47 protein-coding genes and 1 pseudogene (1 of these 48 running past the window's edge) are annotated in these 57,671 nt (G+C 56.3%); 21 read left to right on the top strand and 27 right to left on the bottom strand.

Annotated elements, in window-relative coordinates; genetic code table 11:
- Positions 1-995, top strand: partial view of an NAD(P)/FAD-dependent oxidoreductase gene (locus B7444_RS03905; RefSeq protein ID WP_007284070.1) — the 3' portion only. The gene continues 241 nt to the left of window position 1, outside the view; the window shows 995 of its 1,236 coding nt (coding positions 242-1,236); its start codon lies off the left edge, out of view; its stop codon occupies positions 993-995.
- A gap of 137 nt (positions 996-1,132) precedes the next feature.
- Here B7444_RS03905 and B7444_RS03900 read toward each other — a convergent pair whose 3' ends face one another.
- The 4 genes from B7444_RS03900 to B7444_RS03885 form a co-directional block, all read right to left on the bottom strand.
- Positions 1,133-4,405, bottom strand: a complete 3,273-nt coding sequence (locus B7444_RS03900) for a TonB-dependent receptor domain-containing protein (RefSeq protein WP_007284071.1) — start codon at positions 4,403-4,405, stop codon at positions 1,133-1,135.
- A gap of 268 nt (positions 4,406-4,673) precedes the next feature.
- Positions 4,674-5,192, bottom strand: a complete 519-nt coding sequence (locus B7444_RS03895; protein WP_007284072.1) for a cupin domain-containing protein — start codon at positions 5,190-5,192, stop codon at positions 4,674-4,676.
- 3 nt (positions 5,193-5,195) lie between these two features.
- The gene (locus B7444_RS03890; protein ID WP_035729462.1) at positions 5,196-5,744 is read right to left on the bottom strand and encodes a VOC family protein; all 549 of its coding nucleotides are present in this window, start codon (positions 5,742-5,744) and stop codon (positions 5,196-5,198) included.
- A gap of 93 nt (positions 5,745-5,837) precedes the next feature.
- The gene (locus tag B7444_RS03885; protein ID WP_007284074.1) at positions 5,838-8,426 is read right to left on the bottom strand and encodes an MMPL family transporter; all 2,589 of its coding nucleotides are present in this window, start codon (positions 8,424-8,426) and stop codon (positions 5,838-5,840) included.
- Positions 8,427-8,497: 71 nt separating this feature from the next.
- Here B7444_RS03885 and B7444_RS03880 point away from each other — a divergent pair, with 71 nt between their 5' ends.
- Together B7444_RS03880 and B7444_RS03875 are read left to right on the top strand one after the other, a co-directional pair.
- On the top strand, positions 8,498-9,097 hold the full coding sequence (locus B7444_RS03880; protein ID WP_007284075.1) for an IMPACT family protein: 600 nt from the start codon (positions 8,498-8,500) through the stop codon (positions 9,095-9,097).
- A gap of 101 nt (positions 9,098-9,198) precedes the next feature.
- Complete coding sequence (locus B7444_RS03875; protein WP_007284076.1) at positions 9,199-10,893, top strand: alginate export family protein; 1,695 nt, start codon at positions 9,199-9,201, stop codon at positions 10,891-10,893.
- A 6-nt stretch (positions 10,894-10,899) separates the two neighbouring features.
- On the opposite strand, the gene B7444_RS03870 is transcribed toward B7444_RS03875, so the two are convergent.
- From B7444_RS03870 to pspA, 10 genes are all read right to left on the bottom strand, one after another.
- Entirely contained in the window at positions 10,900-12,852 is a 1,953-nt protein-coding gene (locus B7444_RS03870) for a glycosyltransferase family 4 protein (protein WP_007284077.1), read from the bottom strand.
- A gap of 23 nt (positions 12,853-12,875) precedes the next feature.
- On the bottom strand, positions 12,876-14,501 hold the full coding sequence (locus B7444_RS03865; RefSeq protein WP_007284078.1) for a Hint domain-containing protein: 1,626 nt from the start codon (positions 14,499-14,501) through the stop codon (positions 12,876-12,878).
- A gap of 153 nt (positions 14,502-14,654) precedes the next feature.
- Positions 14,655-16,064, bottom strand: coding sequence for a DNA repair protein RadA (gene radA, locus B7444_RS03860; RefSeq protein WP_007284079.1), 1,410 nt, complete (start codon positions 16,062-16,064; stop codon positions 14,655-14,657).
- A gap of 81 nt (positions 16,065-16,145) precedes the next feature.
- A complete protein-coding gene (locus B7444_RS03855) occupies positions 16,146-16,349 on the bottom strand; it encodes a hypothetical protein (RefSeq protein ID WP_035729460.1) in 204 nt (67 codons plus the stop codon).
- The gene (locus tag B7444_RS03850; protein WP_007284081.1) at positions 16,346-17,134 is read right to left on the bottom strand and encodes an ABC transporter ATP-binding protein; all 789 of its coding nucleotides are present in this window, start codon (positions 17,132-17,134) and stop codon (positions 16,346-16,348) included. The genes B7444_RS03855 and B7444_RS03850 overlap by 4 nt, the downstream gene beginning before the upstream one ends.
- A complete protein-coding gene (locus B7444_RS03845) occupies positions 17,131-17,916 on the bottom strand; it encodes an MlaE family ABC transporter permease (RefSeq protein ID WP_007284082.1) in 786 nt (261 codons plus the stop codon). Before B7444_RS03845 ends, B7444_RS03850 begins: the two co-directional genes overlap by 4 nt.
- Before the next feature lie 48 nt (positions 17,917-17,964).
- Entirely contained in the window at positions 17,965-19,368 is a 1,404-nt protein-coding gene (locus tag B7444_RS03840; RefSeq protein ID WP_035729458.1) for a DUF2807 domain-containing protein, read from the bottom strand.
- A 2-nt stretch (positions 19,369-19,370) separates the two neighbouring features.
- Positions 19,371-20,603, bottom strand: coding sequence for a hypothetical protein (locus tag B7444_RS03835; RefSeq protein WP_007284084.1), 1,233 nt, complete (start codon positions 20,601-20,603; stop codon positions 19,371-19,373).
- A complete protein-coding gene (locus tag B7444_RS03830; protein ID WP_007284085.1) occupies positions 20,600-20,851 on the bottom strand; it encodes an envelope stress response membrane protein PspB in 252 nt (83 codons plus the stop codon). Before B7444_RS03830 ends, B7444_RS03835 begins: the two co-directional genes overlap by 4 nt.
- A 25-nt stretch (positions 20,852-20,876) precedes the next feature.
- Complete coding sequence (pspA, locus tag B7444_RS03825; protein ID WP_007284086.1) at positions 20,877-21,560, bottom strand: phage shock protein PspA; 684 nt, start codon at positions 21,558-21,560, stop codon at positions 20,877-20,879.
- A 112-nt stretch (positions 21,561-21,672) separates the two neighbouring features.
- Here pspA and pspF point away from each other — a divergent pair, with 112 nt between their 5' ends.
- The 4 genes from pspF to cysC all read left to right on the top strand — a co-directional run bounded on the left by pspF (position 21,673) and on the right by cysC (position 26,419).
- Positions 21,673-22,725 carry a phage shock protein operon transcriptional activator gene (pspF, locus tag B7444_RS03820; protein WP_035729455.1) on the top strand — a complete coding sequence of 351 codons (1,053 nt, stop codon included), beginning with the start codon at positions 21,673-21,675 and terminating at the stop codon, positions 22,723-22,725.
- A gap of 286 nt (positions 22,726-23,011) precedes the next feature.
- Positions 23,012-23,692, top strand: a complete 681-nt coding sequence (locus B7444_RS03815; protein WP_007284088.1) for a phosphoadenylyl-sulfate reductase — start codon at positions 23,012-23,014, stop codon at positions 23,690-23,692.
- 50 nt (positions 23,693-23,742) lie between these two features.
- Positions 23,743-24,537, top strand: coding sequence for a sulfate adenylyltransferase subunit CysD (gene cysD / locus B7444_RS03810; RefSeq protein ID WP_035729485.1), 795 nt, complete (start codon positions 23,743-23,745; stop codon positions 24,535-24,537).
- A 1-nt stretch (position 24,538) separates the two neighbouring features.
- Positions 24,539-26,419 (top strand): adenylyl-sulfate kinase, encoded by a 1,881-nt coding sequence (gene cysC / locus B7444_RS03805; RefSeq protein WP_007284090.1) that lies wholly within the window; start codon positions 24,539-24,541, stop codon positions 26,417-26,419.
- Positions 26,420-26,475: 56 nt separating this feature from the next.
- Here the strand turns inward: cysC and B7444_RS03800 are convergent, their stop codons facing one another.
- Positions 26,476-27,462 carry an SDR family oxidoreductase gene (locus tag B7444_RS03800; RefSeq protein ID WP_007284091.1) on the bottom strand — a complete coding sequence of 329 codons (987 nt, stop codon included), beginning with the start codon at positions 27,460-27,462 and terminating at the stop codon, positions 26,476-26,478.
- Positions 27,463-27,539: 77 nt separating this feature from the next.
- On the opposite strand from B7444_RS03800, the gene B7444_RS03795 reads away from it, so the two are divergent.
- Both B7444_RS03795 and B7444_RS03790 read left to right on the top strand, forming a co-directional pair.
- Complete coding sequence (locus B7444_RS03795) at positions 27,540-27,944, top strand: helix-turn-helix domain-containing protein (RefSeq protein ID WP_007284092.1); 405 nt, start codon at positions 27,540-27,542, stop codon at positions 27,942-27,944.
- Positions 27,945-28,195: 251 nt separating this feature from the next.
- A complete protein-coding gene (locus tag B7444_RS03790; protein ID WP_048855117.1) occupies positions 28,196-29,578 on the top strand; it encodes a sugar porter family MFS transporter in 1,383 nt (460 codons plus the stop codon).
- A gap of 70 nt (positions 29,579-29,648) precedes the next feature.
- Here B7444_RS03790 and B7444_RS03785 read toward each other — a convergent pair whose 3' ends face one another.
- The 4 genes from B7444_RS03785 to B7444_RS03770 all read right to left on the bottom strand — a co-directional run bounded on the left by B7444_RS03785 (position 29,649) and on the right by B7444_RS03770 (position 36,671).
- Positions 29,649-30,962: a UDP-glucose dehydrogenase family protein gene (locus tag B7444_RS03785; RefSeq protein WP_007281829.1), complete on the bottom strand. Its 1,314-nt coding sequence runs from the start codon at positions 30,960-30,962 to the stop codon at positions 29,649-29,651.
- A gap of 94 nt (positions 30,963-31,056) precedes the next feature.
- Entirely contained in the window at positions 31,057-32,937 is a 1,881-nt protein-coding gene (locus tag B7444_RS03780) for an AsmA family protein (protein WP_048855116.1), read from the bottom strand.
- Between the two features lie 122 nt (positions 32,938-33,059).
- Complete coding sequence (locus tag B7444_RS03775) at positions 33,060-34,706, bottom strand: porin (protein WP_007281827.1); 1,647 nt, start codon at positions 34,704-34,706, stop codon at positions 33,060-33,062.
- Positions 34,707-34,979: 273 nt separating this feature from the next.
- Positions 34,980-36,671 (bottom strand): OprO/OprP family phosphate-selective porin, encoded by a 1,692-nt coding sequence (locus B7444_RS03770; RefSeq protein ID WP_007281826.1) that lies wholly within the window; start codon positions 36,669-36,671, stop codon positions 34,980-34,982.
- Between the two features lie 326 nt (positions 36,672-36,997).
- On the opposite strand from B7444_RS03770, the gene pstS reads away from it, so the two are divergent.
- Together pstS and B7444_RS03755 are read left to right on the top strand one after the other, a co-directional pair.
- The gene (gene pstS / locus B7444_RS03765) at positions 36,998-38,014 is read left to right on the top strand and encodes a phosphate ABC transporter substrate-binding protein PstS (RefSeq protein WP_007281825.1); all 1,017 of its coding nucleotides are present in this window, start codon (positions 36,998-37,000) and stop codon (positions 38,012-38,014) included.
- Between the two features lie 247 nt (positions 38,015-38,261).
- Positions 38,262-39,405 (top strand): annotated as a pseudogene (locus B7444_RS03755) (multidrug effflux MFS transporter).
- Positions 39,406-39,438: 33 nt separating this feature from the next.
- On the opposite strand, the gene B7444_RS16580 reads toward B7444_RS03755, so the two are convergent.
- On the bottom strand, positions 39,439-39,579 hold the full coding sequence (locus tag B7444_RS16580) for a hypothetical protein (protein WP_016737900.1): 141 nt from the start codon (positions 39,577-39,579) through the stop codon (positions 39,439-39,441).
- 278 nt (positions 39,580-39,857) lie between these two features.
- Positions 39,858-40,361 (bottom strand): DUF2721 domain-containing protein, encoded by a 504-nt coding sequence (locus B7444_RS03750; protein ID WP_015073021.1) that lies wholly within the window; start codon positions 40,359-40,361, stop codon positions 39,858-39,860.
- Between the two features lie 107 nt (positions 40,362-40,468).
- On the opposite strand from B7444_RS03750, the gene B7444_RS03745 reads away from it, so the two are divergent.
- The 3 genes from B7444_RS03745 to B7444_RS03735 all read left to right on the top strand — a co-directional run bounded on the left by B7444_RS03745 (position 40,469) and on the right by B7444_RS03735 (position 43,211).
- Positions 40,469-41,314: a creatininase family protein gene (locus B7444_RS03745; protein ID WP_007281819.1), complete on the top strand. Its 846-nt coding sequence runs from the start codon at positions 40,469-40,471 to the stop codon at positions 41,312-41,314.
- Entirely contained in the window at positions 41,311-42,588 is a 1,278-nt protein-coding gene (locus tag B7444_RS03740) for a YncE family protein (RefSeq protein WP_007281818.1), read from the top strand. The genes B7444_RS03745 and B7444_RS03740 overlap by 4 nt, the downstream gene beginning before the upstream one ends.
- A gap of 281 nt (positions 42,589-42,869) precedes the next feature.
- Positions 42,870-43,211, top strand: coding sequence for a hypothetical protein (locus tag B7444_RS03735; RefSeq protein WP_007281816.1), 342 nt, complete (start codon positions 42,870-42,872; stop codon positions 43,209-43,211).
- A gap of 53 nt (positions 43,212-43,264) precedes the next feature.
- Here the strand turns inward: B7444_RS03735 and B7444_RS03730 are convergent, their stop codons facing one another.
- Both B7444_RS03730 and B7444_RS03725 read right to left on the bottom strand, forming a co-directional pair.
- Positions 43,265-45,586: a mechanosensitive ion channel family protein gene (locus B7444_RS03730; RefSeq protein WP_007281815.1), complete on the bottom strand. Its 2,322-nt coding sequence runs from the start codon at positions 45,584-45,586 to the stop codon at positions 43,265-43,267.
- Positions 45,587-45,808: 222 nt separating this feature from the next.
- On the bottom strand, positions 45,809-46,225 hold the full coding sequence (locus B7444_RS03725) for a winged helix-turn-helix transcriptional regulator (RefSeq protein ID WP_035729451.1): 417 nt from the start codon (positions 46,223-46,225) through the stop codon (positions 45,809-45,811).
- A gap of 107 nt (positions 46,226-46,332) precedes the next feature.
- On the opposite strand from B7444_RS03725, the gene B7444_RS03720 reads away from it, so the two are divergent.
- The gene (locus B7444_RS03720) at positions 46,333-47,397 is read left to right on the top strand and encodes an SDR family oxidoreductase (RefSeq protein ID WP_007281813.1); all 1,065 of its coding nucleotides are present in this window, start codon (positions 46,333-46,335) and stop codon (positions 47,395-47,397) included.
- 151 nt (positions 47,398-47,548) lie between these two features.
- Positions 47,549-49,642, top strand: a complete 2,094-nt coding sequence (locus tag B7444_RS03715; protein WP_007281812.1) for a protein-disulfide reductase DsbD family protein — start codon at positions 47,549-47,551, stop codon at positions 49,640-49,642.
- A 68-nt stretch (positions 49,643-49,710) separates the two neighbouring features.
- Here the strand turns inward: B7444_RS03715 and B7444_RS03710 are convergent, their stop codons facing one another.
- A complete protein-coding gene (locus B7444_RS03710) occupies positions 49,711-50,196 on the bottom strand; it encodes a cupin domain-containing protein (RefSeq protein ID WP_007281811.1) in 486 nt (161 codons plus the stop codon).
- An 82-nt stretch (positions 50,197-50,278) separates the two neighbouring features.
- Positions 50,279-51,187 (bottom strand): LysR family transcriptional regulator, encoded by a 909-nt coding sequence (locus B7444_RS03705; protein ID WP_007281810.1) that lies wholly within the window; start codon positions 51,185-51,187, stop codon positions 50,279-50,281.
- A gap of 172 nt (positions 51,188-51,359) precedes the next feature.
- Between B7444_RS03705 and B7444_RS03700 the strand changes: the two genes are divergently transcribed.
- Genes B7444_RS03700 through B7444_RS03680 form a run of 5 tightly spaced genes read left to right on the top strand, consistent with a single transcriptional unit; the run spans position 51,360 to position 56,029 of the window.
- The gene (locus tag B7444_RS03700; protein WP_007281809.1) at positions 51,360-52,811 is read left to right on the top strand and encodes a SidA/IucD/PvdA family monooxygenase; all 1,452 of its coding nucleotides are present in this window, start codon (positions 51,360-51,362) and stop codon (positions 52,809-52,811) included.
- A gap of 16 nt (positions 52,812-52,827) precedes the next feature.
- Positions 52,828-53,727 (top strand): allantoinase PuuE, encoded by a 900-nt coding sequence (gene puuE, locus B7444_RS03695; RefSeq protein ID WP_007281808.1) that lies wholly within the window; start codon positions 52,828-52,830, stop codon positions 53,725-53,727.
- Positions 53,724-54,248, top strand: a complete 525-nt coding sequence (gene uraD / locus B7444_RS03690; RefSeq protein WP_007281807.1) for a 2-oxo-4-hydroxy-4-carboxy-5-ureidoimidazoline decarboxylase — start codon at positions 53,724-53,726, stop codon at positions 54,246-54,248. Before puuE ends, uraD begins: the two co-directional genes overlap by 4 nt.
- Positions 54,245-54,577, top strand: coding sequence for a hydroxyisourate hydrolase (gene uraH / locus B7444_RS03685; protein ID WP_007281806.1), 333 nt, complete (start codon positions 54,245-54,247; stop codon positions 54,575-54,577). The genes uraD and uraH overlap by 4 nt, the downstream gene beginning before the upstream one ends.
- A gap of 6 nt (positions 54,578-54,583) precedes the next feature.
- A complete protein-coding gene (locus tag B7444_RS03680) occupies positions 54,584-56,029 on the top strand; it encodes a nucleobase:cation symporter-2 family protein (protein WP_007281805.1) in 1,446 nt (481 codons plus the stop codon).
- Positions 56,030-56,045: 16 nt separating this feature from the next.
- Here B7444_RS03680 and guaD read toward each other — a convergent pair whose 3' ends face one another.
- Both guaD and B7444_RS16925 read right to left on the bottom strand, forming a co-directional pair.
- Positions 56,046-57,356 carry a guanine deaminase gene (gene guaD, locus B7444_RS03675; protein WP_016737894.1) on the bottom strand — a complete coding sequence of 437 codons (1,311 nt, stop codon included), beginning with the start codon at positions 57,354-57,356 and terminating at the stop codon, positions 56,046-56,048.
- A 96-nt stretch (positions 57,357-57,452) separates the two neighbouring features.
- A partial coding sequence (locus tag B7444_RS16925; RefSeq protein WP_206778507.1) for a hypothetical protein occupies positions 57,453-57,671 on the bottom strand: 219 nt, incomplete at its 5' end.

The following is a 57,671-nucleotide window of genomic DNA, read 5'->3' as shown; positions in this document are numbered from 1 at the left end:
GTGACAGTGCGGTTTCTTTCGAGCCAGACGCCAATACCGTCACGCTTGAAAGCGGTCGTGTTGTGGAATATCGCCGTCTTGTTGTCTGCCCCGGTTTGCAGCTGGACTGGGACAAGATCGAGGGGCTTCCCGAGACGCTCGGCCGCAATGGTGTGACGTCCAATTATTCGCGCGAAACAGCAGCTTATACCTGGGAGTGCATTCGTCATCTGGATGGCGGAAAAGCACTGTTCACACAGCCTCCGATGCCGATCAAATGCGCAGGCGCGCCCCAGAAGATCGTGTACCTCGCCAGTGATCATTGGCGTAAGGAAGGGTCACTTCACCGTACTGAAGTCGATTTCTGCATTGCTGGCGATGCGCTGTTTGGTGTCAGCTACTTTGTCCCGTCTCTTCAGCGGCAGATCGATTTCTATGGGGTGAACCTCCACAAGAAAGAAAATCTCATCAAGGTAGATGGCGAGAAACGGGAAGCGACGTTCCAGATTGTTGGTACGGACGAAACCGTTGTCCGTAAGTTCGACATGCTCCATGTCGTTCCGCCACAGAGCGCCCCGGATTTCGTAAAGAAAAGCCCGCTGGCTAATGCTGCGGGATGGCTGGATGTCGATCCGGCAAGTTTGCGTCATGTGAAGTATGACACCGTGTTTGGTGCAGGTGACGTGATCGGAACCAGCAACGCCAAGACGGCAGCAGCAGCGCGCGAGCAGGCCCCCGTTGTCGTGACGAACCTGCTTGCTTCGCTGGATGGTCGGCCGCAGACGGGTGCTTACGATGGTTATGGTGCCTGCCCGCTGACGGTCGCTTACGGCAAGGTTGTGCTCGCAGAGTTCCTGTATGGTGGGAAGGTTGCTCCCAGTTTCCCATACGATCAGCGCAAGCCAAGCCGTTTTGCCTGGTTGCTGAAGACCGAGGTCTTTCCTCGGCTCTATTGGCAGGGAATGCTCAAAGGATATGACGTGAAGGTCAAGCACAAGGTGAAGGAAAGCGCCTGAACTTTAGAGGGCGTAGAAATAAAAAAGGCCGGGAGAAAATTCCCGGCCTTTTTTATAGCCATTGATCTTGCAATGCTTTTGCGAACAGAAAGTGGAGCCGTAGCGCCACTTTCTGTTCGCATGTTACGATCTGGAGATCAGAAATGGACTCCAAGGCTAAGCTGGAATGACCGACCCAGCATCGCATCGTAATAACGATTCAGACTGCCTTGATTCATGATTGTGCCAGGGTATTTCGGAAGAGCTTCCGTAATGTTGTTGATCATGAAGTTGGCATCGAAATTCTTCGTGATCTTATAGCCAATCGTTGTGTTGAAGTAAGCAAAGTCAGGGCGGCTGTTATGCTGGTAGGTCGTATCCGCAACCTGAAGAGCATATTTTGACTTTCCATAGTAAACGGTCTGCCACTGTACAAACAGAGGACCGCGTGTGTAGTTCAGGCTAAGAGTGAACTGGTTATCCGGATTGGCCAAATCTCCCACCTGCATGTAAGTGCTGCCAAGATAGGTCTGTTCGTTGCGAACATAGTGGATATATGTCCCACGTAGTTCGAGGTTTCCTGCGCTTGATGGCAGGCCAACACGGCGCAGCGGCAGATAATAACTTAGATTAGCCTGAAGAGCCTGCATGTGCTGGTTGGCAATATTGTAATAGCCACTGTGAAAATCGGTGATCTGATGATCGGATCCGCGCTGAAAGCTTTGGCAGTATGCGTCATTCGGGTTGTAAGAGGCGGAATCATAGCATGCAGACATGAGATCGCCGACACTCAGGTCCGTAATCTCGTTCTTGATCTTGATATCGATGAACGAAGCCGTCAGATCGAACCCTGGAACGAAGTGCGGATGCAGTTCCAGTGTACCCGTGAAGCTTTTGGAAGTTTCATTTTTCAGGCTCGTATTGCCGCCGTGCGTCCCTGGCATTGTCTGATTGACGATAGTGGACTCAAAGCCGGATGGAATGCCTGCTTTGGCGCAATTGGCGGCACGAATGGCTGGGTTCGGACCGGAATTTACGTATTCCTGAGAGCAGGGATCGTGCGCGCTAGAGTAAAGCTGTCCGTTAGGAGAAAAAAGCTCGGTAACAGAAGGATTTCGGACAGACTGTGCATAGTTGCCTGACAGACCAAAGTCCTGCGTTGGCCACCAGGCACCACCGAACATATATGTCCAGTAATTGCCTGTAATGCTGTTATTGATAAAGCGTCCGTTTGCCGTAGCGCTCAGGTTGTAAATACCTGGCACGTTCATGTTCGGGGAGACCAAGGGAATGTCGAGTTCTCCATAAACTTCATGCGTATGGTAGGCACCTGAGACGGGCGTAATGGGAATGCTATTTCCGTAACGCTTGTAGCTACCGTCGTCCTGAAGCCAGCCTCTTGAGAAGCTGCCGGGATCGAAGTTGTAGCTTTCACGACGGTGCTCGTAACCAATGTCCCAACGTACGTTACCAGCAGGAAGCTTCACAATTGTGCTGTTGATTTCAGCTTGCAGATCACGTTGAGCGTTACTGTTTTTCTGATGCGCGTCTGCAATCACATAATCACGCGCAGCTGGCGTCATTTGGTTGTAGCCAAACAGGTTGATCGGGGAGCAGGTTGAACTACGGGTTGCGATTGGCGCACTGTTATAAGGTGTGGCGCAAACAATATTGCCATTGCCATCTGTAGTGGCATTCAGCGCGTTCATGAGGTTCTGTGTGACAATGGATGGTTGCCACGTGTCATTCATGTACTTGCTGTACTCTCCCTGAACCTTCCAGTTAAAGCGACGACCAACCGCCTCAAAGTCTCCGTTCAGCCCTCCCTGGAAACGGAACATCTGGTTTGTTGTCTTGAACATACCGCCATCCAGATCCTGGTTGAGGCGGTTCATGTAAAAGGTGTCAGGTGATTGACCTGCGGCAACCAGTGCGCTGCGGATCTGTGAACGGACTTCCGGGCTCAGATACGGGTTGTTCGTGCTGACCGTATATGCACCGTTTACGATGGAATCGCTTGTATAACTGGCGAGAGATACCGGGTCGTCAAAACCACTGTCAGACCATGTTCCCTGTGCAACCGTGCTTGATGCTGAGCCGCGCTGGTACCAGCCCTGCCATGTTGCGTGCAGATGATCGGTAAAATCGTAATGCCCCAGCGTCGTCAGGTTTAGAGAATCTGAAGGGGTATAAAGCTGCTTATAATTGGCGAGTGAAAGCCCATTACCGCCGGTGGCGTAATAATTACCCTTGAGAGCCTGATTATAGGTGATTGGGACCAGAGAGCGACCATCCTGACTGAACATCATGCCGTTTCCTGTAGGGGAAGACAGTGCGACGTTTGCTCTACCGTTGCGCAGCGGCATTGTTCCATAATCCGCCGATGTCATCGGGATGCCTGTTACAGAACTCTGGATATAGCGGCTGTTGGGTGTCACGACATAAGAATAAGGGGATGACGAACCGACAGGAGTGCGCCGGTACCAGTCAGAGTACTCTCCTGTTAGGTTCGGGCGGTCATTTCCAACCATTCCACCGCTGTTGCGGTACTCAACATCAAAAACGACGCCACCTTTGTGGTGATCGAATTCTGTACCAGCTTTAAACGTGATCTTTTCCTGGGGGGCGTCTAGATTCTGGGTCCAGTTTCCCTGAGCATTGAAGTCAACACCAGTGAAATGGTCATCCAGTTCAAAGTTGACCACACCTGCTACTGCGTCTGCACCATAAGCAGCACCAGCGCCACCGTATTTCGTATCAATATTTTTGATAAGGGAAACGGGAATTGTTCCCACGTCCACCTGGGATCCGGTTGAAGATCCGAAAATAGAGGCAGTAGAGCCGCCAACCATGCGCATGCCGTTGACTAGTGTGAGCGTTCTTTGCTCACCCAAGTTGAAGAGGGCCATGAAGGTCTGGCCAGCACCAAATTTCCCCTGGCTGCCGATGGGGCTGTTCGATGGGGTTGAAAAGGCCGGGTTCTCACGGAGAAGTGCCAGACCAAGATTGGTATACCCGCGGGCAGCGAGTTGCTTTGCATCCAGGCGAGTGCCAGCCATGACGTTTGTCAGACGTGTCTGGGACAGTCTGGTTCCCGTGACGGTGACAGTTTCAGGGGCAGAAGAAGGAGCCTGTTGCAGGGCGGATTGTGCTACCTTCTGAGCAGGAGAGGGCGTAACTTTCGTTGCGACAGCCGAACCCTTTGCAGAAGGCTGAGCAGTAATGGCAGGTGTGCCCGTGTGGGTAGCTGTTGTTTTTTTTGCTGCACCCTTATGGGAAACGGAATGATGTTTCGTTGTTGCGTCTGCACGAGCTTCTGAAAGTGGAAGCGCCGTATATGAGATGCCAGCCAACAAGGCGATTTTTAGAAAAGCCGCGGAAGGTTTTCTGGCTGATTTTACGTGAACGTGGCCCGGAACCGATGTGGTCATTGCTGGCGGTGGTCCTTTCAGTAACGTTTCTGAATGTATCTTCAATTGCGAAACTGAAAGGAAATGTCACACAGGCGCAATAGTAACAATCGTTACAAGTATTGAGATTTTCCACGTGTGTCTGTTTTGACACATTTATTTCAAAGTGTGTAAATCATGAATGCGTTTGCTATCACAAGTGGTAAAGTCACCCATAAATTTATATCAATATTTTAGGCGTGTTTGTGTATGGATGCGGTTCGGAGAATACTCCGCTGTCTCACGCTTATTATTTAAATCTACAGGGTTGGTCGACAGTGGGTTGTTCATCCGTTTGAATAACCATCAGGGTAACGGCGTCATCCCCGACATTTCCGGCGAAATGTCCGACGTGACCCTTTGCGTCTTTGCGACTCATCTGGTCTTCCCCGAGAGAAATATCGCCTGGGCCCATTTCAACGCGTGCTCCATCCATTGCCGTAACGTACCAGGTTCCCCTGAGTGGAATGATCCATTGGACTTTCGGGTCTGGGTGCCAGCTGCCATCCCAGTGGGGTGGCTGCACTGTAGAAATGATCTGGGCCTGTCCTTCCTTGAGGCGATCCTGCCATTGTGGACCCGCGGGTTTGGACATGGTTTTCAGAACGTAGTTGTGGAACGGGCAGCGGGTCATGTGACTGGTGCCATTATGATCCGTCCAGTTATGCCAGTAATAGGCTGTTGGAGGTGTTGGGTTTTCTGCCAGCGCCGAATTGCTCAAGGTGGAAATTGCAGAAACGACGGTGAGGAAGAGCAGGATGCGTCGCATGGCTTATGATTCCTCATGGCGTGGCGGTGGCTGATAGCGTTTGGTCGGTGCGATGTCGTCGAAGCGTTCTCGGCTGGGGGTGGAGAGAAGTTCGATGATCATTCCCCATGGTGCGCGACCGTAGCAGAACATGTTACCCGGTCCGGCTTCGAGGGAGGGCTGACCCTGTGGTTCGGTTAACAGTTCGCCACCCGCTTTTGTAAATCGGGCGCATGCGGCATGAATGTCATCGACGTAAACCGCGAAATGCTGGAGGCCGAAATCATTGGCACGAAGAGCCGCTCTCTGATCAGGCCCATGTATTTCGAAAAGCTCGATCCCTGGGCCGTGTCCGAGGGACATCATACATATTTCCCAGACGACGGTTCCTTGCGGCAGACCAAGGATTGCTTCTGTCTGCGGGCCTTGTTGAGGGGACACATGTGTGACGTTGCGATAAAGCGCAATCGCACCAAGAGCCGCTTCTAAAAACGTGATGGCAAGGTTGATGTCTGGAACGGTGACGCCCACGTGATCTATGCCTCGTGGTAGTCCCGAATGGTCTGGGGTCATGGAGAGATCCTTCACTGATGCGAAGGTCTCAACAGGTGGACAAGGGTCATGGTTTCCATGACCCTCACGAGTTTATGACGGACTGTTTCTGTTTCAGGCTTCGTCGATGGGGCGCTTGGGCAGCAGGGCTGGCACGAAGAAAAGGGTGCAGATCAGGGTGCATCCCAGAGACATGAGCAGAAGCCGGCCCATGCTGGCTGTCCCCGGATGTGCCGAAGTTGCCAAAGATCCGAATGCTGTTGCTGTCGTCAGGGCTGAGAACAGGACAGCGCGGGCTGTCGGGGAGGTTAGCGGGCCTTTGATTCCTTCACGCCAGTTCATCACGAAGTAGATGTTGAACGAGACGCCGACGCCCAGCAGAAGCGGCAGGGCAATGATGTTGGCGTAGTTCAGCGTTTCAGGAACCGTGACAATCAGGATGACTGTCAGGAGCGCTGACAGCAGAAGCGGTGCCATGACAAGGGCTGCATCGAGGATGCGACGCAGCACAACCAGCAGGATGATGCTGATCATGATGAGGGCAGAAATTGCAGCAACCGTGAACGCATGAACGATCGTGTTGGCGCTCTCCGTGATCTCCATGGCCGGGCCACTGATATCCGGGCTGACCGAGCGTAACTGTGACACGAACTGGTGCATGACAGGCGTTTCGGAGATCTGACCTTTCGGGTGAATGGTCAGGCGCTGACGTCCGTCAGGAAGGGCATAATCCCTGCGAACGTATGCGGGAATATTGTCAATCGTGATGGCCTGGGGCTGCAATGCCGTGCGCAGCATGGAAAGCTGATCGGGCAGGAAGCGTGTCAGCGCATGGCTGGCGTTGACCAACGTTGCGTCCGGCGCTGTTGAAAGTACCGTGAGAGCCTGACGGATCTTTTCCAAGGGGGCGGGGAGCTGTGCCTTGACGTCATTCAGCTTGGCTGCTGCGGCCACGGCAGCAGCGCGAATGGCAGCGGCATCTGGTTCTGCTGCGGGAGTCTGAACCGTGATTGTTGGCAGCAGGATTGAGGCCGTATCCTCGATCATTGTCAGCTTGTCGGTCTGGTCGTCTGGAACCAGTGCGCCTAACCATAGCACGTCATGCACGCTGGAAAGCTTCGAGAACGCTGCAGCATTTTTCGCGGCATCTGGAATATTCGGAACCAGAAGCTGTGCGAAATAGGGTGTGGTGATCGGATTGTCTTCCAGAAGGTGAAGCGCGCGCATTCCTTCTGTGTCCGGGTTTTTGGTGTGTAGAGGGTCTGCATCAAACTTCAGGAGCGGCATGAGAGCCACGCCGACAACGCCAAGAAGTGCAAATACCCCGACAACCTTCTTTCGCTTGTGGCGCAACAACTGGTCTACAGGCGCCATGAACGTGAAGCCTGGCTCACCAGAGCCCAGCTTTGCCCTGAAGAGAAAGAGCAGCGCTGGCAGCAGCGTCATGGTGCAGAAAAATGCGATCAGCATGCCAAACCCGGCGATCAGGCCGAGCTGGGCGACGCCGATAAAGCTGGTCGGAGTAAAAGCAAGGAAGCCCGCAGCCGTCGCGAGGGACGCCACGAGGATCTGAGCCCCGCTCTCACGACCTGTCAGCATAATGGCGTCATGGAGGCTAGGCATGGTGCCGTTGTCATGACGTTGCCCGCGGAAACGCACGCTGTACTGAATGGCAAAATCCACGGCGATACCAACGAACAGGATCGCGAAGGCTACAGAAATGAGGTTCAGCTCTTTCACGGTCAGAGCCGCAAAGCCTGTTGTGAGGAGTAGTCCGGAAATCAGCGTCAGCAGAATGGGAACGATGACGCGGATCGAATGAACGGCAAGCACGAGCCATAACGCGACCAGAACCAGTGAGATCACCAGACCCAGAACCATGCCGTGCGCGACAGTCGAGAATTCCTCGTCGTTCAGTTTGACTTCACCTGTAATGGCACCAGAGGCTTGACCGGCTTTCACAAACTCAAGGCTGTCGATGGCCTTGCGCATTGCGGTTGTTGCGCCCTGACCTGGCTGAAGGGAGCTGTAATCGAGCTTCGGTTTCGTAACCACAAACTCGTAGCGGCTTCCTAGCTCAGCCAGTCGTCCGACCAGAAGGTTTTGCCATGACAGGTCCTGAGGATGACTTGCAGCAGCTTTCGTCAAGGAATCTGCAAACCCGTCCAGAGCGCCATTAAAGCCGGTCGGGATGCCTTGGCCAGCCTTGATGCCGTCGCCGATCAGACCGAGTGCGCCAAACAGACCGCGGGCAGACGGGTCAGCTGCGAGAGTTCCGAGGAAGGGCTGGGCAGAGACGATGGAGTCCAGAAGTGGCTCAAGGTCTTTCTTGTCGAGAAACAGGAAGCCATGGCTGTTGAAAAAGGGGTTGTCGCCCGGCAGGCTGACCATCTCGAAATGGTCATGATCCTGACTCAGCTTTGCTGCGAGTGCCCGAGCCGTTGCCCGACCCTGTTCCGGAATCTGGCTGTCGATGATAGCAACCAGCTGGTTATCATCCTGAGGGAAGAGACGATTCATCTCGTCCGTCCGCTGTTTCCAGGGCAGACTGCTGGCAAACATCTTGCCCGTGTCAGTTGTCACACTGAGGCGCATATAACTCAGTGCGACACATCCCGCACAGAGAAGCGCAAACAGAACCACCACCAGTGGCGCACGACGTGCACAGGCGGCATTCAGCCGGCCGATCAGATCCGAAAACATGGGGCCTACCCTTAACAGAACGGGCAGCATTTCCCTACCCCAACCTGACATTTCCGCCATCATGGGGCACAATGGAAGCCATGACGTGGACTCTCGATGGCATGGCTGAACATGAAAGTGTGATCAAGGGAAGTACTTTCCTTGCCCGTGCTGCCCCTGTGCCAGACGAAACAGCGGCTCTGGCGTTCTTTAATGAAGTTGCGGTTCCGGATGCGACGCATAACTGCTGGGCTTTCCGGACGGGACAGCGCTATCGCACGAGCGACGACGGCGAACCTTCTGGTACGGCAGGGCGCCCGATCCTGTCTGCCATCGAAGGGCAGGATTTCGATAATGTGATGGTCGTTGTGACGCGCTGGTTCGGGGGCGTAAAACTTGGGGCGGGAGGGCTTGTCCGGGCTTATGGTGGGGCTGCGGCGGCCTGCCTGCGTGAAGCGGCCAAAATCGAGCGTATTGAAACACTGCCTTTACGGTTCCATTGCCCTTTCTCGATCTATGCTCAGGTGGAAGCCAAGCTGCCTGGATGGCGGGCGGAAAAAACCCTTTGCGATTTCGATGCCGAGGGAGCCTGGTTGACGCTCGCCGTTCCGGTTGAGGATGCAGAGGCAGTGACGGACTATCTCCGTGACCTGACACGCGGGCAGATGGTCATCAGCCGACCGGATTTATAATAACTATATATAAAAGTGATAAATAAAATCATACTTTACACATTGTGTAATGTGGGGCTCACTCACGGTTGTGGTTTCTTCCTGCCAATCCGTGGGTCTCAATGGTTTTTTCTGTTCTTCGTTGCCGTCAGGAAAGAAGTCTTTCTGCCGGGCTGTTTGTTCTGGTCGCGGGGCTTGGGAGTCAGGCGTACGCTCAGACCGTTATCCTGAAAACCAGCCCATTGGAGCAGCCTCCGGGCGATGAGGAATGGATCAAGGTTCCATCAACCGAACGGCCGATCATTCAGGATTATCCTCATGCCGGTGTCGTGGGGCAGCCGCGACGCATCACGGCAAAGCAGAATCGTGCACCCAATGGGCATCAGGGGCCTTGGGGGGACTTCAACTATGGGAATGGCGAGGCAGCAGGGTTTGGTCCAGTAGGTCGCTACGGTGCGGCGGCCTGGGCAGAGGATTGGAGTTACCTGCGGGACAAGAGCAAACGCACAGATTTTTTCGATCCACTGAAATTCATCGCGCTGAATAGCAGTCGCACCATCTGGCTGACCCTGTCAGGAGAATCGCGCCTGAGGAACTGGTACGAGGAAGCGCCATTTCTGGGCAGAAGTGGCAAGGCGCAGTCGGGTCGTTTCGGCGTCCGTAACCTTCTGGGAGCAGACCTTCATCTGGGCGAGCATGTGCGGCTTTTCGGGCAGCTCATCAATGCGGATGCCGGGGGCTGGCGAGGGTATGGGTACAGTTCGACTTACCGGAAAAGGCTGGATCTGCAACAGGCTTTTGTCGAGCTGAAAGGCAAGGTTGCCGGAGCGCAGACTGGCATCATGTTTGGTCGCCAGCAGTTTCTCGATGCCCCCTCCTACATGCTGTATAATCGTGAAACGCCAAACGTTCCGCTGTCCTGGAATGGTGGCCGGTTTTATGCGCTCTGGCCTCGTATTCGGGTGGATGCTTACGATTTCGTCCAGACCAAGACGGATAGTTATCTGATGTTCCACAATACCGAGGATTACGGAACGCGCCTGTACGGTGGGAATACCACGATGATTGTCCCGGCCTTTTCGGTTGGCGGGGAGAAAGTACATTCATTTCTGGATCTGTTTTATATCCGGTATCGCTATAGCAGCGGCCTTTCCGCCGTACCGACAGCCTCTCGCGTTCTCAAGGGGACGTCGTCCCGGGGAAATCTGGGCTTTCGGTGGTATGGTACATCGGCTTCGGTCGAATATTCCGTGGGCGCGCTCTATCAGAGCGGTACATTCCAGTATGCGGGTACTGAACGTAAAAGCAGTGTTCGCGCCTGGGCGGTCAATACAATCGTAGGATACCGTCATACGCCGTCACCCCTGCATCCCTTTCTGGGGGTACAGGCCGATGTGTATTCCGGCGGATCGAACGGTCAGAACGGCACAATTCACACTTATATGGCACCGTTCAATCCACAGACGAACTATCTGGACACCACGACCTATATTTCGCCATCCAATCTGGTCAGTCTGTCTCCTGTTGTAAGCATTACCCCGTGGAAAGGCTTCGCGTCCCTGCGGCTGAAAGCGCCTTTCATGTGGCGGCAGAACGCGAATGGAGCGATCTGGAGTTCGTCTGGCGCCTATACATTCGCCCGGCCTTATCGCGGTGGATATGTGGGGGTCGTGCCGCAGGCTTCTCTGACATTACAGCTGGACCATCATCTGACCTGGCAAATCTACGGTGCGAGGTTCATGGCTTCGAAAAGTCTGCGGGCTGCAGGTGCGCAGAGCGGGAGTTATGCGCAGTCCAATGTGACGTTCAGGTTCTAGGGGACGTCAGTTCAGAACCTGTTTGGACGTATCTTCTGGCAGGGGTGTCATATTCTCCGTGACAGGAGGGAAAATATCTTCTAGCCGGTTCTGAACTGCAGCGTCTGAAAAATGTTCGCGGAGCAGCTTTCTGGCGGCTGTGACCTGCGCCCGTGCTGCGGTAGGTTTCAGAAGCGCCGCAGTTTTCTGCGCAAAATCCTCGTCCGTATCAGCGACGGCTTTCCGCCAAACGGGATCGTCGCTGTCGATCAGACCTTCGGCGGCTATGGGCGTCATGATGATCGGCAAACCCGCAGACCATGCTTCCAGAACCTTTCCCTTGATGCCAGCGCCATATCGGAGGGGGGCTACGCAAAGAGAGACGTCTGCCAGGGCTTCTTCAAGATTGGGAACATGCCCGATAATTTCCACACCCTTTTCAGCCAGCATATGAACAGCGTGTGGCATGGCGCTTCCAATCAAACGGCAGACAAGATCCGGAACGAGTTTCTTCAGGTGGGGGAGAATATTCAGAACCAGCCATTTGGCAGCATCCGTATTGGGAGCATGACCAAAATGCGCGACGAATGCGATGATCGGCTTCTGGGTTTTCTGACGAGGGCGAGGTCTGACAGGGACGGCCCAAGGCACGATATGCACATCTGCGGTTGGTACCACCCGCTTGAGTAACTCGGCTTCGACGGGTGAATGTGTCAGGACATGATCGGAAATCCAGGCACACATGTTTTCGCGTACCGCGATATGTGTTGCGACCCGATCAAGTTCCGGTCGATGCTCGATGCTGGCCTGCCGACGCAGGCGCAGCGATGCCAGATCTGCGATGTTCCAGACCAGTGTGGCTGTTGGGGCGAAGGCACGTGTCAGAGCGGCGTAGCTCTCGGCATTGTTCAGTCGATGCAGATAAACGACTTCCAGGCCTGTTCCGAGGCGCTTGAGAGCCTCTTCTGGGCCAGTGAAAACAGGTGGCATGAGGCAGGTAATGCCCGCTTTCGCCAGACGGTGCTGATCCCGTTCTGAGGGAGGCTGTCGGGAAGCAATGAAGCTACAGTCATAGCCGAGAGCCTGCGCAGCCCGGATATGAGACAGCAACGCGACAGACCCTGCATCAAATGTCGGATCGGGTGCGCGGTCATCAACGAAAAGGGCACAGGGCGCGACAGGTTTGGCAGTTTCCTGACGACGTGCAGCCCGCTGTTTCAGGCCTCTCTCTTTGAGCCTCACAATGTCCCCCCCACTCTCACTGCGGAGTGCATCAGCCGTGGATGTGAGAAAAGACAAGGCGTCACTGCGGGCCTGATCCGTTGTGAGGCTCTGCATCAGTGTGGAGAAATGGCGTTTGAACGAGTCATCCAGCACTTGAGACTGGGGGATGTGGATAGGGGAGCCGAACCGTTCCTGACCATGAAACAGTTGAATATCGTGGTCTTTGAAAGGGTCCAACGCAGCACTGAAAACATAGTCGAAGCCGTAGCGTCCTGACCCCAGACCGGCTTCTCGTAGATCCCGCCGAAACTGATTGGCTGGGAAACGGGTGGTGGGGTTTCCATCAATAATGGCTGTCAGCCAGACTGTGCGTTCCATGTTGAGTTCATCACGCACCCAACCCGCGATATGCAGGCGGTCGGTCTTGTCTACGGATCCCGAAAGAACACTGGGGAGTGGTTCGATATAAAACGGTGATCCGTTGACTGGCCGATCAAGAAGGGAATCCAGGATTTCTATCAAACATCCTTCATGGGGAAGTGGCTCCGGCCATACACATTCGAAAGCGCATTGGCCCTCTCTGGGAAGGCCAGCCAGATCGACACGGAACGTATCGGCTTCAATGTCATCAACAAGCCGTCCGTCCATCAGGATATGAAGACGCACGGGGTGGTCTGCTGCTTCCAGATCGACAACCCATCCCGCGACGCGTTCTCGGTCACAGACATCAATGTAACCGATCAGAGGCTTCGGCACAGTTCCGGCTTATCCTTTGGTCTTCAGGCGGCCTTCTCAGAGAGAACTTGCTGGGCGTAGTTCTTCAGGCGTTGATGAATACGGGCCAACTCTGCCCCATCTTCCAGACGCGGGGCGCAATACTGCGGGGGCATAACGGGAGCATCCGGATAGAGTTCGTTATATTCGTGAGCGTTGTGAAACATCCCGCGCGAACTGTCATCCAGAAAACTTTCGGAGGGTGCGCCCTCGGCCAGAAGAATGTCATGGGTTTCCAGCTCAAGGTGAATGTAGTTGATTTCGTTGGGTTTTTCGATCTGGATAATGGTTAGATCGTTGACCAGATGAAGTGCTGGAATGAGATACCCATCCAGAAACATGGCATGGAGGGGGGACACGGTAAGATCCCGACGTGGGAGGTTGTTTCCAAGAGCCCCTTTGCGAATCAGGATTGGCAGGACATCCCGGTTTCCATAAGCAAAGATGGGATCATAGGATCGGCGGCCAATCCAAGAAATTGGACGTAATTGACCAGAAGCTGTGCGAACAGGTGTGCCGATTTTCAATTCTTCGATGGGAAGTTCTTCAGTCTCGGTCGCAATCAGCGTTCCCGGGCAGTAGCAGGGGGTTCCAAAACCCATCTCGAAGCGATTTCCGGATGCCGCTTTTGTAAAATAGAGCGGGGAGGAGAAATCTCCCTGAATAGCAAGGTCTTGAACTACAGTTCCTGCGGAGATGACTTCCAGTGTTCCGGATGTGCCGCTCGTTGAAACGACAGCCGCGCTGACGAGGTTGCTAGAGTTATCAATGTCGTTGAAAATAAATACCGCACTGCTCTGTACAGTTATCGGGTCCGTGAATGTTGTTGAGGACCCGAGCATAATAATGCCTCCCCCTCTGACGGTTATGTCTGAAAGCGTGGCATCATTTTCCCCGATCAACTCGCCTCCGCTGGAGACAGTGACGTGGCGGGCGATTCCAGTGACATCAAGCAGCCCATCTGACAGGAGGGTAACATCCTCAGACGTGCCATAGACAATCTGCTCGCCGCTGATTTGAACGGGATAAGCTACGTCCATCGGATTGGTATTGATATTATAAAGGGCCAGATTTTTTGTGACCCCGCTGATTGTGGTACCTGTGGCGTAGCCGCCCGCGGACACGATGGAAACGCCCGCCGTCTGGACGTTAATACCACTTGCATATCCACCAGAAGAAATATGCTGAACGGCCGAATTGATGCTGAGTATATAGGGATTTCGCATTCCAGCAGTAACAATATATTCTTCTCCCTGAAGCGTTGTATTCAGGGCTGAACCCCCATTAAGGACAATCTGGGTACCGGATGCTGCACTGGAATTGAAAGCACCACCTACTCGATAGGTTTCGGCAATAACATTTGTATCAATGACCACTCCGCCAGACTGCACAATCTGCAGTCCAGGGTAATACATGTTATTGAAATTATAGGGCTGGTCCTGGCCTTTTACTGTAAAACCCACAGCAGAACCAGCGACAGTCTGTGTGATTCCGGAGGCATAACCTCCAGAAACGGTCGTTCCGGCTGGAATTTCAGTGGGGTTAGGATCTCCTGACAGACTCTGGATCTGTCCACCTGAAGATACGGTCAAAACAGATGTACTGATCAGTATATCAGAAGATATCGACATAAGAATTCCTTTATTAAATGAGAAGGAACAGTCGACAGGTCAGCTTCGGAATGCTGCATGCCAAGAAGTAAGATTTTCTTCAGGCATGCTAGAACACTTCGCGGTAGTATTGATCGGTAATAATTCGTTAAACTTTGAAATTATTATGTTTGGTTATTGGGAACTTTTCTTGTCTTCCGTCAGCATTTCTACGAGATCAGTCAGGTGACCGATCTCGTGGAGCCGAAGGCCTGCGGGAGGCTTTACGCGTGCGGATGCGGTCGATACCCGTCTTGGAAGAATCGTTTCACCAAACCCCAGCTTCGCCACTTCTTTCAGCCGCAGATCTGCTTGGCTAACCTGTCTGATCTCACCAGAAAGTCCAACTTCACCGAAATAAGCCGCTGTTGAGGAGGTGGGTTGTCCTGTTGCGGCGGAAATCAGCGCGGCGGCAACGGCCATATCCGCAGCAGGTTCGTTCACGCGCAGACCGCCTGCGACATTAAGGTGAACATCCATGTTGGCCAGTTTAAGGCCGCATCGTGCATCCAGGACAGCCAGAAGCATGTTGAGGCGGGACGTGTCCCATCCCACGACGGCACGACGTGGGGCGCCGTCGCCGGCTTTGGGTGAGAGAAGAGCCTGTACTTCCAGGAGGACTGGTCGTGTTCCCTCAAGTCCTGCGAAAACGGCCGATCCTGCGATGTTGCCCCGTCGTTCCGCAAGGAACAGGGCGGAAGGATTGGGAACCTGTGTCAAACCGGTATCGGTCATGGCGAAGACGCCGATTTCGTCTGTTGCGCCAAAACGGTTCTTGGCGGCGCGCAGGATACGGAATTGATGGCCACGGTCGCCTTCGAAATACATGACCGCATCGACCATGTGTTCCAGAACGCGCGGACCGGCCAGAGAGCCTTCCTTGGTGACATGTCCGATTAGGATCAGGGCAAAACCGAGCGTCTTCGCAAGCCGGATCAGTTCGAAGGCGCTGGCCCGAACCTGTGCGACAGAGCCTGGTGAGCTTTCCACGCTCTCCAGCCACATGGTCTGGATGGAATCGATGACAACCACCGTGTGGGAGCGATCGTTTTCCAGTGATCCCACAATGTCTCCGACATTGATGGAGGCTGCGAGAGCCAGCGAGTCCAGCGTCTTGCTATCTTTGGCCAGTTCCAGTCTCTGCGCCCGGATGCGGATCTGATCCACGGATTCTTCGCCCGAGACATACAGGACTTTGTGGCCGCTTCGGGCCAGAGCGCAGGTTGTCTGGAGCATCAGGGTGGATTTGCCGATCCCTGGATCACCGCCCACCAGCACCACGGATGCAGGCACAAGGCCGCCACCGAGAACGCGGTCCAGTTCTGCAATACTGGTTGTAATACGCGGCGGCGGTTTGGCTTCCCCGTCAAGCCTGACCGTCTGGAGGCGACCTGCGCTCAGTTTTCCGGTCTTGCGAGCGGTCGGTTCAGCGGCTTCCTCGACCAGCGTGTTCCATTCTCCACAGGCTTCGCACTTCCCGGCCCATTTGGAATAGACTGCCCCGCAGGACTGGCAGACAAAACGTGCGGTAGGTTTCTTGGCCAAAGGGATGTCTCGCTGGATGGATGTCCGGGATGCCTTCCCGATATAGGGAGTGTTCCCGTTATGATCCAGTCAGCGAGTGCGTCAATCGTCGGAGCGGATGATGAGCCTTGCCATGATTCGGGCAGCCGTAACGATCAGGAGCAGTATGAGCGCCTGGATGAGCAGGTTCTGGGTCTTGGGCGGATGCATGAACAGGATGAGTAGCATCGGCAGTGCAATGACATAGGTCAGACCAAGACGCTGCCACACTGTGCGGGAGATGGGTGGACGGCGGAACTCGTTCACTTCCGCAGTTCCATGGTGATCGGCCCTTCCCGGCGCCCATGGGTGAACTGGTCCACCATGGCATTGCCAGAGTGCATCAGGTCCGCGGCCAGTCCCTGCCAGACCAGTTTGCCATGATAGAGCATCGCTGCCCGGTTACCGATGCGCTGGGCAGAGGCCATGTCATGCGTAATGGCGATGGCGGTTGAACCGAGTTTCTGGACACAATCCACGATCAGGCCATCGATGACAGCCCCCATGATCGGATCCAGCCCGGTTGTTGGTTCGTCAAAGAACAGAATATTGGGCTGTCCGGCGATGGCGCGTGCCAACCCGACGCGCTTCTGCATCCCGCCTGAAAGCTCGGACGGGCTGAGTTGTCCAACAGACGGATCCAGTCCCACCTGCTCGAGAATGCCGCCTGCCAGTTCACGTGCCTTGGCACGGGACGGGACGGGGCCATCACGATCTGAGTGCTTGGCACGCAGACCGAAGGCGATGTTGTCTGCAACGCTCATGCTGTCGAACAGGGCAGCATTCTGGAACAGCATGCCGATCTGTCGGCGAATGGCTTCCTGACGGCTGCGGGACGCTGTGAGGATATTCTCGCCGTCGATCTCGATCGTGCCAGTATCAGGTTCGATCAGGCCAAGAATACACCGTAGAAGAACGGATTTTCCTGATCCGGAACCTCCGATGATGACCATGGATGTGCCGGTTTCGACGTCGAGATCAATTCCATCGAGCACGACCTTGGAGCCGAAGGCCTTGGAGAGGCCGCGGATGCGGATTTTTGGTGTGCTCATTGAGAGAAGAACAGATCTGTCAGGAGGTAATCGAACAGCAGAAGCAGGATGGATGCTCCCACCACAGCGGCGGTTGTCGCAGAGCCAACGCCTTCTGCGCCGCCACGGCTGTTATAGCCATGATAGCAGCCCAGCAGCGCGATCAGGAAACCGAAGACAGCGGCTTTGACCAGGCCAACGACGACGTCGATGGTCTTCAGGGACTCCAGCGTGGCCGTGATGTACGTGGAGGGTGAGAAGCCCAGCTTTGCCACCGAAACGGTGAAGCCACCCAGAACACCCAGCACGTCCGCCACGACGACAAGGCAGGGCAGGGCGATTGTTCCGGCGAGCAGGCGGGGCGTCACCAGATATTTCATTGGGTTGGTCGAAAGTGTCGTGAGCGCGTCGATCTGATCCGTGACGCGCATGGTGCCGATCTGGGCGGACATTGCCGCGCCAACACGCCCGGCGACCATCAGGCCGGCCAGAACAGGACCGAGTTCACGGGTGACAGCCAGCACCACAATTCCGGCAATCGCGCTTTGCACATGGTACTGCCCGAACCCGACATAGGACTGAAGGGCGATGACCGCTCCCGAGAACAGGGCCGTCAGCGCGACGACCGGCAGGGAGAAAAATCCCGTTTCGATCAGCGTGGACAGGAAGATGCGCCAGTAGAACGGCGGTCGCACCAGATGCGACAGCGCCTCCAGCGCAAACATGGCGAGAGCGCCCGACTGACGGACGAGGCCGAGGACGGCACGGCCAAGGGCCGCTATGGGATCAAGAACGGCATTCACCCTTCTGCCCCTACCCTGACCGCTCGGTTACGTCAAAGTCTGTCTTGCTCAAGCGGAGCGTTCCAGGTCCCGGAATTGCCGTTCCAGAGCGAAATCCGGAGACGTGACGAACTGTTCCATCCGCGCAAGCCTTGGTTCAAGACGGGCGAGCCGTTCGTTCAGGCGGATCAGTGCCGGGCTGAGGGATACGGCATCCGGAGCGGAAGGGTGCACCCGGCTGGCATGACGCTGCTTCTGTTCGCGAGCGGTGTGCACGACTTCTTCATAAAGATCGACGGCACGGCGGGTATAATGGATATGGGGTGGTTCAACGGTTGTATGCGCCCCTTCACCACGACGTTCCCGCATCCGCGCTTCCCAGTTGCGGACAAATGAGGCGTATCCCTCTGAAGCATCCGTCCAGAGATTTGCGAAAAACGATTGGCCAGTTCGCTCACGGTAGCGACGGGCCCGACGTAGTATGAGCCCGATGATCACCAGTGTGATGATCAGCCGTATGAGGCTGTGATGATGCGACGAATGGGTGTTCAGGAGTATTGGAACGTTTCCGAGGTGACTGGCCTCTGTAGCGGACAGATGACTTCCAAGACTGGCCAGAACATCCCTGGCAATCGCGTCTCCATCAACCTTGTTCGTCGTCTCGACATGAGCCCCGCCGGTAGCCTCGACATTCAATGCACCGCTACCAAAATGTGTTTGCGAGAGTGTCTTTGTGACACGATCAACCGTCACGTTTCCACTTCCATAAACTGCAAGATGTGCAGCCTTCGCCCAGACATGGGCTGTAATGTCGGAAGATCCCATGTCACGGATGGAGAGCGTGTCGATCCAGCCGCCTTTTATGGTCAGATCACCGCTGGACGTGGCCACAAGCTCAACGTCAGGAGATTGGGCTGTGCCAATAGAAAGGTCACCGTTGGAAAAATTCTGAACTTTGACATTGCCGAACACTCTGTCGATCGAAACATTTCCATTGCCCGTCATCCGGAGCGAAATGTCGGAGGCCTGTTCGATTCCAACGTCGCCATTCGCGGTAAACCCGCTCATGCGTCCTAGGATACCCGTGGCAATAACGTGGGTTTCATTGCCCCGGAAACCAATATTCGTTCCCATCGGAACTTCAATTTCCGCGCTCCCATCCGTATCGCAGGAATGATCCTTGAGGCTGAGTTCCAGCTTGTCGTGACCGTCAATGGTGAGAACAGCGTTTCCGCTCAGGACGGAGGGCGTAACGCCCGCGCGGATATGCAGGTCTGTGAGACAACTGGGCGCCAGATCCAGAAACCGCCCAGGCGGTGTATTCACGCCGGTGGATGCAGGCGGGCTGGGAGGGGGCGGTGGTTCAGGTGGGAGGGGAGGCGTCTGTGCCAGAGCCGAAGTCGTGAACACCGCGCTCAGGACAAAAGCCGCACACCCTTGCCCAAGGTTCCGCAGGGACCTGTGTCTGGCCATGGTCAGCCTCCCTGCTTGCCAGCCTCATCCGAGGCTGGTTTTGAAGCCGCTGGGGCCGGGGTGGATGGTGCCGGATCAGTATGGGGTGTTTCGGGAGCGTTAGACCCGGTGGTCGTGGGGGGCGATACCGGCTGAGGTGCGGAAGGTTCCTGCTGGTTTGTAGCAGGAAGTTTTGTCGCGGGCGCCGCTGTTTCAGGAATGGGGGCCTGAACCTCAGGTGAAATGGTTGACGCAGGCGGGGTAGCTTGCGGGATAGGCTGAGAAGGGGGCGCTGCAGGTTCTTTTGAGGGAGCTGGCATCTCCTGTGGCGCAGCTTGTGAACTGGGCTGAGGGGCGGGAGCCAGAACGGGTGGTGGAGGCGATGTCTCGGGTGCTGTTGGAGAATTTGTTGGTACGGCTGGAGGGGCAACCGGAGCCTGAGGCTGAACTGTAGGGGGTGTTGGTGGCGTGGGGGAGGCTTCGGTCGGGCGATAGACCACACCGTTTTGGGCTCCCACACGGACAGAACCATTGCCAGACCGGACGATGGGGCCGGACACGCGCTCGATATTGACCGCGCCTGTGCCATTGGCTGTGACGGTGGCAACGGAGGCATTGCCCAGAACCGTTGCAGATGCGTTATCGGCCGTGACGATCGTCAGGGCCTCGATGTCGCCCTGGGAGATCGTGAACGAGGCTTGATTGGTCAACTGCGCTGAAAGGGCCGTCAGCTTCGCGGAGTCGGCTGTGAAGGTTGATGTCCCGGATGCAACGATCTGGGCGGCTCTCTCAAGCGATCCGATATGGACGTTCGAGGCCCCATGCATGCTCAGGTCCAGCGACTGGGTGTTCTCGATGTCCATTGAAGTGGAGTCGAGACTGGCATCCAGCGAGGCAAGCTTTCCCTTGATCACGAAGTTTGTGTCATGGCTGTCGTGGATTGAGACGCCGGTATAGGGCGAGACGCTGATGGTCAGCTTGCCACTGGGCGCACAGCTTTTGGTAGCAATGGAAATGCGGCTGTCCCCGTCTTCCTTGCCCGTTCGCATGGTGACCTGAGTGGCGCTGCTGCTGTCGAGCGTGGCGCCGTCTTTCATGGTGGTGTCCACGACGATCCGCACCTGACCTGTGCACGGAATCGCCAGATCCAGATCTTCGCCGGACATGGAGACGCGCGCAGCCTCGGCCGGATGGACAGAAGCTGTCCCTGCCAGCGTGGCCAGCAGCAGTATGCGCAGGGCGGTGCGGGACGTCATCGTGAACTCCTAGCTCTCCAGCCCGGGATATCCTCGTCGAGGATGCGTTCGAGCTGGTCGATCCTTTCTTCCAGACGCGTAGCATGGGCTTCGGCCTGTGTCAGGGCAGCCTGAAGATGTGGGTCTGGTATCCCCTGATTCATAGCGCCACCTGCACGCGCACGAAGCAGGCGCGGCCCTAGGACAAGCGCCGGGATGAACCCCAGGGTCAGGACGACGGCGACAAGGCCAACAAAGTCCTCATTCATAAGTCAGACTTTCTTCCTGCTCTCATCAGGCGTCACGCTTCTTTTCGGCAATCCGGCGCTTTAACGCTTCAAATTCATCTTCTACCGCCGCATCCGTTTCCAGCGCAGCCAATTCATCATGCAGGGAAGGACGACCGGATCTGCGACCCAGATCATAGGCTTCCGCCTTGCCTTCAAGTTCATCCAACGCCCGCTCCACCTGCTCGAAACGACCCAGCGTGTCGTCAATGCGGGTATCATAAAGCTTTTCACGCGTCTTGAGGCGACCTTCCGCTGTGCGGGCACGCATGGTCAGGGTCTTCTCGCGGGATTTTGCATCCGCCAGCTTGGCCTGAAGTTTGGCGATATCGTCGTTCTGGTGTTCCAGCCCTTCCGTCACCTGCGCGATCTGACGCTCCAGCCCTTCGCGGGACTGCTCAACCGTATGACGGGCGGCAAGGGCCGCCTTGGCGAGATCGTCTCGGTCACGCTCAATGGCGAGGGTGGCTTTGCGGTGCCATTCGTCTTCCTCGTGCATCATGGTCCGCACACGGCGTTCGAGCTGCTTGCGCTCCGCAATGGTGCGGACGGCCTGACTGCGGACCTCAACAAGTGTGTCTTCCATCTCCTGGATTACGAGACGGATCATTTTCTGCGGGTCCTCGGCCGTGGCGAGAATCGCATTGAGATTGGAGTTCACGATATCGGCGAGCCGAGAAAAAATACCCATGACGCTTTCCTTCCTGAGAACTGGATTAGAGCACAATGACCTGTCTTGTCAGCGGGCTCGTTTTGGGGATGTTATGGTTGTGACAATCTGAAGTGGCGAACGAGGCTCGGAAATGGCGAGATCCACCCAAGCGGACGAAGTTCCGACACCCATCGGGCGGGCTCCGGCATTTCTGGCGATGCTGGATCAGATCTCCCGTCTTGCGCCGCTGAAGCGTCCTGTTCTGGTGATCGGGGAGCGCGGGACGGGCAAGGAACTGGTGGCTGCCCGCCTTGCTCTCCTGTCGGATCGCTGGGATGCACCACTGGTGAAGCTGAACTGTGCAGCGTTGCCGGAAGCCCTGTTGGACAGCGAACTGTTCGGACATGAGGCTGGCGCGTTTACCGGTGCGCAGAAGCGGCGTCTGTCTCGTTTCGAGCGTGCGGACGGCGGTACGCTGTTTCTGGACGAAATCGGCACCGCTTCGCTGGCTGTGCAGGAAAAACTGCTTCGCGTTATTGAGTATGGCAGTTTTGAACGCGTTGGTGGCAGTGAGACAATCCGGGTGGATGTACGCCTGATTGGTGCGACTAATGCGGATCTGCCTGCTATGGCGCAGGAAGGCACTTTCCGACCGGACCTTCTGGACCGTCTGGCCTTTGATGTGGTCAATGTTCCGCCGCTGAGAGCGCGCGAAGAGGATATTCCTCTTCTGGCTGAGCATTTCGCTACGAAGATGAGTGCCGAGCTGGGGCGCAAACTTTTTTCCGGCTTTTCCCAGAAAGCGCTGCAATGCCTCATGGATCATGACTGGCCGGGCAATGTGCGAGAGCTGCGAAATGTGGTGGAGCGTAGTGTCTACCGGATGGAACAGCCGGAGCGTCGGCTGGACGAGATTGTCCTTGATCCATTTGTGACGCCGGACTGGAACGCGCGCGTGACTACGCCGCCAATCACTACGTCCAATGCGACTACGGACATTCCCCGGACGTTCCCGCTGGACTTTTCTGAAACGGTCAAAAGCCATGAACGCACCCTTCTGGAGGCTGCCCTGCGTGAGGCGCAGTTCAGTCAACGACAGGCTGCGGAGCTTCTGGGGCTGACCTACTATCAGTTCCGCCATCACCTGCGGCTGCATGGTCTTGCAGACAAGGAAGCGCGGAAGGCTTTGACCCGAAAAGGATAGACGTGCGTTCATGCCTGTATTTGATGCACGAAGCGTGCCAAATCCGGTATCTGGAGATTTTTCGTTTGGAATCTTAAAAAATAAGGCGTTTTCGGGAGAAAATGGCCATGGGTTGGCGAAATTGGCCACAACTGTCTTTTCGGGCATCGGACCAATGAGAATTTCTCAAATAAACTATTTATTATAGTTATACAAAATAAAATAGTTGAATAATGCTCGGCACGGGCCTATGTCTCCTTACACGTCGTGATTCTGGCGCGTCTGAACATGGATATGGGTGCAGTGAATGCCTCTTTCACAATCCGAACTTCGACATCTTGTGGAGACGCCGGAAAGTCACGCGCTTGAGGAAGCGCTGGTGAGTCTGAAAGGGCGCGTTGCCGTTATTTCCTCATTTGGGGCGGAATCCGCGATCCTGCTGGATGAAATTGCCCGAATTGATCCTTCTGTACCGGTTTTCTTTCTCGATACACGCCGTCACTTTCCGGAAACGCTCTCCTATCGTGATGAGCTTTCCGATGTGCTGGGCTTGCAGGACGTTCGAACCATTTCTCCGGCAGCGCGGGAACTGAAGAACAGGGATCCGCAGGATCAATTGGCGGCTTTCGACCCTGATGCGTGTTGCGCCTTGCGTAAGGTCGAGCCTCTGGAGCTGGTCTTGCCGGAATTCGATGTCTGGCTGACGGGGCGCAAGCGCAGTCAGGCATCCACGCGGGCTGCGCTTCCTGTGGTGGAGCCTCAGCCGGATGGAACCGTGAAACTCAACCCTCTGGCGGGGTGGGGACCGGAAAAGATTGAAGCCGAAATGCGTCGTCGGCATCTGCCGCGGCATCCTCTGGTTTCAAAAGGATACACTTCGATTGGCTGTGCGCCTTGCACACGGCCGGTGGGAGACGGAGAAGACGGGCGGGCAGGTCGTTGGGCCGGTCTGACCAAGACAGAATGCGGCATTCATCGGCCAGCATGAACATGGAGCGGACAATGACGCGGACACACACCCTGGCGGAACCGCGCGTCATGGATGATCTTGACCAGCTCGAAGCTCAGAGCATTTTCATCCTGCGTGAAGCCTACCGGAAACTGAAACCCCTTTCGCTGCTGTGGTCTCTCGGGAAGGACAGCAACGTTATGGTTTGGCTGGCGCGGAAGGCTTTCATGGGGCGTGTGCCGTTCCCGGTCATGCATGTCGATACTGAGAAGAAATTCCCGGAAATGTATGCCTTCCGGGATGAGTACACGAAGAAGTGGAATCTGGATCTGCTTCTGGGGTACTGCCCGCCGGTTGAAGAAATCGATCCGTCCCTCCCGCCTGCTGCGCGCTCTGCAGCCCGCAAGACAGCGGGTCTGGCGGCCATGATCGACAAGCACAAGCTGCGTGGTGTGATTGCCGGTATCCGCCGTGACGAGCAGGCTACGCGGGCCAAGGAGCGCGTGTTCAGCCCACGTGGCGCGGGTCATCGCTGGGATGTGCGTAATCAGCCGCCTGAGTTCTGGGACCAGTATGCCACGCCGTATGAAGATGGCATGCATATCCGTGTGCATCCGCTGCTGGCCTGGCGTGAAATTGACATCTGGCGTTACATCGAGCGCGAGGGCATTCCCCTTGTGGACCTGTATTTCGCCAAGGATGGCAAGCGGTATCGCTCGCTGGGCGATCAGGACATCACAAGCCCGATCGAGAGCAATGCGGCCACGGTGGCCGAAGTGATTGCCGAGCTGGAAAGCAGCAAGACGTCCGAGCGTGCCGGGCGTGCCATGGATCATGAGTCGGAAGATGCGTTCGAGCGTCTCCGCGTGGCGGGGTATCTGTAAAATGGGTGATCATATCGCAACCCAGACTCTTTCTGCGGCACACCGTGCTGCAGCCACGCCAATCGTGATTGTTGGCCATGTCGATCATGGCAAATCCACGCTGATCGGTCGTCTGCTGTACGACACCGACAGCCTTCAGGACGGCAAGCTGGCGCAGATCGTTGAAAGCAGCCGCAAGCGTGGTCTGGCCGTGGAGTGGAGCTTCCTGCTCGACTCCCTTCAGATTGAGCGCGATCAGGGTGTGACGGTTGATTCCACGCGTATTCCCTTCCGTCTGGGCTCGCGTGAATTCGTGATCGTGGATGCGCCGGGCCATCGCCAGTTCCTGCGCAACATGATTACGGGTGCCGCCGACGCGGAAGCCGCCGTTCTGGTGGTGGATGCTCAGGAAGGCGCGCAGGAGCAGACGCGGCGTCATGCCATGTTGCTGCGTCTGATCGGCATCCGGCACGTGATCGTGCTGCTGAACAAGTCGGACGTTCTTGGCTTTGATGAGTCGAAGATTGTTCAGGCTGAATCTGATGTGCGTCAGTTGCTTGGGCGTCTGGAAATCGAGGTTGAAGCCGTTGTTCCGGCGTCCGCACGTGATGGTGACAATATCGCCAGCCGGTCCGAGCGGTCTGCCTGGTACAAGGGGCCAACGCTGATTGAGGCTTTGGCTAATGTGCCGCCTCCGGCGTCTCGTCTGGCGTTGCCGTTCCGTATGCCGGTTCAGGACGTCTATCGCTTTGATGGTGTGCGCTATGTCGCAGGGCGGATCGAGCGTGGCACGGTGCGTGCGGGTGATCGCCTGACGATTGGTGCTCAGGGCCAGATTGCCACGGTTGCGGAAGTCTGTCGCTGGCACGCGCCCGAGTTGCCGGTTGCCGGGGCAGGCGAGTCCATTGCGCTGCGTCTGGAGCCGGATCTGGTGCCGGATCGTGGGGATCTGCTGTTTCCGGCGGATGACAAGGCTGCGGCCCCGGAGCGCTCGGCACGTATTCGTACCCGTCTGTTCTGGCTTCGCGGTGAGCCGCTACGGGTTGGGGAGAGCTTCACGCTTCGTCTTGCTACGGCCGAACATGATGTGACGGTGGCATCCATTGATGCGGTTGTTGATCTCGATGATCTGACGTTGCGTCAGGGTGACGAGGTTCCGCCAGACGGATTTGCTGAAATCACGCTGGCAGCCTCTCATGCCGTACTGTTCGACCCGTTCTCTCCGGGCTTTGGTGACGGTCGTGGTGTGCTGGTGGATCGTCATCAGCGCATTGTCGGCGGTGCACCGCTGATTGGTCCGGCTGATCTGGAAGACGGCGTTCATGCCATTCATCCGACGGCGAGCCGCATTTCCGCAGGGCAGCAGGCGCAGGCTCGTGGGCACAAGAGCGGTGTGTTCTGGCTGACGGGTCTGCCGGGTTCCGGCAAGAGTACTGTGGCGCGGGTGGCGGAAGTGTCGCTGGCGGCTCAGAACGTGAAAGCGACCGTGCTGGACGGCGACACGCTTCGCGCCGGTCTGTGCAGTGATCTGGGTTTCTCGCCGGAAGATCGTCGGGAAAACATTCGCCGTGCGGCGCATGTCGCGAAGATCCTGTCCGAGAGCGGTCAGGCTGTCATCGTGGCACTGGTTTCACCGCTACAGGCGGACCGTGATCTGGCCCGACAGATTGTTGGTGAGGGCTTCCATGAAGTGTTCGTGGATACACCGCTGGCAACCTGTGAGCAGCGTGACCCGAAGGGACTGTATGCGGCGGCACGTGCCGGAAAGATCCCGGAATTTACGGGTGTTTCAGCTCCTTATGAAGCACCTTTGTCTCCGGAGCTTCGTCTCGGAGCGGACCGGACGGAAGCCGAGACCGTTAGCGAACTGACCGGGTTTGTTCTGCGGGTTGTTCAGCCCTGAGCGTGGGATAATCTCACCTGAAAGAGACGGCGGGCTTTGGCCCGCCGTTTTTCGTTTCAGGGGAGAAAGCCGGCCTTGCGGAACCAGTTGATTCCGTCAGTCAGGGTTTCTTCAAGAGGTCTGAAGGTCAGGCCGAGATCATGATGAAATCTGTGGGCACTGAAATGGGAGCGGTCATTTTCCGAAGCGAGGGCCTTTGCCGTTGCCCAGCTCATCAGGACGGGCTTGCGTGTGAGACGGGCCCGCACTTCGCTGCTTGTCAGTCTGGCAATCATGGGAATGAGGTCAGTCATTGTCAGGTGCCTGCCCGCTGCCAGATAGCGTTCCCCGCGCTTCCCTTTGCTGAGACAGGCAATCATTGCCACTGCGACGTCCCGTGCATCGACAAGGCTGACTGAGCCGGGCGGAAGGCCAGGCAGTTTTCCGCGAGCTACATCAAGGACCGTTTGACCGGCGGAGGTTGGTCCTCGATCACCAGGTCCGTGCATCCAGCCGGGAAGAACCATACAGGCCCAGAATTCCGGATGGTCAGCCAGAAAGTTATTCAGAACTCTCTCAGACCGGATTTTGCTTCGAAAATAGGGATCAGCATCGTGTTCCCGCCGAAGCATTGTCTCGTCCACGGTCTGTCCCTTCGCCCCTTTCAGGACGGCAATGGAACTTGCATGAACCATGCGACGAATCCCTGCTTTCCATGAGGCATCCAGAAGTTCCTTCATGGCTTTGACATTGATGGCTTCCAGTTCGTGGGCGTGGTTGCCGCCTGTGTAGGAGTCCCGGAAATATGCGGCCGTATGGAACAGCACATCTACGCCGGACAGGGCAGCACTGAAGCTTGGAATGGAGTGAAGGTCTCCAGAGACGATCTCAATGGGCAGACGCTCGAACTGCTGCCTGGCCTTGGCTTCTGATCGTGCGAGCGCACGGACCTGAAAGCCTTCCGCCAGAAGTGCGCGAACCAGATTATTGCCGAGGAGACCCGTGGCCCCTGTCACGAAGGCAAGAGGCGCGGGTGTATTTTTGTTCTGTGAGGAGGGGGTCATCAGAAGTGCTCCGTCAAGAAAGGGAGCATCGTCTATAAGGCTGGACCTTGGTCCATGGTCAAGGAAGAGAGACTGTCATGCTGATTGGCGAATTTTCTCAAAGAGCGGGCTTAAGTCAGGACACGATACGGTTTTATGTGCGTAAAGGACTGCTGCGGCCTCTGACAGGTTCGCGTGGCGGTCGGAACCCCTATCAGGAATTTACGGAGCGGGACCTGCAGACTGCCCGGATTGTTCGTTTTGGCCAGTCTCTTGGGATGAGTCTGAAAGAGCTGGCAGCGATCAATGATGAGATGTTGCAGGAGGGTCTTTCAGATGAACGTGCTGTGGTGCTCATGCAGGAACAGATTGAACGACTTGCTGAAAAAGCTTCTGAAATTGAAATGTTGATTCAGTATCTTCAGGCGAAATGCCAATGGATACAGTCCGGAAAAAGGGGGGCTGAGCCTTCGTTTCTCTGCGGTGCGAAATACGGAAGATAGTCGGCGCCTCACGAAATTGCGTTTATCGGATAAAGCAAACCGAAAGTAGGGTCATTCTGTTAAGGGTCTCCATGGGGACAGACCATGCGAGATGTGATCTGCTTGCAGGGTCGAATGTCACATCTCCTAAAAAGATAACATTAATATTATCAAAATACGAAAATAGTAACTTTTATGATGTGTTTTTTGATGCTGTAACGTTAAAGACCACGCCCTACAAACGTATCTGCTCACAGGCGGAAGAAGGCTATATGACGCAGTCTCTTGATGTTTCACGAAAGCTCAGCGGAGATGCGCTGATGAACTTCATTGCGACCATCTCCGCTACAGGTGGCCTCCTCTTTGGATATGACACGGGGATTATTTCGTCCGCCCTGCTGCAACTCCGTGAGCAGTTTCATCTCGACACGTTTGGCTCCGAGATTGTCACATCCGCAATTATTCTGGGCGCCCTGTTAGGGTGTCTTGGGGCTGGCGGTATTTCGGACCGGTTTGGTCGACGTCGTACCGTTATGATTGCGGCTGCACTTTTTGTCGTGGGTACCGTTCTGGCTGCTGCGGCTCAGAGTGTTGCGGTTTTGATCGGTTCACGTCTGATCCTGGGATTAGCGATTGGCGCTGCGTCGCAGATCGTACCAATTTATATTGCTGAAATATCCCCTCCTAATCGCCGTGGGCGGCTGGTGGTTGGCTTCCAGCTGGCTGTTGTGTCCGGGGTGACGATTTCCTTCCTGACAGGATATTTTCTGCGCGACAGTAGCTGGCGGATCATGTTTGGCATTGGCATGTTGCCTGCCCTCATTCTTTTTATCGGAATGGCGTTTCTGCCAAACAGCCCTCGGTGGCTTGCTCTCAAGGGTAGAACAGACGAAGCATTGGCTGTTCTGTGCCGCGTCCGTTCTTCGGAGGAAGCAGCACGACGCGAACTTCAGGATATTGTTGATAATCATGACGAACAGGCATCATGGTCTGAGTTGGCCAAACCCTGGGTACGGCCTGCACTGATCGCTTCTACGGGTATTGCGTTATTGTGCCAGTTCACGGGTATTAACGCTATCATGTACTATGCACCGGCTATTTTCTCGGATGCAGGTTTTGGTCAGGACTCTGCTCTGCTGACTTCGGTGGCCGTTGGGCTTTCCATGGTTTGCGCAACGATTTTCGGCGGTTGGGCTGTTGATACCTGGGGACGTCGAACACTGATTCTGCGACTTTTGCCGGGTGCGGTTATTTCTCTTATCGTTCTGGGGGCAATGTTTGCTCTGCATATGACGAGCGGCACAGGGGCCTGGATCACGGTTCTGGCCATCATAGGTTACACTGTCTGCAACACGGGCAGTCTGTCTGTGGCGGTTTGGCTGGTTGGCGCCGAGGTCTATCCGTTGTCCTGCCGTGGCAAGGGGATGAGCCTTGTTGCCGGAAGCCATTGGGGGGCAGATCTGATTATTTCTCTCACGACCCTTTCTCTGGTGCAGGGACTGGGTGCACACATGACGTTCTGGCTGTTTGCGCTCGTCAATGCTTTTGCGGTCTTTTTCGTGCTTCGCTACGTCCCGGAAACAAAGGGACAGTCTCTGGAGCAGCTTGAAAGAAGCCTGCGTGACGGAACATTCGCCCCCGTTCACAAGTCATGAAAAAGGGGAGCTTTGGCTCCTCCTCACAAGAAAAGCCAGCTCTTATGGGCTGGCTTTTTTTATGTAGCTCTCAGCTGCGCCCGATTGAACTGTAATCAAAGCCAGCGGCACGCATACTGTCCGGGCTCCAGATATTCCGAAGATCTGCGATGGCATTGCCGCGCATGGCATTGCGCAGGCGCTCCGGGTCAATCGCGCGGAATACGTTCCATTCTGTCAGTACGACAAGAATATCCGCTCCCGTCGCGGCTTCCAGTGCATCTGTGCAGTACCGGATTTCTGCAGGCAGAAGCTCGCGGGCAGGTTCCATGCCTTCCGGATCAAAGGCCTGAATGTGGGCGCCTGCCTCATGAAGATGTGTCAGGATCGGGAGCGAGGCGGCTTCGCGCATGTCGTCCGTATCAGGTTTGAAGGTCAGGCCCAGAACGCCGACTGTCTTGCCCTGAATGCTTCCACCGGCCTGCGCAATGATCCGTTCCGCCATCCGGCTCTTGCGGTTCTCGTTGACGTCAACGGTCGCTTCCACCAGGCGGGAGGGGGCTCCGGCATCGCGTGCGATTGCCGTCAGGGCGCGCGTATCCTTGGGAAAGCATGAGCCGCCATAGCCGGGGCCCGCATGCAGGAAGCGTTGCCCGATGCGTTGATCCAGTCCCATGCCGCGGGCAACATCATGGATATTGCCGCCAACCTTTTCACAGAGATCTGCCATTTCGTTGATGAAGGTCACCTTCATGGCCAGAAAGGCATTGGCGGCATATTTGGTGAGCTCTGCGGTTTCCAGATCCGTAATGACTATGGGTGCTTCGATAAGATGGATCGGGCGATAGACTTCACGCATGATTCTGGTGGCGCGTTCGCCCTCGTCAGGCCCGGACGTATCAATGCCGATGATCACGCGATCTGGCCGCATGAAGTCCCCGATGGCGTTGCCTTCGCGCAGAAATTCCGGATTGGAGGCAACGTCAAACGTCAGGTCGGGGCGTGTTTCCTTCAGGATGCGCGCTACTTCGCGACCTGTGCCGACAGGTACCGTGGATTTGGTGACGACCAGCAGGCCGTCTTTGGCGGCAAGGGCGATTTCTTTTGTCGCGGCATAGACATAGGTGAGATCTGCATGCCCGTCGCCACGGCGGGTCGGGGTGCCCACCGCAATGAATACGGCATCTGCACCATTGACGGCAGTCGCCAGATCGTCTTCGAAGGTCAGGCGACCCGTCTCGACGTTCTTGCTGACAATGGCGTCCAGTCCCGGCTCGTAGATGGGAATTCGACCATTCCGCAGGGCCGCCAGTTTCTTTGGGTCCCGCTCGACAATGGCAACGTCTGATCCGAATTCGGCAAAACAGGCGCCGGAGACCAGCCCGACGTAACCACCACCGATCATTGCTATACGCATAACAGAACTCTCCTGGCGCTATGCGGACTGCATAACCGGCGCGCCGGGCGGGAGCAAATCTGTCCGTCCCGAACAGGGCTCTTCACTTCGTCGGACGAGCGCACGGGTTGGAGGCTGCAAAGGCGCGAAGAGCTGGAGGCAGAATGGTCAGTTCGTTGGAATCAGCCAGAAGGCCGCGCCCGCGTTTGGACCATCTGGCCAGACTGAGATCCGGATTGTCGAACCGTCCGCTGACGCGCACTGGAATATCGAGGGCAAAGAAGCTGGTTGAGAATGGGCGGCTTGCAAAAACAAGGTCCAGCCAACGCCTGTTGAGGTCGACATCCGCTTTTGCTGCAATGATTCCGGCGTCCGTCCGGAGGCGGAGCGGCGCAATGGTTCCGATCCCCTGATGCATGTCCAGAACACCCAGCATGCAGGTGACGGGCGTGGTGCCTTTGGCATGACGGACCAGCAGTCGCAGATCCATGGAGGCCGTTTCGACGATTTCCCTGGCGATCTCGCCTTTCTCCATACTGACCGCCGCCACCAGATCCGCCTTGCGTGTGGCTTCGTTCAGCGTGCTGACATTGGCGGCTTTGGCGATGATACGGATGGACAGCGAACCCTTGATGGGCACGGGTGCCAGTCCTGCCGTGCGACGCAGACGGTCGATGTCCCCGTGGGAGAGGAAAATGGAGGCGTTGATGCGGGACCGGTTTCCATTGCCTTCAATCTGGCCATTGGCCTGAAGGCTTGCTCCCAGATACCCCAGGGTCAGGGTGGACACATTGATGCGTCCTGGTGTCTGGGAGGCGTCGAACCGGAATTTCGAGAACGTCAGGGCGTTATAGAGCACTTCGTCCGCAACCAGTTTGACATGCAGGACAGGGTCCGGCTTGTCGGGCGCGACAAGGGGAATGTCGGTCGGGCCGGCGGATTTCCCGGATGACAAGGCTTTCGTCACGCTGTTGAGGTCAACACGACCGAATGTCAGGTCGGTGGTGATGTTATCTGGCTTCCCGTTTCCGCCTTCCTCAAGGTCAAAGGTACCATCTTTTATCTGACTGTCTTTGAGGGCACCGCTCGCATGGATGAAATGCCAGTTGTCTCCGGCGTGACTGAATGTGCCTTTAAGTGAGAGCGGTATAGTTGGGTGCGTTCCGGACAGGCCGGCAAGGGCGAAAACTGGCGCGGATGTCGGTGTTGAGAGGGCGACGTCGCCTTTGACGCCATCGAAATTCAGAGTGTCCGTCAGTGTTCCGTCGAAATCGAGGGTGAGGTCACCAGACGTGATGTGAGCTTTGGCACCATAAGGCTCTGGCGCATGACGGAGGACGGAAAGAGGCTGCATGGTCGTATCGAGACTGATGGCGGTTCCATTATAGCCTCCCTGGAAAGACATATTGACCGGGGAGGTGTCGTCCCTGGACTGAATGATGACCTGCGTCATCGTGACCTGATAGGATGCGCCCTTGGCGGATCGGTAAGTGACGTCACTGTTCTTGATGGTTACGTTCCGAAGGCCCGGAAAGCTGTGAAGATCCGGCTTTTCCTCGGTGGTTCTGGCGGGATGTGGGCGCTTCAGATCCTCAAAAGGCACAAATCGCCAATTCGGGATGCGGTCAGGGGTACGTTCAAACAGGCCCGAGAAATGATCAACGATAACGTCACTGGTTTTGATGGGGCCGTGGAGCAGGGACATCAGACGCAGTCTGGCGTGTACGGACCCGGCCGTCATCATGTCGGGTCGGCTGCCCCCGGGAATATTGGAGACACGCAGGTCTTCGCCGTCCACAGTCACCCACTGTCCCGGGTGGATATGAAGATGACTGATATGGACGTCTCTGTGGCTCAGCTTGGAAAGTTTCGCGGACGCCAGGGTGGCGAAGTCCTTGTGCTGGATCCAGAACCATCCGCCTGTGACGGCAGCACAGAGCAGGACAAGAAGCGCAAGTAGTGATCCAAGAACCCAGCGAAGCAAGATTTGGTCTTTCCAAAGATCAGAGAAGATGAGCTTTAATAGCTTGAAGAGTCCGTGAAAGGGAGTGTTTCAGAAAGGAAAATATTCGCTGTGGCTCTAAGGTGTTGCAAAAGAGTGAGTATTCAGAATGCTGCCTGAACACGACCGACAAGCGCATCGCCCGTTCGGCCATTCTGGTTGACGGCTGTGGTACTGCGGCTGACAATGAAGTGGTTGTAGTCCACCATGAATTTGAAATGACGGTTGGGGTACCAGTTCAGCCCTGTAGCCCAGACGGTCTGCTGTCCTCCGCGCACCCCGTCTGCCCGGTTGAGGCGGCTGTTCAGGTCAGCCACACTGTAGCGGGCAGCGATTTCCAGTGCGCCCCACTGATTGCGGGCTGGATCGAATTCTCCATCTGCTGGCACGCCCGGTGCCAGAAAGCCGCCTTCCTGAATGCTATAGCGGCGCGGATTCCCGAAGATCGTGTATCCGAGAGCGCTGTACCAGCCCTGAAAGGCGAGGGAAGGGAGTCCGCCTGAGCGTTCGATCCCGATGCGGTAGTACTCGGCCTTGAGCATCAGGCGTTTCCAGCGCATGGCAAATTCGGGACCGGCGGCCCAGACCTGAGTGACGTTCTGGATTGCGCCTGTCGTTTGCAGGACGGATTCCCCGATATTGACTTCAGGGCGCTGGGCAAAGATGTAGCTGCGGCCGTCTGCTGTCTGGGCGACTTTGAAGGAGGCAATGGACGAAACGCCCACATGCAGGTCCACGTCTTTGGTTGCGATGGGGCGGCCAGCAACACGGAATGTTCCGCCTGTCTGACTGTCCGTCACGTTCTTGCCGATTGGCAGGTAATACTGGTTTTCGGCGCGGTTACCCCAGCTTTGCCCGGTAAAGTATCCGCCAATCCACCACCGATCTGCATAATGCATGCCGCCGATGCTGAAGCGGGCATCGTTGGCGGCAATTGTGCGTACCAGATCAACGATTGCAGGACGTTCAAGCAGAAGGAAGTCGTTTGAGCTTTCTGCGTCTTCTTCCGTGACACGCGGCTGGAAGTAGCCGACTGTCAGGACTGTATTGTGGAGGCCTGCATAGTTGATGTTCGCTTCATACAGCCCGACCTGACCATCGAAATTTCCATGCCCGAAATCGGGTGTGACGTTTGCGATCCAGTCCTTGTACCGAAAGGTGAAAGGAATACGCAGCCGACGACTGTTTGATGTGAAAGAATTAAAATTGCCCCGGCTTTCCCCGTTGCGTTGGGAAATGCCTGGAAAGCCTCCAAAATCTTCCTGGAATGCGAGGCCGATGGAGAGGGCATAAGCCCCATCGGCGGTCTTGAAGGTCGGCCTTCCATTGGGGAATCCGATTTTCATCCCACCGATCGTGACTTCCTCGTCCTGTGTCGAAGCCTGTTGAAAGTCTTTCCATGAAGACACGATGCCGCGGTCGGATGGTGGCGTGTCCTGCGATGTTACACTTCTGCGAAGAACGGAAATCGGGGCGACTACAGGATTCAGGGGAGCGGGAGGCAGGTAACTGGCCCGCTGCCGGAAGGGATTGGCTTCCGTTTCTTCGCGTTGTCTGGCCAAGGCTGCGCTGGTGCGTTTGCGTTCTGCCGCACGCTCTTTCTTAAGCTCCTGGACTTCGGCCTGCATGGCCCGGATCTGCTTTTCCATGAGTTCCAGACGGTCTGCGGCAAATGCGTCTGCTTCCAGTATGCCGGAGAGAAGGAGTGTCGTTGTGGCGAACAGCGTCAGTCTGGAAAGGAAAGCAGGCATGGGCGGAAAAGCGTCCTGGAAACAGTCAAGTCACTCTGACAGGGAAATGCCGGAGGTGAAACGCTCAAGAAAGCGGGAAGCTTCTATTAAAGAGCGAAACCTATTCTCTAACCACAAACGGCGATGGTGTGCGTGTCATTGTGCGACACGATTTCTGAGGGGAGTGGTGTGCTTCAAACAGAGTGTGCTGTTCGCCTCACCCTGATGCTTTGCCAGACACAAAAAAGGCGGAAACAGCCTGCGCCGTTTCCGCCCGATAGAGACGGGGAGTTGTTAGAAACCAGCCTGGATTCGGGCTGCAATGGAATTACCCGTACGACCGTACAGGTTGGTGGCCTGCATGCTGCGGGACACGATGAAGCGGCTGTAGTCCAGCATCAGGCGGAAATGACGGTTGGGGTACCAGTTCAGGCCGCCGGTCCAGACGGTCTGCTGACCCCCACGAATGACATTGTGCGGATTGAGGTCATTGAGATTGCTGTTGAGGTCGATCACGCTGTAGTGGCCGACAACCTCAAGAGCACCCCACTGGTTGAGAGCCGGGTTAAACTCTTCGGAAGATTTGACGCCAGGAGCCCCAAAAGCACCTTCCTTATAGTTGTACATGCGAGGATCGCCGAGGATCGTATAGGCGGCTGAGCCATACCAGCCTTGGAAACCGGCGGATTTCAGGCCTGCGCCGGAACGCTGAACGCCCACATGGTAGTATTCACCCTTCACGACCAGGCGCTTCCAGCGCACACCCAGTTCCGGACCGGCAGCCCAGACCTGTGCGGCATTTGTGATACTGCCCGTAGCAGCAAGGTTGGCTTCTCCGATGTCGAATTCAGGACGCTGGCCAAATGATGTGGATCGAGAGCAGGATGTCGTGCTTGTCCCGGTATTACAGGCTACGCGGAACGCCGAGATCCCTGACACGCCAACGTGGACATCCCAGTCCTTCGTGGCAACCGGACGACCGGCGACACGGAGGGTCCCGCCTGTCTGGCTGTCGACCGTATTGCTGCTACCGCCGCCGTAATAGGTGCTGCTGTTGTCAGAGCCGTTGCGGTGTCCCCATTCCTGGCCTGTGAAGTAGCCCGCAACCCACCAGCGCTTTTCATAGTGCAACCCACCGACGCTGAAGCGTGCATCGCCAGCAGCGATGTTGCGGACCATGTCGGTGATGCTGGGACGTTCCAGCGTGAAGAAGTCGTTGGAGCTTTCGGAATCCTCTTCCGTCACGCGTGGCTGGAAATAACCGGCGGTCAGGATCGTGTTGCGGAAGCCCGTATAGTTCAGGTTGCCTTCGTATAGTCCAACATAACCATCGTTATGGTTCGCGCCGAAGTCAGGCGTGACGGCCGCGACCCAATTCTTGTAGCGGAACATGAACGGAATACGCAGGCGGCGCATGTTGGACGTGAAGCTGTTGAACGCACCACGAGCCTCACCCGCGCGTGGGCCGGAATTGAAGAACCCGCCAAAGTCTTCATGGAAGGCCAGGCCGATGGAGAGGGCATAGGCTCCATCAGAAGACTGGATGGTCGGGCGTCCTTTTGGGAAGCCGATCTTCACGCCGCCAACCGTAACTTCTTCATCCTGAGCCGTGGCACGCTGAAAATCAGACCATGTGGTGATGTCTGCACGATCGGAGGCGGGGCGACCGCTATCGGGGCCGCCGGTTCCTTTTCGAACGGTCATCAGAGGGGCGTTGGACTGTGAATGAGAGCCAATATAGCTGTTGCGCTGTCCGTAGGGATTGTTTTCTGCCTCTTCACGCTGTCGGGCAAGAACGGCGCGTGCCCGTTTGATATCTTCGTTGTGTTCTTTCTTCATGACGTTCAGTTGCGCCTGCATGGCGCGGATCTGACGTTCCATGATTTCCATCTGGTCGGCGGCATGCGCATGGCCGGTAAGAGCGCCGATAGACATCAGAGTTGAAGTTGCCAGAAGAGCGGTTGTTCTTCGGAAAGAGAGGGTCATTGCCGCGGTGCATCCCTTGCGTGAATGGCAGGTTGTCCACAGCGGAGGTATCCGATTCCGTTTCTGGGGGAGTGGGAAGGTTTGATGACGGATAAAAGACTCTTTTATGACGAACCATGTCATCTATTTGAAAATATGTGTCTTTTCCCTGGAAGGTGATCTGGAGGTGTGATTCTGGGCAAAATGCAACTCGGATCAGGGTGTTGCATTTCTGCACAGACCTTCCCGGGGCGTGTCATGAAACTATCATGCAGGGGCTACTGTTTCTCGCAGCAGGCTGGGTCTAGTACATACTTCGGTTTTTCAATGCCCGATGAGGGATCATCATGATTAAGAGCAAGCTTGCGCTTTTCGGCTTTGTCGCAATGACGGCCCTTGGGTCCGCTTCCCTGTCTTCCGCACAGGCTGCGGAAATCACGGGAGCCGGCTCCAGCTTTGCCGCTCCCATCTATGGAGCATGGGGCGAAGGCGCCAAGCATCAGATCGGTGTGAATGTGAACTACCAGAGCGTCGGTTCCAGCGCCGGTCAGGATCAGGTTGTGGCCCGCACGGTTGATTTTGGCGCTTCTGACAAGCCGATGGCTGCCGAGCGTCTGGCTTCCGAACATCTGTATCAGTTTCCGACGGTCATGAGCGGTATCGTTGTCGTTGTGAACGTTCCGGGCATCGAGCCTGGCACCCTTCGTCTCGATGGGCCTACCCTCGCCGGGCTGTACGATGGTGAAATCACGGAATGGGATGATGACCGCATCAAGGCCCTCAATCCGGGGCTGAAGCTCCCGGAAACGGACGTAGCTCCGGTTCATCGTGCGGACGGTTCTGGCACGAGCTTTGTTTTCACGTCGTATCTGTCCCAGGTGTCTCCTGAGTGGAAGCAGAAGCTGGGTGCTGGTACGTCCGTCGCATGGCCGGGCGGTTCGGGTGCCCGTGGAAACGATGGCGTTGCTGCCATGGTCAAGCAGACCGAAGGTGGCATTGGATACGTCGAGTATTCCTATGCAGCCCAGAACCACCTCAACATTGCCCAGATGAAAAATCACACGGGGGCATTTATTTCCCCGACGCTGAAGAGCTTCGAGGAAGCTGCAAATGCTGCGGACTGGATCCATGCAGACCATTATGCCGTGAACCTGCTGGATACGGCTGGTCCAGGTGCTTGGCCGATTGTCACGGCGACATTTGTGCTGGTTCCGACCAATCCGAAAGACGCCACAACCGCCAAGGCAGTCCGTGACTTTTTTGCCTGGGGTTTTCAGCATGGCGACGCGGATAATACCCGTCTCGACTATGTTGGCCTTCCGCAGAATGTGAAGGATGCCGTTCTGGCGGGCTGGGGTCAGTAATCCCCCGTTTTCCTTGTCTGACGTGCTGTTTCTCTCAATTGGGGGATAGTCAGGTCATGCAAAAAGGCGTTGAGTGCGGGAGCGGGCTTCTTCATCTGAGGAAAGCCCGCTTTCCTGTTTTGCCTTGCCCAGACATGGTGCGATTTTGCCCGTTTCCTCCAAGCCTGCTGCCCCTGTAGGGACTCTTTCCCCGGTTGTCCGAATTCTGATCGGGCTGATTTTTATTCTGGGGCCTGTTTCAACAGATATGTATCTGCCAGCATTTCCCATGTTGGAGCATGATCTGGGGCAGGGGGCTGGCTCAGCACAGCTTACACTGACGGCATGGCTGGCGGGTCTCGCCATCGGGCAGTTCACGCTTGGGCCGCTCTGCGATCGATATGGCCGCAAGTTGCCATTACTGCTTGGGCTGGTGGTTTACGTGATTGCTTCGGCCCTGCTGGCTGTCGTCACGAATTTCCATCTTTTCTGCGTTCTGCGTTTCATTGCTGCGATGGGGGGGTGCGACAACGTCCGTTGCGCCACGTGCCATGGTGCGCGATGTGGCGACCGGTACAGCTGGTGTTAAGCTGATGTCCCAGCTGATGCTGATTTTTGGGCTGGGGCCTTTGCTGGCGCCATCAATCGGCAGCTTCCTGCTGGATCTTGGCGAATGGCGCCTCATTTTCTGGGTGGGCGCCGGGTTTGGCGTCCTCCTGTTTCTGGGGACCTGGTTTCTGCTGCCGGATACTTTTCCGCCTGAAAAGCGTTTCGCGCTTCCCTTTACAGGCGTGGTTGCTCGTTACAGAGACCTGATCACTGAACCACTCTTCTGTTCAGCCGCAATGGTGGCAAGCTTTGGTACGTTCACCATGTTTGCCTATCTTTCCAATGCACCGGCCCTTTTTGAGGGAATACTGCATTTCTCGCCGCGTCTCTTTGCCATGTTCTTTGGGCTGAACGCGGTAGGGTTCGTGATCGGCTCACAGATCAATGCGCGGCTAGCGCACAGGTTCCTTTTCACCCGGGTCATGGAGTACGGCATGATGGCCGTACTGACCTTCACGGTGCTTGGCGTGCTTGTCTGTTCTCTCGGGCTCGTTGGCCCACAGAACCCATGGCCGCTCTGCGGGCTTATCTTCTGCACGACGACATGCCTGGGGTTTGTTGGGCCAAATGCGGGTGTTCTGGCCCTGACACACCACGGACATCAGGCCGGTGCAGCCTCTGCCCTCATTGGGACACTGAACTGGACCATTGCAGGAGGTGCAGGCGTTTTGATGGCGCTGCTGCCGTCACACTGGGTCGGGTCCACGTCAGTGGGTATGCTGATCGGAATTCTGGGCTGCTGGGTCAGTGATCTCTGGCGTCGCAGACTGGATCCGGACTCCTATCTTTCAGTTCGTCACTGATTTCGGGAGTGAGAAAACCAAAGGCTGGGGAAATCAGCCTTTGGAAGAAACGCGGTCAGCAGCAACCGTAGCAATCATCAGAGCGCCGATGACGGGCACGAAGGCGATCATCGAAAATTCAGCGAGAAGGCTGGTTGGAAGGCCGATCAGGTGGATCAGGGTCATGGACGTCATGGAAGTTATCTCCGTTTTACTTGCCGTTGATGGCGTGGGACGGGAGAAACTCCAGAAGTACCCTTCAAGGCAACAAATGAAGATGCGGGATCTGCTCTGCGTTTGACGCATGAACCTCTGCCAGAACTTTTCCACATTTGGCGAGAACGGACAGGTTGTTCTTGAAAGAGGATTATTTCGCTCTCGGTCGGGAAGTGTTCTATTCCGCCTAACTGGGTTTTCTTTGTCACCAAAATCCAAGTAGGGGCCTTGTTTGCGCAATAAAATTGCGTCTGGCCTTATTTTGCGTTCGGGTGCGGAAGAGAGAGCCGGTCTCTGCGGAGACCGTGCCAGCTGAGAAAAGTATCTGCCAGAAAGAAGGAAAGAGCCCCCACAGTGCAGACCAGAGCTATGCCAAAAAAGGCTAGCAGCCATGTGGATGTGCTTGCATCGCGCAGAGAACCAACAAAAAGAGCCATCGCGGCCCCGCAAGTTGCGGCCCCGCCGATTGCATTCAGCATGATAGCGACATCCAGAACGAAGATTCGCCGATGGAGTCTGATCTCATGGGCTGCCAAGCGTTCGGGCGTATAAAAAGGGTCTGGCGTCTCTGTGTCCGAGGGAGGAGTCGACAGCCGTTTGCGCACGTCTTCGAGATGATCGGCCACGCGTGCCAGACGTGTATTGAAGACGTTGATTAATGTTCCGATGCCTGAAAGCATGAAAACGGGCGTGAGAGCCACTTGAATCAGGTGGGCGGCACTGTCGACCGCGTCGGGATCATAAGAAACAGGAAAAGGCATGAGGCTTTTTATACTGTATCTTCCGACAGCGAAAAGGCGGGATGCTCTGGAAAACATCCCTTGATATGGAGTAGGGAAAAGCAGCCATTTTCAGAGATACGCACTACATGCCGATCATTGCCCGTCTGTTTCGCCCCGTCTGCACGTTGCTTGGGTCTGCAATGATCGCTGCCTCTTCTGCCTCTGCTCAGGAGACTGCTCACTGTTCCGGGACTGCACGACAGGTTGAGTTTGCGTGCCAGACCTGGACTGAGATTGATCACGCTGTCCGATCCGGAACGGACACTGTCATCATCCCGATAGGCGGAACGGAGCAGAGCGGGCCTTACATGGCCGTCGGCAAGCATAATGTCCGTGCGCAGGTTCTGGCTGACGAAATTGCCCGACAGGCCGGGAATACCCTTGTGGCTCCCGTCGTGGCTTATGTGCCGGAAGGCTCAACAGAGCCTCGTACCTCTCATATGCGCTTTGCAGGAACAATTTCCGTCCCACCGGCTGTGTTCGAGGGGCTTCTGAAGGGAGCTGCCGAGAGCTTTCGGGTTCAGGGCTTTCAGAAAATCGTCTTTATTGGAGATCATGGTGGCTATCAGGCGGCCATGTCTCATGTCGCGCAGGATCTGAACAGACGCTGGAAAGGTCAGGTGGCTGTTCTGGATCTGCGCGATTATTACGAGGTCATACCCCACCAGTATGTCGATACCCTCAAAGCGCAGGGTCATGCGGCGGAAGTGGGAATGCATGCGGAACTGAGCGATACATCCCTGATGCTGGCGGTTGATCCGTCTCTGGTGCGTCAGGATGCGTTGAGAACCGCACCGAAACCCGGTGCCGCTGATGGCGTCTATGGCGGTGATCCGCGCCAGGCCACGCCCGGACTGGGACGTATCGGCACGGATATGCAGATACGCACCGCTGTAACGGCACTTCAGTCCTTCAACAGGAGCCATCCATGAATTTCAAGACACCCCTTCTGGCAGCATTAACGCTGCTGGGAGCCTCTGCGGCTCACGCCCAGACCACGGCTCCTGCCGATGCAAATGCACCGATTCCTGTGCCTCCGGCGCCGGCCGCTCCAGCAGCCCCACCAGCCATGGTGCCTGTCTCGGCTCCCGCCGCGTCTGCTCCTGTGTCAGCACAGGCGTCTTCAGATGCTGTACAGACAATCCCGGGCATGCCGCCGGTCATCGACCCTCACAATATCTACAGTGAGACCACGCCTTCTCACATTTCCCCGGCCATCGCTCATGATCCGGCTCGTGTGTACGTGCCGAATTTGCGCGGAAACAGCGTATCCGTCATTGATCCGGCATCCTTTCAGGTTGTTGACACCTACCCGGTCGGTCGCTCACCGCAGCATGTTGTTCCGTCCTGGGATCTGCGCACGCTGTGGGTCACGAATAACAGTGAAGGCCGCCCGGATGGTTCGCTGACGCCGATTGATCCGGCTACGACCAAGCCCGGCCCGAACGTGGCTGTGGATGATCCGTACAACATGTATTTCACGCCCGATGGCAAGTACGCCATCACGGTCGCTGAAGCTCACAAGCGCCTTGATTTCCGTGACCCGCACACGATGGAACTGAAGGGCTCCGTGGAGACGCCGGAGTGCAAGGGCGTCAATCACGCTGACTTCTCCATTGATGGCAAGTACGCGATCTTCACCTGCGAGTTTGGCGGTTATGTTGCCAAGGTCGACACCGTGAACCTGAAGATGATCGGGATGCTAAAGCTGTCCAAGGGTGGAATGCCGCAGGACATCCTGACCGCACCAGACGGACACAAGTTCTACGTTGCAGACATGATGGCTGACGGTGTGTTTGTTGTGGACGGCGATTCCTTTACGGAAACCGGCTTCATCCCGACAGGTATTGGCACGCATGGTCTGTACCCGAGCCGTGATGGCAAGGTGATGTATGTGGCGAACCGTGGTTCCCACCGTATTCATGGCAAGCGTGGTGGTCCGGGTGGTGTGTCCATCATCGACTTTGCGACGGACAAGGTCATCAAGACCTGGATGATTCCTGATGGCGGTAGCCCGGACATGGGCAATGTCAGCGCTGACGGGAAGCTGCTCTGGCTGTCCGGCCGTTTTGACGATGTGGTTTATGCGATCGATACCGATACCGGTGCTGTCCGCAAAATTCCGGTTGGTGCTGAGCCGCATGGTCTGACGGTCTGGCCGCAGCCGGGCCGTTACAGTGTGGGTCACACAGGTATTCTGCGTTGATCTGACGCTTTTTGCAGGGAGGTTTTGGCCTCCCTGTTTTTTCTGGTTTGTCAGCCTGTTTCTTTACGCAGCATCCAGAGGTCTTTCTTCGTTAAAAATAGAAATGGACGTACCGTTCCTAAGGGAGCTGTATTCCGACTGTCTTCCCTGTTTTCTGAGTGTCTGGGTCGTCTGAGCGATATCCAGATAGTCGTTAAATAACCTGGGAACACGAACACTTGCGTCCATTTTAATCGCAGATCCGCTATTGTCTTGATGCATACTGAAAAGGTGGATTGATTATGCTGGGTATTTCAACATTGTGCTTTACTGTCGCAGTGATTGCAGGAACCTGGCTTGGGATTAATGTTCTGCAAGGGCGACGACCTCTCCGGATCATGAAGCCCATCCATGTTGGTGCAGCGCTAATCGGATCAATCTTCATGATTGTTGCTCTGATCAATGGCGAGCAGGGGCTTATGCTGAACGTCGCGCTGGCGGTTGCCGTGGTGGCGTTTGGTGTTCTCATGAGCTGGGCGCGGAAAAAGGGTTACCTGATTGCGCCGCTGTATGTGTGCCATATTCTTTTGGCGGTCATGTTTTATATATCACTGGTTTCCATCACGCTGTTTCCGAATTTCTAGGCGTGTCTTTAAGGCGGAATGCTGCTGAACCGGCATTTCCGCCTCAAGTCATTTCAGGGGGCCTTTGGAGCTGGCTGTGGAGCCGTGTCATTGGCGACATGGAACTGCATGGCATTGCCGGGGGGCGTCGTTGTATATGCAGTTGGTGTGTAGAATCTGACGCCTTCTTCCGCAAAACGGTTGGTTACGATGCGGTTGAACTCGCGCTTGACCTTCCACTTCATCATGGGCGTCGTGCGGATGCTTCCGATCAAAGTCGCGCCGCCACTATCGCTCTGATCCACGCCGAGATCCGTATAATCGGACAGGATCATCGGGCCGAAGACCGGATCGGAGCGCATTTCCTTGACGGCTTTGGACATGATTGCCGAGACGCGCGGTAAGTCCTCGGACAGGTCAAGCTGCTGCTTGATGACGATCTGGTTGTAGCCACGCGCGGTATTGGCAATCGACGACACGGACGAGAACGGGATGATGTGCAGATCACCCGTAATATCGCGCACCTTTACGGTGCGGATGGAGAGGTTTTCCACGGTTCCCGAGACGCCGCCTGTTGTCACCCAGTCACCTACCTGAATAGCGTCTTCCACCAGCATGAAGAAGCCGGTGATGAAGTCCTTCACAAGGCTTTGCGAACCGAAAGCAATGGCGGCACCCAGGATACCCGCACCTGTCAGAAGTGGGGTCACGTTGATCCCGATCTGGGACAGCGTCGTGACGGCAACGATGATGATGATGATGGCCAGCAGGACCGTGCGGATAATGGGCAGGACAGTCCGCAAACGTGTTGCGCGTGAACGCTGGCCTGAGTTTTCGAAGGACGTCAGCTGACGGTTCAGGACAATGTTGACGACTTCCCAGATGGCCGCAGCCACAGTTACGGCAATCAGCATCGTCAGCACGGTGTCCATCAGACGTCGGCCCAGGGCGTTCTTGATGAAGAAGCCGAAGGTTGGCAGCCCCCATGCTTCCGTGATGGCGACAAGTGTCAGGAACAGGATCATGCCGGTCAGAACCGTGCGGGCTGCGGGGTAGTAGCGGTCCGCGCGTTTCTGGAGCTCGGGAAAGCGCTCTTCAAGCTGTGGGTTGACCCGGAAGAAGCGGTCCTGAAGGCCATAGGCGAGCACTGCGCCAAGGCGGGAGGCTACCAGTACGGCAATGGTTGTGCCTGTAGTTTTCAGAATCCATGTATAGCCGCCCTGAAGATGGGCAGCCCACACGATCCACAGGGAAATATCCAGGAACATGGCTGGAACCCACCACAGGCGGGTAATGGCTGCGATGGCCGTCCATATTCCGGTTTTCTTGCCAATGGTGCTTGGCTGGAGGGCGCGGCTTACAATATGCCGGATGCGCCAGATGAAGGCGGCCATCAGAATATGTTCGACCAGAACCACACCACGGATCATGGCATTCGTGCCGCGTGGGGTCAGGTTGAACTGAGCACCGAGCTCAGACAGGCAGATGACAATGGCGGGCGCTGCAACCAGTACATTCCACCAGCGCGTCACCAGGAAAGCCGTAGGGTTGCTGGCGGGAAGCAGGCGGATGGTTGGAGAACGTGGTGTAAAGCCTGTCTCTACCAGAAGATAAAGGCCCCGGGCACCTGCATAGCAGTAAGCCAGCGTGAGAATGACATTGGCCGTTTGGTCACTGATGGGGAGAATCCAGATGGATGGTACTGTCAGCAGCAGAAAGGCCAGAACCGGAACGGCTTTCAGCAGCAAATGCATCAGGGAATACGGAATACGGGCGAGGAAACGGAGTGTCTCCACCTGCCTGCGCTGGTCTTCCGCGCGGGTCTGGCTGGATGTGCTGGTCGCGGTTGCGGCGGCAATTTCCGCATCGGTTTCGATCGGTTCGCGGGCGTTGCGAGCTTCCTGTGCCTGTGCCTTACGGGTTGTTTCCTGAAGCGGATTTCGGAGCATCAGCGCTACGCCACGTTCTACCGCAAGGCCGCAGGCGATAACGATAAAGGCGATTCCGAAAGCATGCAGGATTGGTGCGCGCGTTTCAGCGGAGGCGAGCTGCGTACGGAACCAGTGCCCGACGAGACCCAGATCTTTGAAGAGGCTGAGGAAGTTGTGAACATAGCCCAGAGACTGTGTCCGGACGCTGTTCAGGCCGTTGCCGATTTCCGGGGAGACTTCCGGCAGGGCTTTCGTCTCGGGAGCCGGTGCTTTGGGAGAAGGTGTTTCCTTGATGCCCCGGGCCATGAGCGACAGCGTGTGAGTAAAGGCGTCACGCTGTTTGGGATCATTCAGAACATTCAGAAGCTGCTGTGCTTCCTGTGCAGACAATGGGGCCGCAACTGCGGTCTGTGGCACGGGTTTGGCCGCGGGTGTCTCCGCCTGGGCAGCAGGTGCCGCGAACACGGCCGTCAGGAAAATCAGGAAAGCCGTGAAGGAATGATGGATCTTTCTAGGGAGTATCCGTGACGGAGCGGGCCGTAAGGGGGAACACATCGCTCTGAAATTTCCTTGTATGCCGTGGAGCCGGAGCGGTCCGGGGAAAGGGAGGCGGGAGTGCCGTGTCTGCACGCGCCATTTTCAGCAGGAGTGCCACAGGATGAGGTCTTCTGTCCAAGACGTGATGCCCTATTCTGCCGCTTCCATTGGATCCGTTGTTGTGGCAGCCAACTGCTCGTTTGCTTCAAGAGCTTCGAGTGCATCGGCATGATCGATCCCCCAGAGGTAAAGCTGCTCGATGGGCTCTACAAAGACTTTCCCGAGTGGTGTCAGGCTGTATTCCACATTGGGGGGCATGATCTGATGGATCTGTCGGTCGATGAGGCCTTTCTCTTCAAGTTCACGTAGTGTCTGGGTCATCATTTTTTTTGAAAGACCGGGAATGCTGCGCTGAAGCTGCCCGGGGCGGGAAGAGCCGCCAAGAAGATGCAGCGTGTGGAGGATCATCGTGGTCCATTTCCCGCTGAAAAGTCTCAGGATTCTACGGGGAACACAGTCTTCGGCGAACGGGGCCTGCCGGTAATGTGCGGGGAGAGAGCGGGTCATTTCATGGGAACCTTTTGGTATCCAGGGCACAATATGGTGCCGTCTGGAAGTCTGTTCGCCAAGCGGTCAAATGAAGGGCGAACCACTTTTCCGGAGAGGAGACCCTGATGTCCCGGATTGCTCTTGTTGTTGGATCGACAGGTATTGTTGGACAAAATCTGGCCGCCCGCCTCGTTGCAGAAGGCTGGACGGTTTATGGGCTGGCCCGTCGCCCGCGTCATGACATGGCGGGTGTTCTGCCGATTGCGGCAGATCTGCTGGATCTGCAAAACCTGAAATCTGCTCTGAAGGCTTTGACGCCTACGCATGTGTTTTTCTGCTCCTGGCTCAGGCAGGAGACAGAAGAAGAGAACTGCCGCGTCAATTCAGCGATGGTTCGAAACGTGTTCGAGGCCCTTCCTGAACCGGAAAAACTGGAACACGCCGTGCTTACAACCGGAATGAAGCACTATCTTGGCCCCTTTGAGGCTTATGCTTCCGGTGAGCCCCCTCAGACGCCTTTCCGTGAAGAAATGCCACGTCTTCCGCTGGCCAATTTCTATTATGATCAGGAAGACGAGCTGTATGCCGCCGCAGAAAAGTATGGCTTCTCCTGGAGTGTGCATCGTCCCCATACCATTATCGGATATGCGGTGGGGAATGCGATGAACATGGGGAGCACCTTGGCTGTTTATGCGACGATTTGCCGTGAAACGGGGCGTCCGTTTGTCTTCCCAGGCTCAGATGTTCAGTGGAACAGCCTGACGGATCTGACAGATGCACGTCAGTTGGCGCGACAGCTGCTTTGGGCTTCGACGTCTGATGGTGGCCGTAATGAGGCGTTCAATGTCGTCAATGGCGATGTCTTCCGTTGGAAATGGCTCTGGCCGCGTCTGGCGGCCTGGTTCGGGCTGGAAGCTGCTCCTTATCCTGGGCATGAGACGCCGCTTGAAGGGATCCTGTCTCAGGATGGAGATCTTTGGAAACAGATCAGTACCAAATACGGATTGGTTGAAAGCCAGATCGAAAGACTGGCCTCCGCTTGGCACACGGATGCTGATCTGGGACGCCCTGTTGAGTGTGTGACGGATCTGTCCAAGAGCCGTCTGGCTGGCTTCGACGGATGGCAATACACACCAGACTCGTTCCTCGATCTGTTCGAGCGTTTGCGGGCTGAGAAACTGATTCCCTGAGGGGATAAGCGCAAAACAGGATTTAATTAGTCCTGTTTTGCGAAAAGGCGCTGTTTTCTCTGACACAGAGTGTTATGCAGGCTGTCCTGTTTTATCCTGAGGGAATGGGACTGCCTTGCGTCGCGTATTAAGTCTGTTGGCCCTGCTAGCGGTGGGGATATGTGGTCTGGGGGCCGGTGGGTCGTCTTTTGCGGCAGAAAGCCCGGCGGTGGCTTCTGCCAATGACACGGCCACGCTGGTCACGGACAGGGATGCCGTTGGGCCGGACCAGAAGCTGCGGGTTGGGCTGAGACTTCAGCTTAAGCCCGGATGGCACACATACTGGGTTAATCCCGGCGACGCAGGTGACACGCCGACATTGGATGTGACGGCGCAGGGCAATGCGACGGGCAAGACATCCACAATTCACTGGCCCATGCCTGTGCGTTTGAGCGAGGGCGGCCTTATGTCCTACGCTTATGTCGGGGATGTGTTGTTGCCTGCCGATATGGCCCTGCAGGGGACGGGGCCGACGACGCTTCGTGCTCATGCTGAGTGGCTTGTCTGTGCGGAAGTCTGCATTCCCGAAAGCGGTGACTTCACATTGAATCTGCCTGCAGCAGAAGGTGCAGCTCCTGCGGGCGCACAGGCCGGTCTGTTTCAGGCTGTTGATGCGAAGATGCCAATTCCTTCTCCATTCAAGGCCCAGGTCTCAGCTGAAGGGCTTTTGACGCTGGAGGGCAAAGGTCTGTCGTCAGCGGCAGTTTCGGATGCGTGGTTCCTGCCCGCCGAGGGGGGAATGATCGATCAGGTTGCGTCCCAGTCTTTCAAGGTGAAGGACGAACGTCTGTCATTGCAGTTGAAATTTCTGAAGACAGCGCATCGCGATCATCCGCTTCAAGGGTTGGTTGTTCTGAAAGATGAGGCTGGACAGGAAAGTCCGATCGAAATTTCGGCAGACCAGACTGTGGCAGCAGCGGCGACTGTGCCGGCGGCTTTACCCGCCCATGTTTCCGCAGATGCCATTCCGACAGGGGCTGGCTGGATACGGGTGCTGGCTTTTGCTTTTGTTGGCGGTCTCATTCTGAACCTCATGCCTTGTGTTTTCCCAGTCCTGGCCATGAAGGCTCTGTCTCTGGCCAGAATGGGCGGAGTGGGGCGCAGTGTGCATTTTCAGAGCGCTTTCTTTTACACGCTGGGCGTAACGGGGGCGTTTGCGGCTCTTGGGATCGTGATGATCGGGCTGCGTATTGCGGGGTCTGCCGCTGGGTGGGGCTTCCAGTTCCAGTCGGCCGGATTCGTGGTGGGTGTCTGCTGGTTGCTGTTTGGCATGGCGCTGAACCTGTTGGGAGTTTTTGAAATCAGTGCGGGGCGTCTGGCGCAGTTGCATCCTCATGGCGCCGGGCATGCGGGTGATATGCTGACGGGCCTTTTAGCTGTGATTGTTGCTACGCCTTGCACCGCGCCTTTCATGGGCGTTGCCATTGCGGGCGCTTTGGGTGGACCACCTCTGATGGGGCTTCTTGTGTTCCTGTCGATGGGGCTTGGGTTGGCTGCGCCTTATGTTCTTGTGGCGAGCGTTCCGGGGCTTGCGTCCCGGATGCCGAAGCCTGGGGCCTGGATGGGTGTTCTGAAGCAGGCACTCGCCTTCCCGCTGCTGGCAACCTGTGTTTGGCTTCTGTGGGTTGCGACAATTGAGCGTGGCACGAATTTCGTTGTCGTAGCTGGAGGCGGGCTGGTTCTGCTGGGCTTTGCCGCCTGGATTTATGGAATGGGACAGCATCGCGCGATGCGTGAAGGTGGCCGCGGAACAGTTCTGTTCTGCCGTGTTGTTGCTGTGCTGTGCATGGCCTTCTGCGGTGGTTTTCTGGCGCGGAGTCTAGGCGAGCCGGTTTCTGCTGCTTCGACGACAATGACCTCTGCGGATAATCTTATCCAGCCGTTTTCGGACAAGGCGCTTGCCGACCTGCGTGCTGAAGGAAAACCTGCCTTTGTGGATATGACCGCGTCCTGGTGCATCACCTGTATGGTAAACGAGCGTGTTGCGCTGGATGTTGCTTCCGTTCGTCAGGCGTTTTCCGAGCGGCATGTGGCCTATCTCAAGGGCGACTGGACGAACCGGGATGCCGGTATTTCAGCCTACCTGAAGGACCATGGGCGGGATGGCGTGCCACTGTATGTCTATTATCCGCCAAAGCATGGCACGGAAGTGGTGCTTCCTCAGATCCTGACACCAGGAATGGTTCTGGATATTATCGGGCACTGATTTTTCTGTTTCAGCCCGGAATGTGGAAAAGCCCTGCTTCCTTGGGGAGGCAGGGCTTTTTTTATGTTTCAGCGATTGGTGTGGCGGGGGTCATCCTGCGGATTGACGTAGGTCATGGTGAACGGGCCAGTGCCAGACACCTGTACGATGGCACCCTGGGTTCCGGCTTTAAGTGCGTGTGGGACATTGGGTGGTAAATGGACGAAGCCGCCTGCCGCCAGAACCTTGTCTTGGTCGGTTGTGATGGTTGGGCCGATATAGTGATGGATGCTGCCGCCCAGAACGGTCAGCATTTCGTCCATATTGTGGGTATGGGGCGGGATGACAGATCCGGCCGGCATCATGACGCGTAGGGTGAATGGTCCGGCCTTGTCAGCGGAGCCATACAGGAAAGACATGCGTGTTCCGCTCGGGAACATGGGCGGTGCTGGCTGCCAGGCTATAGTGTCGGCGCCCGGAATAATGCGAACGTCGTTGCCCGTCTGAGCGAGGGCGGAGCCTCCTGCCAGAGTGCAGATCAAAGCTGCGGCAGAGAGTGTCCTGAAGGAAAACATTGTCTGTTCCTCATGTATGCTGGCGTGTGCCTGTCGCACTTAACGCGGAGGCCGACCTGCCGTTCAGCACTTGGATGAGGTGTTATGTTTCCAGGGGCGCCAAAAAGGTTTTTTCGACTTCGGCAATGACCAGCCGTGCGGCGCCGGAAAGCTGACGGGCCTGATCGACGCACAGGGCCAGCGTCAGAGGTGAGACATCTCGGTTGGAAATGGGAACGAACGCCAGTTCTCCGCTTGTCACTTCCTTCATGACATCCAGCATGCTGAGAATGCCCAAGCCCACACCTTCCAGCACCAGAGACTTGATCATCTGGATGTTGTCGGACGAGGCGACAGGCTGAACGCTGACGTTGCTGTCGATTTCCAGAATTTCGATCTGTCTTTGCAGAGCGAGCGGCTGCTGCGGCATGACCATTGGGTATTCTGCACAGATGCTGAATCTTGCGCTTTTCTGCTGGGCTACCGGGTGATCGGGCAGGCAGATGAAGCCGAGCGGATAATCGATATGGGTTCTTACTAGCAGGCCACGGGCCTGTGTGGGGTTGAGGAGGAGCGCGAAGTCCACTTCTCCACTGATGAGTGCTTGCTGGATAACGGCATTATCCAGAACGTGTGTGCAGATGGTGATGCCAGGATGACTTTTGCGAAGGTCTTTCAGGATGCGGGGGAGGAAGCCGGTGGTCAGGGCATCTGGCAGGGCGATATCGACCTGCCCGCGTCTTAGTCCGCGCATGTCTTCAAGCTGTGTGCGGACTTCCTGCATCTCCCGCATCCACTGCTTGCCGTTTGTATAGAGAAGCTCCCCGGCGGCTGTCAGGCGCAAGCCGCTGGGGAGGCGCTCGAAGAGTGGGGTGCCGAGAGCGTCCTCACCGTGAAGGATCTGCCGGTCGATGGCCGATGCCGCGATCCGGAGATGTTCGGAGGCCTTCCGGATCGAGCCGTACTGGGCAACGGACAGGAAGTAACGGAGGAAGCGTGAGAAAGCCGGCATGGAGATACGCTCTTTTTTCGAGAACGGTAGGGACGTTTTTCTGAGATATACGAGAATACCCCTCTATGAAACACTTCAGAGAGGCAGGTGAACCCTGTCATTTTGACACAGGAAGAAACTCTGGTCATTTCTTATGGAAGACCACGATCCTGTGCCTGTTCTTTAGGATAAGATGCTCATGACACGTTCTCCTTCCCCGACTGACGGCCTGGCCACCCTTTCGGCGCAGGTTCATGAGGATCTTGCGAAGATCAGGTATGCGACCGGGAACTGGAATATTCCGGTTCAGAAAGAGGGTGAGGATGTTCTGGATGTTGCCATTATTGGCGGCGGACAGGGTGGTCTGACGGCCTGTTTCGGGCTGCGTCGTCAGGGCGTGACGAATACGCAAATTTTTGAGCGCGCTGCAAAGGGTGGAGAAGGCCCGTGGGTCACGTTCGCCCGGATGATCACGTTGCGGACGCCAAAGCATGTGACGGGGCCGGATCTGGGAATTCCGAATCTGACGCCGCAGTCCTGGTATGAAGCCCGCTATGGCAAGGCAGCCTGGCAGTCGCTCGACAAGATCTCGCGGCACGACTGGCAGTCTTATCTGGACTGGGTGCGTGACACGCTCGAACTGCCGGTCGTCAACGATCAGGAACTCGTTCATGTGGAGTGGACGGGCGGGCTTCTGCGTCTGACGTTCCGGAATGCTGCTGGTGTCGAGACAAAGCGTTGGGCGCGCCGGATGGTTCTGGCTACGGGAATTGATGGTGGCGGAGCCTGGTTCGTTCCCCCATTCATTTCGGAGAACCTTCCGAAGTCGGTTTATGCCCATACGCATGAGAATATTGATTTCGACGCTCTGAAGGGTAAGCGGATCGGCGTCTTGGGTGCTGGTGCGTCTGCTTTTGATAATGCTGCGACGGCACTGGAATCCGGTGTGGGGCGTGTGGATCTGTGTCTGCGTCGCACGAAGATTCCAGCCATCAATCCGTATCGCTGGATGGAAAATGCGGGCTTCCTTGCGCATTTCTCGGAGCTTCCGGATCTGACTCGCTGGCGCTTCATGCGTTGCATCTACAATCTGAACCAGCCGCCGCCACAGGATACGTTCTGGCGCTGCCGCAAGCATGAGAACTTCGCTTTCCATCCCGGTACGCTCTGGACGTCTGCGCGGATGGATGGTGACGAGGTGGTGGTCGAAACGCCCAATGGTGAGATGCGCTTTGACTTCCTCATTATCGGAACAGGTTTCTCTATTGATCTGAAGCACCGTCCGGAAACGCAGGATTTTGCGGATTCCGTGATGCTATGGAGCGATCATTTCGCTCCACCGGAGGGGGAGGAAAGCACGCTGCTGTCCAGCCATCCATATCTGGGGCAGCGTTTCCAGTTCCTGCCGAAAGATCCGTCCGATCCGAAAGCGCCGATGCTGGCGGCAATCTACAATTTCACGTTTGCATCAATGCCCAGCATGGGTCTTTCAGGGGCATCCATCAGTGGGATGCGCTTCGGTGTCGAGAAGCTGACGCGCGGTATTGCGCGTGATCTTTTCGTGGAAGACGGCGAGAAGCATCTGGAAAGCCTGCTGTCCTATGACACGGAAGAACTGATCAGCCTTGATCCGCCAACGGTTTGAGGGGGAGGCAGCACAGATGAGCACGAAGACTTATCCCCGTGACATGATCGGCTATGGCCGAACGCCACCTGATCCGAAATGGCCAAATGGTGCGCGGATCGCGGTTCAGTTCGTCATCAACTATGAAGAAGGCGCGGAAAATTCGGTTCTGCATGGAGATGCGGGATCGGAGGCTTTCCTATCTGAAATGGTCGGGACGAAGTCCATCATTGGTGCGCGCTGTGCGCAGATGGAAAGCCTTTATGAGTACGGCAGTCGCGCTGGGTTCTGGCGTTTGCAGCGCCTGTTTGAAAAGGCTGGCATGACCACAACCGTGTTTGGTGTGGCCAAGGCTCTGGCGCGTAATCCGGATGCCGTAGCTGCCATGCAGGAAAGCGGCTGGGAAATTGCCACGCACGGTTTGCGCTGGATTGATTATCAGGATTTTCCGGAAGACGTGGAGCGCGAGCATATCCGAGAGGCGATTGCGCTTCATACGGAAGTAGTCGGGGAGCGCCCGCTGGGGTGGTATCAGGGCCGGACCAGCCCGAATACGGCCCGTCTGGTCGTGGAAGAAGGCGGCTTTGTTTATGATGCCGATTCTTATGCGGATGATCTCCCGTATTACGATCGCTCCCATGGCAAGCCGCAGTTGATCGTACCTTACACACTTGATGCCAATGACATGAAGTTCGCAGCGCTCAATGGCTTTACTGAGGGCGAGCAGTTCTTCCAGTATCTGCGGGATGCGTTTGACATGCTGTATGCGGAAGGGGGGCGTATGATGTCTATCGGGCTGCATTGCCGTCTAGCTGGCAAGCCTGCGCGTGCGCTGGCGCTTCAGCGTTTTCTGGAGCATGTGGCGTCCCATGAGGATGTCTGGGTCGCGTCCCGGCTTGATATTGCCCGGCACTGGATGAGTGTGCACCCCGCATGAAGATTTCTGATGTAAATGCCATGACGCCGGATGTTTTCGTCCAGACGTTTGGCGGACTTTACGAACATTCGCCCTGGATAGCTGAGGGGGCTCTGGCAGCGCGGCCATTTGCGGATGTGGGTGTCATGCTTGCGACGTTTTCTGACGTTGTGCGGAATGCGGGCGAGGAGGCTCAGTTGGCACTGGTTCGGGCGCACCCTGAATTGGGTCATCGTGCGGGGATCGATCCAGACCTGACTGCGGAGTCTGCGTCCGAGCAGGCGTCTGCTGGGTTGGATCGCCTCACGCCTGCGGAATATGAGCGATTTAAGACGTTGAATGCGGCTTATGGAAAGGCTTTTTCCATGCCGTTTGTCATCTGCGTGCGTAAAGTGGCAGCACCGGGGCAGGTGGCCAAGACGGTTATCATGGATGAAATGGAACGTCGTCTGAGCGGGACGCCTGAGGCGGAACTGAAAGAGGCTCTGTCGCAGATCGATGCGATTGCAGGGCTGAGACTGAAAGATCTGGTGACATCATGAGCTCATTATCCACGCATATTCTGGATACGGTGTCGGGCCGTCCGGCGGCTGGGGTGTCTTTCCGGCTTTTTCAGGAAGATGCTGTTCTTTTCGAAGGCGTGACGGACCATGACGGACGGTGTCCTGCCTTGCGGGAGATCCCGCTGGAGCGTGGTACTTATCGTCTGGAGTTCGAGATTGGTGCCTATTTCCGGGCGGGAGGGCATGTGCTGTCTGATCCGCCTTTTCTGGATGTTGTGCCGATTGTGTTTGGTCTGGGTGAGGGTACGCATGCGCATGTTCCGCTGCTCGCTGCGCCTTATGGATATTCCACATATCGTGGAAGCTGAGACCTGATGGCGTCTGATACTTCTGCGATTCATCCGGTTGATGAGAAGCTCCCGCTCTGGCGTCTGGGGGCTTATGGTTTTCAGCATATCCTGGCGTTCTATTCCGCAGCAGTGATTGTTCCGATCCTGGTGGCAGGGGCTTTGCACTTGCCACAGGAGACGCTGATCCATCTGATTGATGCTGACCTGTTCACCTGCGGGATCGCATCCCTGTTGCAGGCTGTGGGCTTCGGGCCGGTGGGTGTACGGCTGCCGCTTCTGCAAGGTGTGACGTTTACGGCCGTTGGCCCGATGATTGCGATTGGGTCGGCTGTTGGTGGTGGAACGCCGGGGCTTTTGTCGATCTATGGATCGGTGATTGTTGCCGGGATCGTCAGTCTGCTCATCGCACCCTATTTTGCGAAGCTGGTTCGGTTTTTCCCACCTGTCGTGACGGGGTCGATCATTCTGGTGATTGGGCTGGCGCTTTTGCCGGTGGCTGCCAATGATATCGTGTCTGGTCATGGGCCCGGCATGGTGCAGGACCGCGTTCCGCTGCGGAGCCTGTGTTACGGGTTGGGAACACTGGCGAGCATTGTGATCGTGCAGCGCCTGTTTCGCGGGTTCATTGCCACGATTGCCGTGTTGATTGGGCTGTGCGTGGGAACACTGGCGGCCTGGCTATTGGGCGATGCCCGCTTCGGGGGCGTGGCGTCTGCGCCGCTGGTGTCCGTCACGCGGCCGTTTTTCTTCGGGACGCCGGTTTTTCATGTGGTGCCGATCCTTTCCATGGTGATCGTTATGGTCATCACGATGGTTGAGACGATCGGCAACGTTTATGCGACTGGTGAAATCGTCGGGAAAACCATTACCCGTGAGGATATCGCGCGGACGTTGCGTGCGGATGGCATTGCTACGCTGCTGGGTGGGGTCTTCAATTCCTTTCCCTATACCTGCTTTGCGGAAAACGTTGGTCTGGTCCGGATGACGGGTGTGAAAAGCCGCTGGGTTGTGGCTGCCGCGGCTGTGATCATGATGCTGCTGGGGTGTCTGCCAAAGCTCGGGGCGATTGTTGCGGCTGTTCCATCACCCGTTCTGGGTGGGGCAGCATTGGCGATGTTCGCGACGGTGGCAGTAGTTGGGGTGCAGACCCTGACGCGGGTGGATTTCAACCGTCAGAGTAACGTCATCATTGTGGGGACCAGCATTGGTCTGGGGATGCTGGCGACGGCACAGCCTCATATTTCGGATACGTTCCCGGCTTGGGCGCAGATCGTGTTTGGAAGCGGCATTACGCTCGGGGCTCTGTCCGCGATCTTTCTGCATCTGCTGTTCAATGTGCGCCGCACTTTGGCTGTTGATCCGGATGCTGAGATTGTGCCGGCAGACCTGCCGGATGAGCGTATTCTTATGGGATTGCCCGTTGAGGCGCGGAAAAGCGAAGAAACTGAGCGACAACGGGGGTTTGGATAGGACATCAGCCGGGATTTCAGTCCCGGCTATGTAGCTTCCGTCCCGCGACATAGGTCGCCTGAACGCTTCGGTCGTCACCCAGCATGGTCAAGGCAAACAGAATATCGGACAGGCTTTCCGCCGTTTGGGTGCGAATTTTCCCCAAGGGCGTGGCTGAGGGGTCAAACACGCAGAGGTCGGCGTGCAGGCCGGGCTTGATGGTCCCAATCTGGTGCTCAAGCCCGAGAGATTGCGCGCCCCCGGCTGTGGCCAGCCAAAGGCCCTGTGCAGGATGGAGTTTTGTTCCTAACCCCTGTGCGACCTTGTAGCCGTCTGACAGAACCTGAAGCAGCGAGAGGGATGGGCCTGCCCCAACATCACTTCCAATGCCGATTTTGACGCGGCGTTCTGGTTTCAGGGCATTAAATAGCGGGAAAGAGCCGCTGCCGAGGAACTGATTGGAGCCGGGGCAATGAGCGATTGAACAGCCGGTATCATGGCAGCGCTGGAAGTCTTCTTCCTGTGCGTGCACACCGTGCGCCAGAATGGCGCGGGGGCGCAGCAGGCCAGCTTTATCGTACACGTCCAGATAGGAATTGCGGTTTGGGAAGAGTTCCTTGACCCATTCGATTTCGGACTGGTTTTCAAGCAGGTGGGTTTGCATGAAGAGGTCGGACCGTGTGGCCAGAAGTGAACCGGCCAGATCAAGCTGTTCGGGGGTGCTGGTGGGTGCAAAGCGGGGCGTGATGGCATAGAGCTGACGACCGCGACCGTGCCAGCGCTCGATCAGGGCGGCCGACTGGTCATAGCCTGACTGGGCTGTATCCCGCAGGTTGGCCGGGGCATTTCGGTCCATCAGGACTTTTCCAGCAATCATACAGGTGTTGAGACGTTCGGATTCCTCAAAGAATGCATCAACGGATTCCGGATGAACCGTGCAGTAAACGGCTGCGGTCGTCGTTCCGGCTCGGAGCAGTTCCTTCAAAAAGGTTCGGGCGATCTGGCGGGCATAGGTGATGTCAGTATAGCGGGCTTCAGCCGGGAAGACGTAGGTTTCCAGCCATTCGAGAAGCTGCTCGCCATAAGAGGCAATGACGGGAAGCTGCGGGTAATGAACGTGTGTGTCTACCATTCCAGCACAGATCAGATGATCAGGATAATGATCGACAGTGATGCCATCCGGGATCTGACTTTTCAGATCGTCCCAAGCGCCAGCAGCGGTGATGATGCCGTTCCTGCACAGGATCAGACCATCGGGCTGGTACGTGACAGCCTCCATGGGATCAACTGTGAAGGGGTCTGCGTGGAAGGTCAGGAAGGGGCCGCGGATGGCAGTGTGATCGGTCATGATGCTTCTCCTATCGCACAGCATTTCAGATCAGGAAACGATTGTGCGGAAGCAGAGCGGCTTTGTTAAATGATCTGGATGTGGTGAGCGCATATTTTAGTCACCGCAAAGATATTTCCGGATATTCGCTAAAATTTTTCGTATTCCGGCTTGAACGAACAAATCCTGATCGGCTCGTCTTCCATTTAGATTTGACAATACTTTTTTAGTTATCGAAACTGTACGGGTTTTAAAGGCCGTAACAAGAAAAACGGGCTTGTTTCTGTGGAATGTTTGATGAGATTTGGAGACGGCGTTACTGATGTCTGATGTGAC

Source organism: Gluconobacter thailandicus F149-1 = NBRC 100600, from assembly GCF_000964465.1.
In the GTDB taxonomy this organism is placed as follows: domain Bacteria; phylum Pseudomonadota; class Alphaproteobacteria; order Acetobacterales; family Acetobacteraceae; genus Gluconobacter; species Gluconobacter thailandicus.
Note: the sequence above shows the minus strand (reverse complement) of the source record. Positions and strands in the feature narration are given on the sequence as shown.

What these genes read in the sequence shown, in the direction of transcription:
- B7444_RS03900 (WP_007284071.1), bottom strand. Translation starts at nt 4,405, where the DNA reads ATGACCACATCGGTTCCGGGCCACGTTCACGTAAAATCAGCCAGAAAA.
- B7444_RS03895 (WP_007284072.1), bottom strand. Translation starts at nt 5,192, where the DNA reads ATGCGACGCATCCTGCTCTTCCTCACCGTCGTTTCTGCAATTTCCACC.
- B7444_RS03890 (WP_035729462.1), bottom strand. Translation starts at nt 5,744, where the DNA reads ATGACCCCAGACCATTCGGGACTACCACGAGGCATAGATCACGTGGGC.
- B7444_RS03885 (WP_007284074.1), bottom strand. Translation starts at nt 8,426, where the DNA reads ATGTTTTCGGATCTGATCGGCCGGCTGAATGCCGCCTGTGCACGTCGT.
- B7444_RS03880 (WP_007284075.1), top strand. Translation starts at nt 8,498, where the DNA reads ATGGAAGCCATGACGTGGACTCTCGATGGCATGGCTGAACATGAAAGT.
- B7444_RS03875 (WP_007284076.1), top strand. Translation starts at nt 9,199, where the DNA reads ATGGTTTTTTCTGTTCTTCGTTGCCGTCAGGAAAGAAGTCTTTCTGCC.
- B7444_RS03865 (WP_007284078.1), bottom strand. Translation starts at nt 14,501, where the DNA reads ATGTCGATATCTTCTGATATACTGATCAGTACATCTGTTTTGACCGTA.
- B7444_RS03850 (WP_007284081.1), bottom strand. Translation starts at nt 17,134, where the DNA reads ATGAGCACACCAAAAATCCGCATCCGCGGCCTCTCCAAGGCCTTCGGC.
- B7444_RS03840 (WP_035729458.1), bottom strand. Translation starts at nt 19,368, where the DNA reads ATGGCCAGACACAGGTCCCTGCGGAACCTTGGGCAAGGGTGTGCGGCT.
- B7444_RS03835 (WP_007284084.1), bottom strand. Translation starts at nt 20,603, where the DNA reads ATGACGTCCCGCACCGCCCTGCGCATACTGCTGCTGGCCACGCTGGCA.
- B7444_RS03830 (WP_007284085.1), bottom strand. Translation starts at nt 20,851, where the DNA reads ATGAATGAGGACTTTGTTGGCCTTGTCGCCGTCGTCCTGACCCTGGGG.
- pspA (WP_007284086.1), bottom strand. Translation starts at nt 21,560, where the DNA reads ATGGGTATTTTTTCTCGGCTCGCCGATATCGTGAACTCCAATCTCAAT.
- pspF (WP_035729455.1), top strand. Translation starts at nt 21,673, where the DNA reads ATGGCGAGATCCACCCAAGCGGACGAAGTTCCGACACCCATCGGGCGG.
- B7444_RS03815 (WP_007284088.1), top strand. Translation starts at nt 23,012, where the DNA reads ATGCCTCTTTCACAATCCGAACTTCGACATCTTGTGGAGACGCCGGAA.
- cysD (WP_035729485.1), top strand. Translation starts at nt 23,743, where the DNA reads ATGGATGATCTTGACCAGCTCGAAGCTCAGAGCATTTTCATCCTGCGT.
- cysC (WP_007284090.1), top strand. Translation starts at nt 24,539, where the DNA reads ATGGGTGATCATATCGCAACCCAGACTCTTTCTGCGGCACACCGTGCT.
- B7444_RS03800 (WP_007284091.1), bottom strand. Translation starts at nt 27,462, where the DNA reads ATGACCCCCTCCTCACAGAACAAAAATACACCCGCGCCTCTTGCCTTC.
- B7444_RS03795 (WP_007284092.1), top strand. Translation starts at nt 27,540, where the DNA reads ATGCTGATTGGCGAATTTTCTCAAAGAGCGGGCTTAAGTCAGGACACG.
- B7444_RS03790 (WP_048855117.1), top strand. Translation starts at nt 28,196, where the DNA reads ATGACGCAGTCTCTTGATGTTTCACGAAAGCTCAGCGGAGATGCGCTG.
- B7444_RS03785 (WP_007281829.1), bottom strand. Translation starts at nt 30,962, where the DNA reads ATGATCGGTGGTGGTTACGTCGGGCTGGTCTCCGGCGCCTGTTTTGCC.
- B7444_RS03775 (WP_007281827.1), bottom strand. Translation starts at nt 34,706, where the DNA reads ATGCCTGCTTTCCTTTCCAGACTGACGCTGTTCGCCACAACGACACTC.
- B7444_RS03770 (WP_007281826.1), bottom strand. Translation starts at nt 36,671, where the DNA reads ATGACCCTCTCTTTCCGAAGAACAACCGCTCTTCTGGCAACTTCAACT.
- pstS (WP_007281825.1), top strand. Translation starts at nt 36,998, where the DNA reads ATGATTAAGAGCAAGCTTGCGCTTTTCGGCTTTGTCGCAATGACGGCC.
- B7444_RS16580 (WP_016737900.1), bottom strand. Translation starts at nt 39,579, where the DNA reads ATGACGTCCATGACCCTGATCCACCTGATCGGCCTTCCAACCAGCCTT.
- B7444_RS03750 (WP_015073021.1), bottom strand. Translation starts at nt 40,361, where the DNA reads ATGCCTTTTCCTGTTTCTTATGATCCCGACGCGGTCGACAGTGCCGCC.
- B7444_RS03745 (WP_007281819.1), top strand. Translation starts at nt 40,469, where the DNA reads ATGCCGATCATTGCCCGTCTGTTTCGCCCCGTCTGCACGTTGCTTGGG.
- B7444_RS03740 (WP_007281818.1), top strand. Translation starts at nt 41,311, where the DNA reads ATGAATTTCAAGACACCCCTTCTGGCAGCATTAACGCTGCTGGGAGCC.
- B7444_RS03735 (WP_007281816.1), top strand. Translation starts at nt 42,870, where the DNA reads ATGCTGGGTATTTCAACATTGTGCTTTACTGTCGCAGTGATTGCAGGA.
- B7444_RS03725 (WP_035729451.1), bottom strand. Translation starts at nt 46,225, where the DNA reads ATGACCCGCTCTCTCCCCGCACATTACCGGCAGGCCCCGTTCGCCGAA.
- B7444_RS03720 (WP_007281813.1), top strand. Translation starts at nt 46,333, where the DNA reads ATGTCCCGGATTGCTCTTGTTGTTGGATCGACAGGTATTGTTGGACAA.
- B7444_RS03710 (WP_007281811.1), bottom strand. Translation starts at nt 50,196, where the DNA reads ATGTTTTCCTTCAGGACACTCTCTGCCGCAGCTTTGATCTGCACTCTG.
- B7444_RS03705 (WP_007281810.1), bottom strand. Translation starts at nt 51,187, where the DNA reads ATGCCGGCTTTCTCACGCTTCCTCCGTTACTTCCTGTCCGTTGCCCAG.
- B7444_RS03700 (WP_007281809.1), top strand. Translation starts at nt 51,360, where the DNA reads ATGCTCATGACACGTTCTCCTTCCCCGACTGACGGCCTGGCCACCCTT.
- puuE (WP_007281808.1), top strand. Translation starts at nt 52,828, where the DNA reads ATGAGCACGAAGACTTATCCCCGTGACATGATCGGCTATGGCCGAACG.
- uraD (WP_007281807.1), top strand. Translation starts at nt 53,724, where the DNA reads ATGAAGATTTCTGATGTAAATGCCATGACGCCGGATGTTTTCGTCCAG.
- uraH (WP_007281806.1), top strand. Translation starts at nt 54,245, where the DNA reads ATGAGCTCATTATCCACGCATATTCTGGATACGGTGTCGGGCCGTCCG.
- B7444_RS03680 (WP_007281805.1), top strand. Translation starts at nt 54,584, where the DNA reads ATGGCGTCTGATACTTCTGCGATTCATCCGGTTGATGAGAAGCTCCCG.
- guaD (WP_016737894.1), bottom strand. Translation starts at nt 57,356, where the DNA reads ATGACCGATCACACTGCCATCCGCGGCCCCTTCCTGACCTTCCACGCA.